The following is a 57,671-nucleotide window of genomic DNA, read 5'->3' as shown; positions in this document are numbered from 1 at the left end:
ACGAGCTTGTCGAGATTCTCGGATCCGATGCCATTGAGGAAGATGCTGCCAATGAAATCATCATGGCGGCACGTGCTCACTGGTTTGATGGAGAAGAGGGTAAGCCTTCCGGTCAGGAAGAGGGCTGAGCAGGTCTTTCGGGCCTGACGAACAATGAGTGGTGATTTGCCCGAAGCGTATGATGATGAGAAAGGTCCCCTGCGGCGTTGCGCAGTAACGCGGGAGCAGGGGCAGCCCGCCCTGATGATACGGTTTGTGGTGTCACCCTCTGGTGTTGTGGTGCCGGATCTGGACGCGCGCCTTCCCGGTCGGGGAATATGGTTGAGCGCCCGGCGGGATGTGATAGAACAGGCCCGCAAACGCGGCGTGTTCCCACGGGCCGCGCGGTGTCAGGTTACGGTGCCGGATGATCTGTCTGCTCAGGTAGAGGCAGGTCTGCACCGGCGAATGGTGGAACTTCTTGGGCTGGCACGGCGTGCCGGGCAGTCCATAAGCGGTTTTATGAAGGTGCGGGAATGGGTCACACAGCGTCGTGCTGCCGTGATTGTTCACGCATCGGATGGAAGCGGAGATGAACTTGGTCGGCTCGTGTCGGGCGCCAGGAACCTCCCCGTGGTTGAGGCGCTTTCGACGGAAGACCTTGCAAAGGTTTTTGGGCGGGAGCGAGTTGTGAATGCGGCGCTGGCGGCCGGGGTTCTGGCCTCGCGTCTGTGTTGTGAGAATAAGCGTTTTTCGGGGGTTGCCGATGGTGGCTCCCGGGTTCGTCGGACCTTTCCGGCGGATGGGTGTGAACAGGCGGGTCAATGAGCGAAGGCAAGGATCAGGATCAGGGTAAGGGGCGTCTGTCCCTTCGACCGGCAGGGCGTTCGGAAGTCGGACGGACGGTTGATGCCGGGTCCGTGCGGCAGAGTTTCAGCCATGGGCGCTCGAAGGTTGTACAGGTTGAGGTGCGCAAAAAGCGTGGCCCCGGTACTCCTGGTAGCGCTGGTGGACGAGGTGCCGGTGGACGGGCCGGGGGTGGTCGTACCCTGACGGCTGCTGAACTGGCCATGCGCCAGCGTGTGCTGGCGGAACAGACAAAAGCAGCCGCTGAGGCTGAACGGCGGGAAGCCGAACGGCGCGAGCAGGAAAAGATTCAGATCCTGTCCGCTGCTGAAGAAGCGCGTCGTCGGGAAGAAGACGAAAAGCGCGCTGCAGAAGAGCAGGCCGCAGCTCAGGCTGAGGCTGAAGACGCCGAGCGCAAGGCGCGTATCGACTCCATCAAGCAGATTGAGCCGAAAGGCCCCGTTGTGTCGGCTGTGCCGATCCCGGGTGAAGTCACACTGGCTCCGCCGGTAAGCCGCCTCAAGCCTCTGGCTGAACGCGCTATTATGCCGGCTCGTCCGCTCAAACCGGCAACGCCGCGTCCGCAGCCTGCTGCTGGCGCTGGTGCGGAAGCCCCTGCTGCTCAGACCCTGCGTCTGCGTGGTCGTGGTGCAGAGGGTGAGGACGAACCACGTCGTGCTCCCTCCCGTCGTCCGGGTGGTGGGGCTCCGCCAAACCGCAAGAGCGCTGGTCCTCGTAAGGGGGATTCCGGGCGTCGTGCAGGCCGTATTGACGTGCAGGCCGCGATCGAAGGGGATGATGACAAGACGCGTTCACTCGCCTCTGTCCGTCGCCAGCGTGAGCGTGAACGCCGTCAGGCTGAACTCGAACGCCTGCGTGCCGATCAGGTCCGCGTGGTGCGTGACGTCATTCTGCCGGAAACCATTACCGTGCAGGAACTCGCCAACCGTATGGCTGCCCGTCAGGGTGAAGTCATCAAGGCGCTGATGAAAAACGGCGTTATGGCGACTGTCACGCAGAGCATTGATGCCGATACGGCTGAACTGATTGTTGAAGAATTCGGCCACCGCGTGCGCCGTGTTTCTGAAAGCGACGTTGAGCTGGGCATTGAAGGTGTTGAGGATCAGCCCGAAGAGCTGAAGTCTCGTCCGCCTGTTGTGACCGTGATGGGCCATGTTGACCATGGTAAGACCTCCCTGCTTGATGCTCTGCGCACCACGGACGTGGCCGCAGGGGAAGCCGGTGGTATTACCCAGCATATCGGCGCCTATCAGGTTACGCTGAAGTCCGGTGCGAAAATCACTTTCCTGGATACACCTGGTCATGAGGCGTTTACCGCCATGCGTGCCCGCGGTGCCTCCATTACGGACGTGGTGGTGCTGGTGGTTGCAGCGGATGACGGCGTGATGCCGCAGACGATTGAAGCCATCAAACACGCCAAGGCTGCGAATGCGCCGATTATTGTGGCCATCAACAAGATCGACAAGCCAGGTGCCAATCCGGACCGGGTGCGGCAGGAACTGCTGAACCACGAGATTGTTGTGGAATCCATGAGCGGTGACGTTCAGGACGTTGAAGTGTCTGCCACCAAGCGTCAGGGTCTGGACCAGCTGGAAGAAGCCATTCTTCTGCAGGCCGAGATTCTGGACCTGAAGGCAAACCCGGATCGCTCTGCTGAAGGTGCGGTGATTGAAAGCCGTCTGGACCGTGGCCGTGGCTCTGTGGCCTCTGTGCTGGTGCAAAAAGGCACCCTGCATAAGGGCGACATTGTTGTGGCGGGTTCCGAATGGGGCCGTGTGCGTGCGCTGATTGATGACCGTGGTCGTCAGGTAGCGGATGCAACGCCGTCCATGCCGGTGGAAATTCTGGGCCTGACTGGCGTGCCGTCTGCCGGTGCACCGTTTGTGGTCGTGGAAAATGAAAACCGCGCTCGTGAGATCTGTGAATTCCGTCAGCGTAAGCTGAAGGAGCATCAGGTTGCTGGTCAGGTTGCTGCTCGCGGCACGCTGGATCAGATGCTGGCCCGTATTCAGGCTGGTGAGCAGAAAGAAGTTGCGGTTCTTATCAAGGCCGACGTGCAGGGCTCTGCTGAAGCAATTCAGACAACAGTCCTCAAGCTGGCGCATGAAGAAGTTGCTGTGCGGGTGCTCAACGCAACGGTGGGGCAGATCACGGAAAGTGATGTGCAGTTCGCCAAGGCGTCTGATGCCATCATCATTGCCTTCAACGTGCGTGCCACGGCGCAGGCCCGCACACTCGCCCAGCGCGAGGGTGTGGAAATTCGCTACTACTCCATCATCTATCAGGTGGCGGATGACGTGGAACAGCTGGTGCGCGGCAAGATTGCGCCCAAGCATCGCGAGAAGTTCCTGGGTTATGCCGAAATCCGCAAGGTTTTCGAAATTACCAAGGTCGGCAAAGTGGCCGGTTGCTACATTACAGAAGGCGTGGTCAAGCGCGGCTGTGGTGTGCGTCTGCTGCGTGATGGCGTGGTGATCCATGAAGGTGATCTGAGCCAGCTGAAGCGCTTCAAGGACGATGTGAAGGAAGTGGCCAAAGGCTACGAGTGCGGTCTGTCTTTCGCGGGTTACAATGACCTGCGCGAAGGTGACGTGGTCGAGTGCTTTGAAAGCGAACTGGTGCCTGCATGAGCCGTCGGAACGGATCAGGCAAGGCAGGGATTGGAGGGCCGGCGGGGTATCTCGCCGGTCTTTCTCCTTTAGGGCCGTCTCAGCGCCAGTTGCGCGTGGGCGAAGAAGTGCGGCGTGTGCTGGCGGAACTGTTCGCCCGCACCACCTTCCGCGACCCGGATCTGGCAGATGCCACGGTGACGGTTACGGAAGTCCGGCTTTCTCCAGACTTTAAACACGCCACTGTCTTTGTGGCCCGTCTGGGCCGCAGCGATATTGATGCGTTGCTGCCTGCGCTCAAGCGGGTGGCTCCCTGGCTGCGCACACAGATGTCGCACAAGCTGCGTCTGCGTGCGGCTCCGGAACTGCATTTCCAGCCGGATACCACGCTGGATGTGGCCATGCATATGGATTCGCTGCTGAAATCTCCTGATGTGCAGCGGGATCTGACAGCTAAAGATCAGGATGACGAAGAGCCGGAAGCCTAAATCTTCTGGCTGTTCAGCTTTTCCAGGGCTGAACCACGGGGCGGATTGCAAAGTTGCTTTGAATCCGCACCACTCCCGGCATTCGGGACAATTCTTCCTTATGAATCCGCTCATAGTCTGACATATCGCGTGCTTCTACGCGGAGCAGATAGTCAGCATCCCCTGTCATCAGGTAGCATTCCTTCACGTCTGGGCATTCCCGCGCGCGGCTTTCAAAGCGGCGCAGGCAGTCGTCTGTCTGGCGTTCCAGTGTGATCTGCACAATGACAGTGGACATGCTGTGGACCGCGTTTTTATCAATGATGGCGCGGTAGCCCTGAATAACCCCTTCCTGTTCCAGAATTTTAACCCGGCGCAAACAGGCGGATGGTGAGAGGCCAACCTTCTGGGCCAGCTCGGCGTTACTCATGCGTCCGTCATGCTGAAGGTGGCGCAAAATCGAGTCTGTCAGGCGGTCGAAGATCATAAGGCGATATCCTGCTTTTTTGCGCATTTTATAGAGGATTATGGGGGATATGTCGCATTTTATGCGACTGATCGACAGGATATTCCATCGGCTTTTTGTTAAGGTTTTGGAATCGAAATGTCCTGGGTGGTTGCTGTGGCGTCTTCCTGTGTTTCTGTTTCTCCCAGCTGGCCAGCGCATCGGGCCGGCGCTGTCCTGACGATTGATCTTGCTGCTATTGCTGCGAATTACCGCCTGCTGGATGCCAGAACGCCCAGCGCACTCTGTGCCGCCGTGGTGAAGTCTGATGCCTATGGGCTGGGAGCCGAGCAGGTTGCCCCTGTGCTGGAGCAGGCCGGGGCGCGGCATTTCTTTGTAGCGCATGTGGATGAAGGGCTTGCTCTGCGGCAATGGGTCTCACCCAAGGCGCACATTACGGTTCTGCATGGGGCGCGTCCTGAGGCTGCGGAGGACTGTGTGCGTTCTGGTTTGCGCCCGGTTCTGAATTCTCTGGAACAGGTCAGCCAGTTGCAGGCGTTGGCAGACCGGCTTGGCCGACCGCTGGATGCGGCTTTGCAGCTGGATACCGGCATGTCCCGCTTTGGGCTTTCCGAGGCGGATGTCCGCACGCTGGCGCAGGAGCCGGAGCGGTTGCGGGGCATTTCGCTCAGTCTGATTATGAGCCATCTGGCCTGCGCGGATACGCCAGAGAACCCGGCCAACGCGGAACAGCTCCAGACCCTGCAGGCTTATGCTGCTTTGTTGCCAAAAGCACCGCTCAGTCTTGCGGCTTCATCCGGTATTTTTCTCGGGGAAGCGTTTCACCGGAGCCTCGTCCGTCCCGGTGCGGCGTTGTATGGCATTGCGCCCAATACATCTGGCCCCAACCCGCTTGCACCCGTTGTGAAACTGCAAGCGCATATCCTGCAAATTCGCCAGCTCTCCAAAGGCGACCGGGTGGGGTACGGGCTGACATGGCAGGCGGATGGTCCTTGCCGGGTGGCGACCATTGCCACGGGTTATGCGGATGGCTTTGCGCGGCAGGGTGCTGGCAAGGGCTGCGCATGGTTTGGCGGGCAGCGTTTGCCTATTCTTGGCCGTATTTCAATGGATTCCATGACCGTGGATATCTCTCACATCCCGGAAGGGCAGATTGCCGCGGATGATACGGTGGATCTTCTGAATGCGTCTTACGGCGTGGATGCCGTGGCGGAGGCAGAAGGCACCATCGGGTATGAAGTGCTGACCTCGCTCGGGCGACGCTATCATCGTGTTTACAAAAATACTGAACAGAACATCTGAATTTCTTAAAAATTAAGAAGGTGCGTACCATGAAGGTTATTGTTCTTGGTGGTGGTGTTGTCGGTGTGACATCTGCCTGGTATCTCGCACAGGCCGGGCATGAGGTCACGGTGGTGGAGCGCCAGCCGGAAGCCGGTATGGAAACCAGCTTTGCCAATGCCGGACAGGTTTCTCCGGGCTATTCCGCACCGTGGGCCGGACCGGGCGTGCCGTTGAAATCCATCAAATGGCTGATGATGGCCTATCCCCCGTTTGTATTCTGGCCCATGCCAGACCCGCATTTGTGGGCATGGCTCATGCAGATGTTGGAAAACTGCACGTCTGCTGCTTACGACCGGAACAAGGGCCGCATGGTGCGTCTGGCGGAATATAGCCGCGACGTGATGATGGACCTGCGCGCAAAAACGGGTATCGCGTATGATGACCGCCAGCAGGGCACCTTGCAGGTGTTTCGCACTCAGAAGCAGCTTGATGGTGCTGCACAGGATATTGCTGTTCTCAAACAGTATCAGGTGCCCTACGAAGTTCTGGATCGGGCAGCCTGTGTGCAGGCGGAGCCGGGTCTGGCTGATGCCGCTAATAAGATTGTGGGTGGCTTGCGTCTGCCGGGTGATGAGACAGGGGATGCGTTCAAATTCACGCAGCGTCTGGCTAAAATGGCAGAAGAAGCGGGTGTAAAATTTTTGTATAATACCCGTATCAAGCAGCTTTTATCCGAAGGTGGCCGTATTACCGGTGTGGACACCAGCAACGGTGTGCTGACGGCAGACTCCTATGTTCTGTCTCTGGGGAGTTTTTCCCCCGCTCTGGTGCGCTCTCTGGGGATGAAGCTGCCGATCTATCCGGTAAAAGGCTACTCTCTGACAGCAAATATCACACAGGCCGACCGTGCGCCGGTTTCCACCATCATGGATGAGACCTTCAAGATCGGCATTACCCGTCTGGGTGACCGCGTGCGTGTGGGCGGCACGGCAGAGCTGGCCGGGTTCAGCCGCCGCCTGCGCGCCCCGCGTCGGGCCACGCTGGAACATTCCGTGACGGATCTGTTCCCCGATTGCTGTGATGTGCCGGGAGCATCCTTCTGGACTGGCCTGCGCCCCATGACGCCGGATGGCACGCCTATTATCGGTCGCACCGGGCTGGAAAATCTGTTCCTTAACACCGGCCACGGCACGCTGGGCTGGACCATGGCCTGTGGTTCGGGCCGGGTGCTGGCGGATGTCATGTCTGGCAAGAAACCTGATATTGCCTACGAAGACCTGAATATTTTCCGTTACGGTCTCTCATAAAAATCTTTTCATGATTTGCTTATTTTTCCGGAATAAGCGCTCATCATGTCGCTGAGTATGCCGCCTGCCGGAAAAAGCAGGCGGCTTTTTTGTGTCTGCAAGCCGGACATGCAGGCCATGCAGAAGCGTGTGGTCTGCGTTTTTTCAAAAAATTGTAAAACCAATCAGGCAGAAAAAATGTTCTTCTGAAAAAACATATTTTCCGCTGGCGTATGACATGGATATGCCCCTTTTGGTTGCTGAGATGCCCGCCGAACAGGGATGTTCATGTTGCTCCTGATGCTTTCATAGGGTGGGCCTTGGTCGTTATGCTGCCAGACTGGTTTTTCTTGCCTTCGCGCTTTGTCTCGTCTTTCCGCCGTGCCTGCCAACCGGTTCCTCTCTCTGCCCGGGGGCTGACACTCGGGGTTAGCCTGCTCGCTGTGGCCGGGAGCCTGACCGCCTATCCTGCCCTTGCACAGGCGGCAGAGGCCGAGCAGGCCGCGCCGCAGAGTAATGCGGCCATGCCGGCCCCACCGTCCGCCAGCCAGCAGCGGCAGGCCGCTCGTCTTTCCACAAGCGTGGTCTTCAAACCCACCCGCACCGATATGGCGCTGATTGAAGATCTGGAACACCGCACGTTCCTCTGGTTCTGGGAGGCTGGAGATGCCCAGACCGGGCTGGTGCCGGACCGTTATCCGTCAGATCAGACACAGGCCAGTGTGGCCTCCATCGGGTTTGGCCTGACAGCCTATGGCATTGGTGTGGAGCGTGGCTATATTACGCGGCAGCAGGCCATAGAGCGCACACTGACGACCCTGCGTTATCTTTCTAAACTCCCGCAGAATGACAGTGCAGAAAATTCTTCCGGGTTTCACGGGTTTTTCTATCACTTCCTGAATAATAAAACCGGTCTGCGCTTTAACAAAGATATTGAACTCTCCAGCATTGATACGGCTTTGCTGATGCAGGGTATCTTGTTTGCGGAAAGCTATTATACGCAAGACACGCCGCAGGAAGCAGAAATTCGCAGTCTGGCCAATGCGCTTTACCAGAATGTGGATTGGGCCTGGATGCGTCGGCCTGATTTGCGGCTGAGCATGGGGTGGTCACCCGAGCATCAGTTCCTGCCCAATTACTGGGAAGGTTATAGCGAAGGCATGATGGCCTATATTCTGGCCCTTGGCTCGCAGAAGCATCCGCTGGAACCGGCCTCCTGGCAGGCTTGGCTGACGACGAATGATCGGCGCTGGGGCGAGTATTACGGCCAGACGATGCTGAATTTTGCACCCCTTTTCGGGCATCAGTACACCCATTCCTGGATTGATTTCCGGGGCATTCAGGATGACTGGAACCGGGAAAAAGGCATCGACTATTTTGAAAATAGTCGCCGCGCCACCTATGCCCAGCGCACCTACGCCATGACCAATCCCGGCAAATGGCAGGATTACGGGAAAGACGTGTGGGGGCTGACGGCCAGTGACGGGCCGGGTGAACTGACGCAGACAGTGGGTGGCACGCCGCGCCACTTCATGTCCTATTCCGCCCGAGGCACCGGGCGTGACTATACGCAGGATGATGGCACCATTGCCCCGACGGCAGCCGGGGGGTCCGTAGCCTTTGCGCCGGAAATTGCTATTCCTGCTCTGCGGGAAATGAAACATCGCTACGGCAATCATATTTATAGCCGCTACGGGTTTGTGGATGCGTTCAATCCCAGCTTCCATACAGCAGACAAATCGTTCTGGTCTGACACCGCCTATCTTGGCATTGATCAGGGGCCGATTCTGCTGATGATCGAAAACTGGCGCAGTGGGCTGGTGTGGAACACCATGAAGCATAATCCCGCTATCCGGCAGGGTTTGTTGAAAGCCGGGTTCCGGGGCGGATGGCTCGGGAACGAGGCAGAGGTTTCTGCTCCCGCAAGCCAGCACGCCACTGTGCAGCCTCCGGTTCAGAATGGACAGCAGCAGTCGGGCTGACGTTCGTTTAAAATCAGAACAATCTGTTATTGGACCTGATATCTAAAAAAGGCCTCCCGAAAGACGATGCTCTCGGGAGGCCTTTTTTGAAAACTGTTACAATTTGTTTAGAACGTCCGTCAGGTGAATCTGGCTCATGCTCACAGCAGGTCCCGGACTTTGATGGGAGCGGCGTTTATCCCTGATAAGACGCGATCTCGATCAGATTTTGGTCCGGGTCATGGCAATAGACCGATGTGATTGGCCCGAGTGCGCCCAGACGGGCCACGGGGCCCTGCACAACGCTCACGCCACATTTCTCCAGATGTTCAACCACGTCGTCACTGGTTACGGCGGTGACAAAACATAAATCGTTCCCACCGGGCAGGGCGTGCACGGCGGTTTCCCAGCCGGTGGCGTCCTGCGGGCGAAGGTTGAGCTTCTGCCCGCCAAAACGCAGAGCTGTGCGGTTGTTGCGCCCATATTCCTCGCGCTCCATGCCCAGCACACGCTGGTACCAGGAGGCGGAAATTTCGAGGTCTCGTACGGTCAGGACAGCGTGGTCCATCCGGTCAACAGTAAAGCGCATGAGGTCAACACAGCTCCTTTAGTGTTCAGCTGAGCTCAGCGTAGAAGTCATTCCCCTTGTCGTCGATAACAATAAAAGCGGGAAAGTCTTCGACCTCAATTTTCCACACGGCTTCCATGCCCAGTTCGGGATACTCAAGCACCTCAACCTTGCGGATGCAGTCCTGCGCCAGCCGTGCTGCCGGGCCGCCGACGGAGCCGAGATAGAAGCCGCCATAGGTCTGGCAGGCATCCTTTACAGCCTTGGAGCGGTTGCCTTTAGCCAGCATGATGTAAGAGCCGCCAGCCGCCTGAAGCTCGGCCACGTAGGAGTCCATGCGTCCCGCCGTGGTGGGGCCGAAGGAGCCGGTTGCCATGCCTTCCGGCGTTTTGGCGGGGCCTGCGTAATAGACCGGATGGTCTTTCAGATACTGCGGCAGGCCTTCACCGCGTTCCAGCCGTTCCCGGAATTTGGCGTGGGCAATGTCACGCGCAACAACCACGGTGCCCGTCAGGGCAAGGCGGGTTTTGACAGGATAGCGGGAGAGTTCCTTGCGGATTTCATCCATCGGGCGGTTAAGGTCGATTTTTACGGCCTCGCCTTCCAGATGCTCATCTGTTGTTTCCGGCAGGAAGCGGGCCGGGTCATGCTCCAGCTCTTCCAGAAAGAAGCCATCTGCCGTGATACGGGCCTTAATCTGCCGGTCTGCCGAGCAGGACACGCCCATGCCCACCGGCAAGGACGCACCGTGGCGCGGCAGGCGGATTACGCGGACATCGTGGCAGAAATATTTGCCGCCAAACTGTGCGCCAATGCCCAGCTTGCGGGTGAGTTCCAGAACCTTCTGCTCCATCTCCACATCCCGGAAGGCATGGCCGGTCATGCTGCCGCTGGTGGGCAGGGTGTCATACCAGTGGGTGGAGGCCAGCTTGACGGTCTTGAGCGTCTGCTCGGCCGACATACCGCCAATTACAATGGCCAGATGGTAGGGCGGGCAGGCGGACGTGCCGAGGGTTTTGATCTTCACATCCAGCCAGTCCAGCAACTTCTGCTCGGAGCCGAGCAGGGCGCGGGTTTCCTGAAACAGGAAGGTCTTGTTGGCTGAGCCGCCGCCCTTGGCCACAAACATCAGGTCAAACTGTTCATCATGATGCGTGGCGGGGCTTGCGAAAATATCGCACTGCACAGGCAGGTTGGTGCCGGTGTTCTTTTCTTCAAACATGCTGAGGGGCGCCATTTGTGAGTAGCGCAGGCTGGTGCGGGTGTAGGTTTCATACACGCCTTTGGAGAACGCGACTTCTTCATCGCCTTCCACCCACACGCGCTGGCCTTTTTTGCCAAAGACAATGGCGGTGCCGGTATCCTGACACATGGGCAGCACGCCGCCTGCGGCAATACAGGCGTTTTTCAGCAGGTCCAGGGCTACGAAGCGGTCATTGTCCGAGGCTTCGGGGTCCTTGAGGATGCTGGCGAGCTGTTTGAGATGGGCAGGGCGCAGATAATGCGCGACTTCATGAAAGGCCTGCGCCGTAAACTCCGTCAGAGCTTCTGGCGTGATGTGCAGGATGGTTTTGCCGCCGCATTCCGATGTGCTGACACCGGCGATATCCACCTTCCGATAGGACGTGGTGTCCTCCCCCAGCGGAAAAATGGGGGAATAGGTGAAGGCGGGTACCGGGGGGCGAGGGGGCTGGCTGGTCATGATGTGCTGAACTCTCCGTCGGCCTGCCCCGAAAAGTGGGGCTTAACCGGGTGATGGCCCCTTCTTGCGAAAGGCGTCAAGACTGACAACCTGTGATGAGGTGTCACTTTCCGCTGAGCCTTCAGCCTCTTTTTCGGCCGATGGGGCCGGGCTGGCATCCGTTTCGGGCGCGGTTTCTTCTTCCGGTTCCGCCGGCATGAAGTGCAGGCTGAGATGGATGGAGGGGTCCGCAAACCCGGTAAAGGCGCGCACAGGAATTTCCAGAATGGAACCCACACCGCCAAAGGACAGGCCAACGGAGACCTTGCCCGCAGCACGGTCCACGTTCAGGTCCCAGAACTGGTGCTGCAGCACGATGGTCATCTCATGCGGATACTGCGCGCGGAGGCGATCGGGGATCACCACTCCCGGGACGTCCGTGCGGAATGTCAGGTAAAAGTGATGTTCGCCCGCAAGGCCTTCACGGCTCACATACTCAAGCGCGCTGAGCATCACGCCGCGATAGGCGTCTTCCAGCCATGTTTCGTAAGGCAGCAGGCTTTCGGGCGGAAAAGCGCCATTTTCCGGGGTGTTATCGTGGTCATCCGCCATGAAAGCTCTCCTCGCTCGCGCCGGTTGGACATGTCGGCGTCTTGAATATCACTCTGCCGTCAGCCATGCGTGAAAGAGGGGGCAAGTGCAAGTCGACAAGTTATGATTCTGCAACACGGCAGGAGGCTGAATGGTCTGCCGGGTAAGGATCAAATGTGCTTGAACTGTGCCTGACCGGGCTTTTTGCGGTTTTGCAGGGTGCAGGACGGTAAGGGCTGCGTCCGGCTGATCTCATGGCTGCAAAGTGGGAGGGCTTCTGTTGCCCGGTGCCCTCCCGAACCGCGCTTATCGCTTATGCAGCGACAGCGAGCACCTCAGTGTTATCATTGGCACTTGTAAGTTTAGCCCGATAACGGCGGTACAATGCCGGGCAAAAGGAAGGTCTTTACCACGCGTGTCGAGCCTGTTTCGTCCCCATCCGTCCGAGCCGTGAGGCCGGATTGTATTGGTGGAGACGCCGGGTACTGCCCCCGGGTCCACAACGATTATTCCACGTTCCGTTTATCACCATAGCCAAGGGGCAAGCCCCTCCGGCACTGATGAACATAAGGAGCACGGGGGCGGATTGCAAGAGCAGAGAAAGGGGCCTCTGCCCGCAGCACGACGCGTTCAGTTTGGCGCAATACGGACGGTGCCCCGCCTGTCCCTGTGTTGCTCAGCCAGCGTGAGCAGGCGCTCCAGATCTTCGAGCTCAATGTCAAAGGCTTCCCCGGTTTTATGAAGGGCGGCGAGGATATCCTCCCGGCGCAGTTCGGTTGCGGTTTCTGCCGCAGGTGAAGCAGGTAGGGGGTGATGAGGGTAACTACGGCCAGAAAGCCGGTGAAACGCTATGCCGACACAGACCAGAATGAGCGAATTAAGCCCAACCGGAACCAGCGGAAACAGGAGGGCTGCGGTCGGTCCGGCCGAGGAAGGGTGGAGCAGAACGGCTGTTAAGGCTGCGGCCCCGCCGGGAGGGTGAAGAGAGCGAGTCGCCGTCATGGCCATGATGGCCAGCCCGACAGCCAGCCCCGCAGCAAGCATCTGATGCGGGATGGCGATACTGACCAGCACCCCGAGTGCGGCGGACAAAACATTTCCCATGATAACGGCATACGGCTTTGCCAGCGGACTTGCCGGAATAGCAAAAACCAGAACGGAAGAGGCGCCGATGGGGGCAACAATGGCGGGGAGAGCCGCGGGCGCTATCAGGCCCGTTAGCACCAGACTGGCAAGGATGCCACACACGGCCCCCAGGCCAACAGCCAGAGACAAGAAAGACGTGTAGCTGCCCCGTGCCGTAAACGGCGGCACGGAGGAGAAGAATTGACCCATACCTGAAGTATCCGTTCGAATTCGTTATAATTAATTTTGTATTTTTATTGAAAGGAAAGAGGTCAGTGCTTTCTCTTTCTGCGTGTCATACTCTGGCTGATGCCGTCTAATTGAATAACATTATTAATTTATAAATTTCTCTTATGATAACGCAGCAGAGCGCTGTTGCGTGAGATCAGGCATTTTCGCCTCGTGTATTTTGCGCTAGGGAGAAGGCATGTCACTGACCGATGCCCAGCGCGCCGAAATTGCGGCGCACGCCCAAGAAACCAGCTCCACTCGCCGCCCCACGGTGCCGGCATTGGAGGCCATGCTGTATGAACCGCAGGAAGTGCTCGACCACGGGTTCCTGCGGGTTATTGACTATATGGGGGATGATTCCGCCATTGTGCAGGCAGCGCGTGTGTCCTACGGGCGCGGCACCCGCAAGGTGTCTGAAGATGCCGGGCTGATCCGCTATCTGATGCGGCATCGCCATTCCTCGCCGTTTGAGATGTGCGAGATGAAATTTCACGTCAAACTGCCTATTTTTGTGGCCCGGCAGTGGATCCGTCACCGTATGGCGAGCGTGAATGAATATTCTGCCCGCTATTCGATTCTCGACAGTGAATTCTACATCCCCGCCCCGGAACACATGGCGTCCCAGAGTGCCGTGAATCGTCAGGGTCGTGGCGATGTGCTGGCCCCGGATGATGCGGCGGCGGTTATGGACATCCTGCGGGATGACGCCATCCGCACCTACCGCAATTATGAGACGATGCTGAGCACGGAAGAAGACGGCTATGGTCTGGCCCGTGAGCTGGCGCGTATCAATCTAACGGTCAACACCTATACCCAGTGGTACTGGAAGATTGACCTGCACAACCTGATGCACTTTCTGGCCCTGCGGCTGGACCCGCACGCGCAGTATGAAATCCGGGTCTATGCAGAAGCCATGCTGAAGATCCTGCACGCGTGGGTGCCGCAGACGGCGGCGGCGTTTGAGGATTATCGCCGCGGTGCGGTGACGTTCTCTGCCGGGATGCTGAAAATTGTACGCCGCATGCTGGCGGGTGAGCAGGTGGAACAGGCTGGTTCTGGCCTGAGCAAGCGTGAGTGGGACGAAATGATGGCCGTCCTGAAAGGCTGATTTCCAGCCGATGAAGGACTCTCCATTCCACGACGAACCTTTTGTGGAGGGCGAGGATGCAAAGCCTGCGTCCTCGCCCTTTCTTGCGCCAGCGGATGACCTGAAAGGGCTCCGTCCGCCCTCTGACCGCCTGCCAAATTTCACGCCTTTTATTGTGGTGGCGGCTCTTTTGGTTGGCGTGTGGGCCTATCTGTTTTTTACGGCCCCGAAGGATATGAAGCCCCAGCATCTGCATGTGTGTGAAACACAGGGGCCGGATAGCCATAAGACACTCTGCCTTCACTAAAATTTGACAGAATCGTCAAGTTCCTTGTTTTCTGCGCAGGTCAGCCTCTCAGCATGAGGTGTGGTGGCGCGGCAGGACTCTTCTGTATCGTTCCATGAGTCATCCTTTTTCGCGGCTGACGGGCTTTTTTGTACAGAAGATGGATTGCAGTGAGATGTCTATTTTATCACCAAAATTTTTACGCACGCTCTGTCTGGCAGCAGGTGGCGCGGCGCTGCTAGGCACGCTGACCCCGGCACAGGCGGCAGATACTCTGCGTCAGCAACAGACAGAAGCCTGCAAGGGCGATGCCCTCAAGCTTTGCGCGCTGGCGATTCCCAATGAAAAGAAGATTACTGCCTGCATGGAGCGCAAGAAGGACAAGCTGAGCCCGAAGTGCCGCGCGTTCTTCGATAATAAACCGGCCAGCGGTCAGAAAGCGTCTGCTAAAAAACACTGAGCCTGAGCGGGGTGAGGCGGGCGCACCCGCCTCGTATAGTCAGCTCGCCGCGCTGAGTTTGTCTTTGAGGGCGGCGGCTGTGGCCTGAGCAATGCGGCGGAAGGCTTGGGCGCCTTCACTATCCGGGGCGCTGGCCACAATCGGGGTTCCTTCATCCGCTGTAGAGCGGATATCTGCCAGCAGCGGCACTTCCCCAAGGAAGGGCACGCCCATGGTTTCAGCTTCCTTCTTCGCGCCGCCGTGGCCAAAGAGTTCCGTGTTATGGCCGCAGTTCGGGCAGCAGAAATAGGACATGTTCTCAATCAGGCCGAGAACAGGCACATTCATTTTCTCAAACATGCTCACACCGCGCCGGGCGTCAATCAGGGCAATATCCTGCGGGGTGGAGACAATCACGGCCCCGGCCAGCGGCACTTTCTGCATCAGGGAGAGCTGGGCGTCCCCTGTGCCCGGCGGCATATCCACCACCAGAACATCCAGCGCGCCCCAGTCCACGTCGGTCAGAAACTGATTGATAGCGCCCATCACCATCGGGCCACGCCAGATCATGGCCTGTTTTTCATCCACCAGCATGCCGATGGATACGGCGCTGAGACCCCAGACCTGCATGGGTTGCAGGCGGCCTTCACGCACTTCCGGCTTGGCGTCTGTACCCAGCATGCGGTGCAGGGAGGGGCCGTGAATGTCGGCGTCCATCAGGCCCACGCGCAGTCCTTCCTGCGCCAGACCAATGGCCAGATTGGTGGCTGTGGTGGATTTGCCCACGCCACCCTTGCCGGAGGCGACCGCAATAATGGCTTTCACGTTGGGCAGCACCGGTGCGTCCGGGGCGGGAGCGGGGCCACCAAACGGACGGTGGCCGCCGCCTCCGGCCTTGGGGCGTGCCGGGGCGGAGGGGGCAGCACCGGGAGCCGAAGGGGCGCGATGGGCGGTGAGAATGACGGTGGCCGTCTGCACGCCCGGCAGTTTTTCCAGTGCAGGTTTGGCCTCGTTACATAGCGGGGCGAGGGTAGCAGCCTGCTCTTTGCTGACAGCTAGCGCCACACTCAACCGCCCCTCTTCCAGCCGGAAGCCGTCGAGCTTGCTCAGGGCCAGCAGGGAGTGGCCCGTTTGCGCATCCCGCACGGAATCCAGCACACGGGCAACGTCATCATGATGGAGGGGAGAAGAGTGTACCACTGTTTTTCGTCCTGACTCTGGCTGTCTCTGCGGCACATGAGGCCTGTTGCCCTGTTGGCAACAGCATGAGGCTGCTGCCGTCAAGGGGGGAGAGCGGGTGCGCTGTTTTGCAGCCCCCATCGTTTTGACGCTTTTTTCGGTCATTCGGGGCGCGTAAAGAAGGAAGTGGTCGCCCAATATCTGGTGTGCGCCTGTGTCTGATGGAAAAAGGGACCGATCCGTTATCATGAGCGCCATGCCGAACGATCCGTCCACCATGGGACAACAGGTTCCCTCTCCAGCCGTTCCCCCATCCTCTCAGTCCGTGCCACCCGTAGCCCGCTCCGTGCGGGACCATCGAATTGACGCCATGCGGGGTGTGGCGCTGCTGATGATGTTTGTGGACCACATCCCGCAAAACCTGCTCAACCGTTTTACCATGCGGAATATCGGGTTTGCCGATGCGGCGGAAATCTTTGTTCTGCTGGCAGGCTATGCCTCCTGGCTTGCCTACGGGCGGGGCTTTCGGAAATACGGGGTTGCCGTCTGTCTGGGGCGCATTTTCCGCCGTTGCGTGCAGCTTTATATCGGGCAGACCATTATGGTGGTGGTCTATGTCATCACGGTGCGGGTCTGGCGGCATTATACGCTGGTGCCGGTGGATTTTCTGGAGCCGGAACTGGCGCATGGTCTGAGCTGGGTCTGGCGCGTCATGATGTTTGACGCGCTGCCCAGTAACCTGAACATCCTGCCTCTTTATATCATCCTTCTGGGCGGGTTTCCGCTGTTTTATGTGCTGATGCGCATCCATCGTTCTCTGGCGCTGCTGCTGTCCGGTGCATTGTGGATGCTGGTCAATCTGGACCCCGGCCTGAACCTGCCAAACTGGCTGGACCCGGATGGCTGGTATTTCAACCCGTTTGCCTGGCAGTTCCTGTTCGCGCTTGGGGCCTCTGCGTCTGCCGAGACAGAGCGGCGCGGGGCGGACTTCCCGCGTCTGGACATTCTGGCCGGGTGCTGTGTGCTGTATCTGGTGTTTTCCGCCCTGCAGGCCTTCCCCTGGGCGCAGTGGGGGCTGCCGGACCTGCGGCCGTTTGGCAGTATGATCATGCCGGAAAAAAGCTGGCTCTCGCCTCTGCGGCTTCTGGATGTGATGGCCATTTTCTATCTGGTGCAGTCCTCCGCTGCGGCGCGTAAGTGGGCGGCGGACACCAGCACCGGCCAGCTTCTGGCCCGGGTGGGGCGTCATTCTCTGGAAATTTTTGTGGTGGGCACGGTGCTGGATCTGTATGCGCGCCTGCTCTTCAGCACCTTTGGGGATGGCTGGCTGTTGCAGATTGTCGTGAATGTGGCCGGGCTGAGCATTCTGTTTGCTCTGGCCGCCTGGCTGGATGGGTACCGCAAACGTCAGCGGGCTGCGCGGGTGGCCTGATGTTCGAAACAGGCTGACGGTGGAACAGGATCGTGCGATAGACTAAGGTCCGATGTGATTTCTGTCGTTTGAGAGTAAATTCGCCCATGCGCCTGTCCAGTCATCTTCTTCGTGCCGGTTCTCTGTCCTGCCTGCTGCTGGCGGGGGTCTCCGGCCCGGTTGCTGCATGGGCTGCGGAGGGGGCTGCTCTGCCGGCAGCGCCTCAGGCAGCGCCGCCGGTCGCTGGCCGGTTGAATGGCGCGCCGGACAGTTTTGCCGATCTGGCAGCGCGGTTGCTGCCTGCCGTGGTGAATGTCTCCACGACGCAGACCGTCAAAAGTGGCTCTGATGAGGATGATGAGGACGGGGATGGTGGGGATGACCAGCTCCCCCAGATGCCCAATTTCCCGCAGGGCTCACCGTTTGAGAAATTCTTTCATGACTTCATGAACCGGCAGAGCAGCCCGGACGCACCGCCGCGCCGCATGCAGGCGCTGGGCTCCGGCTTTATTATCGACCCCGCCGGCTACATCGTGACGAACAATCACGTTATCCGCCATGCCGACAAGATTACGGTCACGCTACAGGACAATACTGTGCTGACGGCCCGTGCCGTGGGGCATGATGACCGGACCGATCTGGCTCTGCTGAAAGTGGAAAGCAAGAAGCCGCTGCCTGCTGTCCATTTTGGGGATAGCGACAAGCGCCGGGTAGGGGACTGGGTTCTGGCTATTGGCAACCCGTTTGGCTTGTCCGGCACGGTCACGGCCGGGATTATTTCTTCACGCGGGCGCAATATTGATCAGGGCCCGTATGATGACTTCATCCAGACGGATGCGCCCATCAACAAAGGCAACTCCGGTGGCCCGCTGTTTGACATGGACGGCAATGTTATTGGCGTGAACACCGCTATTTATTCGCCGTCTGGCGGGTCTGTCGGGATTGGCTTTTCCATTCCGGCCAATGAGGCGCGCGGGATTGTGGATCAGCTCCGCAAAACCGGGAAAGTTTCTCGTGGCTGGCTGGGTGTGCGTATCCAGAACGTGACGCAGGATATTGCGGATGGTCTAGGCCTGAGTCCCGCCCGCGGCGCACTGGTGGCAGGTGTGGAAAAAGACGGCCCCGCCGCTAAAGCCAAACTCCAGACAGGTGACGTGATCCAGACGTTGGATGGCCAGCCGATTGAAGGCAAGGCTCTGCCGCGTCTGTCTGCTCAGTTGCCGGTGGGCACGGTGGCGCATCTGGGTGTGTGGCGTCATGGCAAGATGGTGGATGTGCCGGTGACCATCGGCATGCTGCCGGAACCGGCTGCTGAGCCGGAAGCCAAGCCCGCAGCGACGCCCAAAGGGGCTGCTGAAGTCAGCTTCTCCAAACTCGGCTTTTCCGTCGGGCCGCTGGATGCGGCTGCTCGCCAGAAATACAGCCTGCCCTCCGGCCAGAAGGGTGTGCTGGTCACTTCCGTGAAGGACGGTGGTCTGGCGTCCGACCGTGGCCTGCGGGAAGGCGATGTGGTGACGGAAGTGCAGCAGGCGGAAGTCACCAGCCCGGCAGACCTCAAAAAACGGATTGAGGACGCCCAGAAAGCCCACAAGAAATCTGTGCTTCTGCTGGTGCATGATGCTGACGGCCTGCGCTGGGTGCCGTTCCCACTGAATGGTGAGGACACCCCCTGAGCCGGTTCTGCGTTTTCTGCCGGTCTTGTAGAAGCAGAGCGGGCTTTTGATGCATTTTAAATTTTTGTCTGCCCCTTGGCTGGGCAATCCGGTTGTCCGGCAGACCATCAGGCTTCTGGTGTCTGTCGGGCTGTGCGGATTTGTGACGTGGATCACGAATTTGCAGGAACCGGGCTGGGCGCTGATCACCTCCGTGATTGTCACCCAGAGCAGCATTACAGAAACGCTGTCCAGCGGGCGGTATCAGCTTGTGGGCACGTTGATCGGGGCGGCGGCAAGCATTCTGCCCATCACGCTCATGCTCTATCACTGGCCGCTCTGGGAGTCCTTTGCGCTGGCCTTTGTGCCGCTGGCTATTCTGGCCTCCTGGAAGCCGGGGACGCGGATGGGGGTGGTCACGCTGATGATCGCCACCCTGTTCGCCACGCCAAATGACCCTTATCTGCTGCCGGTTGAGCGCGTGCTGTCCATTCTTATGGGCGTGGGTGTTTCCATGCTGGTGACTTACGTTGTGTTGCATGAGCAGGCGCGGAGGGATGCCTTCCGAAATGCGGCCATCACTGTGCGTCAGATTGTCGAGATGCTGACGCAGGCGCACAACCATGAGATGAACTGGCCGCAAATTCAGGATCTGAACGACGCCAGCGTCGTCTCTCTGCGCAAAGTGCAGAGTGCGGTGGAGGAGGCGCGGCGCGAGCACTGGCGTCCGCTGGAAAAGCGGGACCCGATGCTGGCGGAACTGCCCAAGGCGCTGCGGCAGTTGCAGATGGATGCGCTGGTGGTCACGCGGGCGGTTTTGCTGGCGGAGGATAAGCCGGCACAGGGCAAGGACGAGGCGACAGACCCGCTCAGCCCCGGCCTGATGCGCGCTTTTGACTGGATTATTCAGCGCTGCGAGAGCGAAGTGGTGTCCCGCACCGGTGAGGAATATCGCGTGGCGGCCGGGGTGATTACGGCTCTGCCGGATGATGATGCGCAGGGTGAGGAAATTATGCGCTTTGTCATGGGCGTTCTCCGCACGGACCTGAAAACCCTGATCCAGCTTCTGGCAGAAGACGACACCAAAAAAGCCTGAGGCACGCTGGTGAGTGGGATAAATCTTTAAGAGGCTGACGAACTCAGGTCTGTTTGAAGCTTTTTCAGCACAGGGAGTGTTTTGCCATGAGTGATCAAACCAACATCGTTATCCGGGTGCATGAAGCCGGCGGTCCGGATGTGCTGAAGGTGGAAACCCTGCCCGTACCCTCACCGGGAGCAGGGGAAGTGCTGCTGCGGCAGAAGGCGATTGGGGTCAATTTCATTGATACCTATTTCCGCTCCGGCCTTTATAAATTTCCGTCTTTGCCCGCCATTCCCGGCTCAGAAGGCGCTGGTGTGATTGAGGCTGTAGGCCCGGATGTCACGGACCTCAAGCCCGGTATGAGGGTGGCCTATGCCGGGGTGCCGGGCGGATATGCACAGTATCGGACTATTGCTGCCGATCGTCTGGTGGTGCTGCCCGAAAGTGTGTCGTTCGAGACGGCGGCCGCCGTAACCCTGCGCGGGCTTTCCGCTCATATGCTGCTGCGGCAGGTTTATCCGGTGCGCAAGGGTGAGACCATTCTGGTTTATGCCGCAGCCGGAGGGGTTGGTCAGTTGCTCTGCCAGTGGGGTAAACATCTGGGCGCGCGGGTTATTGGCGTAACCTCCACGCAGGAAAAAGCTGATCTGGCCCGCGCCTGCGGGGCTGCTGAGGTGCTGGTGGGCACCGACAATCTCCCCGAGCGCGTGCGGGAGCTGACAGACGGCGCCATGCTCCCGGTGGTGTATGACAGCATCGGGCGGGATACGTTTGAGGCCAGCCTGTCCTGCCTGGCCCCGCGTGGCCTGATGGTCAGCTACGGCAACGCCTCCGGTCCGGTAACGGGTGTGAATGTGGGCACATTGGGCGCGCACGGCAGTCTGTATCTCACCCGGCCGTCCCTGATGACCTATGTCGCAGACAAATCCGAGCTTCAGGCCTCAGCCGCAGCCCTGTTCAGCGCGCTGGAGCAGGGGGTGTTGCGGCCCTCCATCGGGCAGCGTTTTGCCCTGACAGAGGCCGCTGAAGCCCATCGTGCTCTGGAGTCGCGCAAGACAACCGGTAGTACCATTCTGCTGCCGTAAAAGGTGTCTCGCAGCCTCCCGCCAGCCCGGCCCGGGAACGATGGGGTGTGCAGGACGTTTTTTAAAGAGGTGCGCGTGAAGGCGCTGGCATGCGGCTGTTAGCCCATGACGGAGCGCAGCGGATCGGTTAGATTGATACGTCTGCCCGGCACATCGGGTGGGCGAAAAAGAATGCAAGGATAGTCTGATATGCCGAAATGTCCGGTAAAGTGCCCGAAGTCCCCCTGTATGCGCGGTCTGCTGATTGCTGGCCTGGTTGCTGCAGCGGTTTATTTCTTCCGCAAGAAAAAGTGCTGCGGCTGAATCTGATTTTCTGACCAGACATGGCCAGACCCAAAGCCCGCCCGGTGCAAGCCGGACGGGCTTTTTTTATGCCGGGTTGAAAGGGGTGCGGTCGCCAACGCCCTATTGAGGTAGAGCAATGTGCTGGCGACGGGTTGTGTTATGGTGCCGGCCCTGTATCAGACTAAATTCAGTGTAACTGCTGTCTGCATCCCTGTGTTGTCAGACTGATTTAAGAAAGGATAAGGGCGTTGCATCCTATCGTCTCCCGTCTTGCTTCTCTGGCTGCAGGGTCCATGGCTGCATGTGCGCTGACAGTTGGTGGCGTTGTGGCTGCTGGTCTGCCGTCAGCCGCTCATGCGCAGGCGTCGGTTCTGCTCAAGAACCAGTCCGCAAAAGCTGTGGTGGAAACTGTTGACCATGATGCGCGTGAGCTTCTGCTGCGTGAAGCCAACGGTCACCTCATCACCATCGAATACGGTTCTGCCGTGCGCGATCTGCCGCATGTAAATGCGGGTGACAAGCTGAGCATCCGCTTTGTGGAAACGCTGGGCGCTGAAATTGCCCCGCCGGACAGCCCGCTGCCGGAATCCACGCTGACGACCGCCAAAGGCTACGTGCATGGCCACCCGCGCGGTGTGATTGCAGCGTTCCGTCGTGAACGCGCGACTGTGCAGAGCATTGACCTTGCAACCCACACCCTGTCCTTCGTGACGACGGATGGTGAGTCTCACATTGCCGTGTTGCGCATCAAGGCGATGCAGGACTTCATGGCGACGCTGAAGGTTGGCGACGTCATCGACATTACCCGTACGGAATCCATCTCCTACGTCATCCTGAACGATACAGCTGCTCCGGCTGCTGACCCGAATGCTCCGGGTGTCCAGGCTCCGGCAGATGCAGCCAATGCCGCTGCTGCGGGTGCAGCTGCAACGGTTCCGGCCGTGCCTGCCGTTCCGGCTGCACCGGGCGTTCCCGCGGCTCCCGCCGTGCCGGCAGCGCCTGCTGTGCCGTCTGCTCCGGCAGTGTCTCCGGCTCAGTAACGCTTCTGATTTTTCTCAGGGCTTACAAAAAAGGCGTCCCGTTTGGGGCGCCTTTTTTAATTTGAAAACTATAAACATTTCTCTGTTGTTTTGTGTAATGTATCGACAACCACGTAGTTTTTTCATGAGTTCATTACGGAGTTGTCCTATAAATATTCCATACTTCTTTTATGAATCTAATATTATACTGAATTGTGTTGACGGTTTATTTTGTAATTTTTCTGATTTTTTCTATTATAAGTTATTTCGAGGAGAGGTGGATTGTCGGGCAACACTTTTCTATTAAAGGGATTATTTTTATAAATAGTTTAGGTTTCTTTTAAGTAATGTATCATATTACTACTTTTCTTGTGTTCTCCTTGTAAATAAAATTTACCATTGTCCTGTGATATGTGGTTAAATACAGTGCTTGTCATTTTATCATCTCCTAATATAACTAAATTATCATCTATTACTTTCCAGTATCGTTCGTTGGAATTATTATATCCTCTAATATTTCCAGATATATCGAATTTTAATTTTTTTGCCCATTCTGCATGCGGTTCGATTCGACCAAAACTCCACGTCCGCACAATAAGTTGGCTTTCTAACGGTGTAATATCATGCAATCCAAAAATTTCTTGGATACGCTGGAATGATAAAAATTGTGTAAATAAGCTATTTGCAAAATATGTATCATTCTTCAAACAGGGAATTATATGATCCCCATGTAACTTCACTAAGTGCCGTGAGCCAGAATCTATATACTCTCTCAAGTCATCAGAAACCAAGATAGAAGGATTAAAATTATCTTGCATCCCAAATAATACATTAATGTATTTATTGAACTTTTTCCCATAAAGTTCTTGTGCTATGGCATTGTCTTCGATGTGATTGATATTTTTCCCTTCCGCATTTTTATACAAAGATCCATGGCCGGTTGGGCGAGTATGAGAAATAGGATATTTATCATAAATAAATGCGAGTTCCCGCTTTTCCCAAAGCAAGTGCTGCCAATAATATTCTATTCCCCATATAGGATATGCCTCAAATTCTTTTAATGTATCTCGCAAAAATTCACGGCTCATTATTGGCGACATACATTCTACAAAATCAGTGCCCCGTAGCATCAAATCTATATTTTGGAACATAACGGGATGCGTATAAAAACTGTCTGCTGTTAAAGAGGGAGCAGACAAAACTGGACGGTATTTATTTATAAAAGAAATTATTCCATCGGCAGTTTCATGGCTAATTACGAGATCATCCTCAAAAAGCCAGAAATAATCGTAATTCTCTAGAATATTAGGATTTGTATCTAAAAACTTTTTTATTCCAGTAAGTTTTGTACCTTCAAAAAAAGCTTCGTAATCAGGAGAGTCTTCAGAGAAATTGCTATCATCGTAATATATAAAGGCAATATCCATTATTTTTCTTAAGCGGTATATCCATGATTTATGAATTGATTTCTTTCCTAATCTTAAAAGCATTAGATGTTTCATCATGAAGTCCTTTTTGTTTTGAATGTTGTGTACTTTTTGGCTATCTATTTTCCTTTCTTTTATGGCTTAAAATCAAAATCATGACAATAATCTTACTGGATTTTTTGAAGGGTTTACCCAAGGTGGCACTGTCGAAGTTATTCGCTATCTTAAATCAATCAAAATAAAAATGGCTGACCCTGTATCAGTTAAATTTTGGGAAATAACAAAAACTCCATACATGTTTGCATGAAAACAAGCTGGAGGGGTCGAAGAACCGTAAATTACAGACTTTTCTGCCTGATTTTTAAGGTGAAGGTTGGCGTTGAAGGTTTTGGATGATAATTTTTCGCTCTGCGTTTTGAGCAGAGCGGTGGTTTCATGCTCTGGATTGCTACGCAGGGGCATTAATCCTTTCCCGGAAGAGAAATCGGCACATATTTATAGACGATATTGGCCATTCCGATCCTCATGGTGGTTCGTGTAATACCGACGGCGCGTATGAACAGTCCCATCTGTGATTTCTGATCAGCAAAGACATGCTCGATACGCGACCGGATGACGGACTTTCCGGCGTTGGATTTCTGGATATGTCGTAGCATAGGCTTGAGATGCGACTTTTTCCTGTGAGCCTTTGAGACAAAGCCATGCTTTTCCATGAAGTCATCATTGGCTTGTGAGTGGTAGGCCATATCCGCCCAGACTGTTGATGCCATACTGGTTTTGTCTAGTAGGCCCTCGTATAGTCTGGCGCCATCGCTGGCCGGCGCATCGGTCGCCTTCCATTTACAGATCAGCCAGAATTTTCGGTCGATACCTGCGATTTATAGCCAAAGAACGGAATGGCCAGATCTGTTGCGGGCATATTCCTGTCCTCCTACCGCTTCGCTTTCGTGAACTTCAGTGTCCATCGCGCATGAGGGTCCTTGTGGGACAGCTTTGACGGCTTGGTCTGCCAGTCCTGTGGGATCCGTCTCTCCCGCAAATCCGTCTTTATCATCGTTGGTATTGCGCTGCTTTGCCGCCGCTATCAGTGTAGCGTTCAGGATTTGGCCTGACATCGGCAGATAACGGGGCGTTGCGCAGGGTCGCATCAAAGCGATCAAACAGTCTTTCAATTGCTCCCGTCTGGGTCAGACGCTCGGGAAACAGCCAGACCATTTTGACATCAGGCATGCCGTCAGATAGCTCCAGACTACGGGAACGCATGAAGGACAGACGGTCATTGATCTGGTATTCTGTCCGTTCGTCGGACAGGTTGTTCAGCGCGTCTGGATGACTAGGCTCAGGACTCATTCTTTAAGATAGAAGATGCAGCTTGCTGCGATGTGGATTGCGGACATGAATGTATGAGCGCAGCGGTCGTATCTGGTCGCAACACGTCGCCAGTCTTTCAGCTTTGCGAACATATTTTCGATCAGATGGCGCTTTTTATACAGATGCCAATTGTAAGGTGGCTTTGATTTTCGGTTCTTTTTCGGCGGAATACAGGCTCTGATATTGCGTTCTGCAAGCGATAACCTGATCTGGTTGCTGTCGTAGCCTCTGTCACCGATGACTTCTTCTGTCTCCTCGGGGAGGTCTGCCAGAAGCACGTCTGCGCCTCTGAAGTCACTGACCTGCCCCGCAGTCAGATGTAGACGGACCGGTCGGCCCTGATCATCGCACACGGCGTGAAGTTTTGAGTTCAGGCCGCCTTTTGTTCGTCCGATATGGCGGGGAAAAGCCCCTTTTTGAGCAGCGACGCCGATGTCTGGTGCGCCTTGATGTGTGTTGCATCGATCATCAAACGCTTCGAACGGCCAGCCTGTTCTGTCAGGGCGACAAATATCCTGTCAAAGACACCCAGGCGGCTCCACCGGATGAAGCGATTATACAAAGTCTTGTGTGGACCATACGCTTTCGGAGTGTCTTTCCACTGCAGACCGTTACGGATTACATAAACGATCCCGCTCAGAACGCGCCGGTCATCCACGCGTGGCACTCCGTGCGCCAGAGGGAAAAATGGCTCAATCCGCTCCATCTGCCTCTCAGACAGCATAAACACATCACTCACAGGCCCACCCTCCATCGGTAAGCCTGTGAATCACAACCGCTCGCTCAGTTCAATAAATTACTAGGTCCTGAACCTAGGATTTTAAACGTCCATCCCGGATCAAGCGGCGAGTGCCCCCCCCCCCCTTGCGCTCGTCTGAACAGGCCAGAGCCTTGTCAAAATCAGAACGGAAGACTTCAAAATCCACAGTCCAGGAAAAGAGCCTCAAGTTAATCACCAAGCCCGCTCAGACGCGCCTTAACATCAAAAAAACCGGGCTGTTTCATCTCCCCATTCCTCCAGTCAGAACTGGAAAAACGGAATCACAGTGTAGGCCCCAATAACAAGAGGTTCTTCGAACCCTTCATGCGTGCCGACAAAACAGACAAAAATTTCAGCGCTATGATCTATCTCGTCGTTGCAATCATCGATTTACGATGAATTCCCATCAGCTTTAAACTGCAAACATAATTTGTCATCGCGGCACGCGGCGCGTCAACTGGCTCAGGTCACGCACTGCGCCACGGGCGGCGCTTGTGGTCAGAGCGGCGTAGGCTTTCAGGGCGGTGGAGACAACGCGGTCGCGCTTGGGCTGCCATGCGGCATCGCCCTTGTCATCCATCCGTTCACGCCGGGCAGAGAGTTCACTATCCGCTACAGCAACGGACAGGCGGCGGTTCGGGATGTCGATCTCAATCCGGTCACCTTCTTCTACCAGACCAATTACGCCACCTTCCCCTGCTTCCGGGGAGATATGGCCAATGGACAGGCCCGAGCTGCCGCCGGAGAAGCGACCATCGGTAATCAGGGCGCATTTCTCAGCCAGCCCTTTGGATTTCAGGTAGCTGGTCGGGTAGAGCATTTCCTGCATGCCGGGGCCGCCTTTGGGGCCTTCATACCGAATGACCACCACATCGCCGGCTTTGATTTTGTCGCTCAGAATGGCGGAAACGGCGTCATCCTGACTTTCAAAAATACGGGCCGGGCCAGAGAAGGTTTCAAGACCGGCAGCAACCCCCGCCGTTTTCACAATCGCACCGTCTTCGGCCAGATTGCCATACAGCACAGCCAGACCGCCATCCTGATTATAGGCATGGGCCCCATCACGAATGGCGCCGTTTTCCTGGTCCGTATCCAGCTCTTTATACAGGCTGGCCTGAGAGAACGCCTGCGTGGTGCGCACACCCCCGGGGGCAGCGCGGAAGAAGTCACGGGCATTGGCGTTGCTGGCACCTTCAGCAGAGCGGATGTCCCACGCAGCCAGACCGTCTTTCAGAGACGGTGCATGCACCATCGGGATTTCGTTATGCAGCAGGCCGAGGCGGTCGAGTTCGCCCATGATGGCGGGAATACCGCCAGCCCGATGCACGTCTTCCATATGCACATCCGGGCGGGACGGAGAGACCTTGCACAGATGCGGCACCTTGCGGGACAGGCGATCAATGTCCTGCATGGTGAAGGGCACTTCGCCCTCATGCGCTGCGGCCAGCAGATGCAGGACGGTGTTGGTGGACCCACCCATGGCGATATCAACGGACATCGCGTTTTCAAACGCCTTCATGGTGGCAATGCTGCGGGGCAGCACACTGGCGTCGTCCTGCTCGTAATAGCGGCGGGCCAGATCCACAATGCGTCTACCGGCTTCCACAAACAGTTCGCGCCGCGCAGCGTGGGTGGCCACAAGCGTGCCATTGCCGGGCAGGGAAAGGCCGAGGGCTTCCGTCAGGCAGTTCATGGAGTTGGCGGTGAACATGCCGGAGCAGGAGCCGCAGGTCGGGCAGGCCGAGCGTTCAATGGTCTGCGAATCCGCTTCGCTCACGCTCGGGTTGGCGGCGGCGACCATGGAGGTCACAAGGTCGGCCCGCTGTTCGATATCATCCAGCGTGACGCGGCCAGCTTCCATCGGACCACCGGAGACAAAGATGACCGGAATGTTCAGCCGCATTGAGGCCATCAGCATGCCGGGGGTGATCTTGTCACAGTTGCTGATGCACACCAGCGCATCCGCACAATGCGCGTTGACCATATATTCCACGGCATCGGCAATCAGCTCACGCGAGGGCAGGCTGTAGAGCATTCCGCCATGGCCCATGGCAATGCCGTCATCCACCGCAATGGTGTTGAACTCGCGGCCAATACCACCGGCTTCCGCAATGGCCTCGCACACCAGCTGGCCCATGTCCTTAAGGTGCACATGGCCGGGCACAAACTGCGTGAAGGAGTTGGCGACGGCAATAATCGGCTTGCCGAAGTCGGAATCCTTCATGCCTGTGGCGCGCCACAGGCTGCGTGCGCCAGCCATGTTGCGGCCATGGGTGGTGGTGCGGGAACGGTAACCGGCCATTGCGGGGGTCTCTCTGGTCAATACAACAAAAGGGTAGAAATGAACGGCCCGATCTCAGGCAGGCCGACAATGCGGGCGCGCATCCTACGCCATAAGTGGGGCTGTGTCAGGGTGTGGGGAAGGGGTGAGGGACATATTCGGTGTAAAAGTGCTACAGTTTCATGACATTTGTTGCGTATGGGGGAGATTGTGAGTCCCTCTGGTTGCAGGCAGCCGGGGGGTTCAGTATTGCTCCCCATTCCCGACCTGTAGATCGGAACGGAGTGCAGATGGACGGAACCGCAGAGCAGCCCACACAGGCTGAACCGCCTCAGATAACCCGGCGCTGGGATGGTGACGCCCTGTTCAGAACGCTGGTCGTTCTGACAGGCATCAGCGTGCTCATTGTGCTGGGCGCCATCATCACCGTTATGGTCACTGGGGGATGGAAAGCCTTTTCCACTTTTGGGCCGGGCTTTTTTGTCACCGCCATCTGGAACCCGGTTACCCAGCATTTTGGGGCTGTGGCTCCGGTGTTCGGCACGCTGGCCAGCAGCTTTCTGGGGCTGGTGATTGCCGTGCCGCTGGCGTTTGGTACCGCTTTCTGGCTGACGGCGCTGGCTCCGCCTGCCATCTCCTCCGTCATTGGGATGGCCGTGCAGCTTCTGGCCGCTGTGCCTTCCATCATTTTCGGCATGTGGGGCTTTTTTGTGCTGGTGCCGGTCATGGCGCATTACGTGCAGCCCACTGCCCGCCATATGTTTGGGCATGTGCCTGTGCTGTCTGCACTGGTGAGCGGTGCACCGTTTGGCACGGGCCTGCTGACCGCAGGGCTGGTGCTGGCCGTTATGGTTGTGCCGTCCATTACCGCCGTGATGCGCGATGTGTTTGTGTCCATGCCGACCGTCCTGCGTGAGAGCGCTTACGGTCTGGGCGCGACCCGCTGGGAAGTGATGCGTCAGGTTGTGCTGCCCTGGTCCCGTCAGGGTGTTGTGGGCGGCATTGTGCTGGGCATGGGCCGCGCCATGGGGGAAACCATGGCTGTGACGTTCGTGATCGGGGATAGCAACCATATTGGCTGGTCCCTGTTTGCCCCGGCCAACACCATTGCCTCCCTGATTGCTCTGGAATTCCCGGAAAGCCCGGCAGGCAGCCTCAAGCTGTCCTCGCTGATGGCGCTGGGAGCCATTCTGATGGCCATTTCCTTTGTGACGCTCTGGGTGTCCCGCATTCTGCTGGCCCGGGGTGAAGCCCGCGCAGGAAAACGCTCATGACGCGCCCGGTATTCTCGCAGGCCGCAGAGCGGCCGCAGCGGTCCAGCGTTCTGGCTCTGCGCCGCAAGATGATCGACAAGCTGGCAACCGGCATGAGCTGGCTGGCCATGCTGATTGTGGTGTTTGTGCTCGGCTCCATTCTGTGGACGCTGCTTAAAAACGGTTTGCCGGGTCTGACCCTGTCCCTGTTCACCCGCTCCATGGGGGCTCCGGGGACGGGTGGTGGTCTGGCCAACGCTATTGTCGGCAGTCTGCTGCAAACAGGCCTGTCCATTCTGCTGGGTGCGCCTGCCGGCCTGCTGACAGGAATTTTTCTGGCGGAATACGGGGCGGACAGCAAACTGGCCCGGACAGTGCGGTTTGTGTCGGACATGCTGCTCTCTGCGCCGTCCATTCTCATCGGCCTGTTTATCTACATGGTGCTGGTGGAACCGTTCGGGCACTTCTCCGGCTTTTCCGGTGCTGCGGCGCTTTCGCTCATGGCCATGCCGATTATTGTGCGCACAACGGAAGACATGCTGCGGCTTGTCCCCGTTTCCATGCGTGAGGCTGGTATTGCGCTGGGTGCGGCCAAATGGCGCGTTATTCTGTTTATCTGTGTGCGGGCCGCGCGCGGTGGCATCATGACCGGCGTGCTGCTGGCCATTGCCCGCGTGGCGGGTGAGACAGCGCCCCTGCTGTTTACCTCACTGGGGAATTCCGAATGGTCTCTGGATATGCGGCGCCCGATGGCCAGCCTTCCGGTGGCGATTTATCAGTATGCAGGCTCCGCTTATCAGGACTGGATGCAGCAGGCATGGACCGGTGCCCTGCTGGTCACGGTGGGTGTGCTCATTATTAATATTGTGGTGCGGGTTGGCATCCGCGGAGGACGGACATGAACGAGAACACCATGCAGGCTATCGCGTCGGCTGATGGGGAAGCGGAGGCCTTAGCCTCTGCGGTGTCAGGTCGCCCGATTGCCATCCAGGTGAACAATCTGGATTTCTATTACGGCAAGACCCACGCGCTGCATAACATTACGCTGGGCTTTCCCGAGCGCAGCGTAACGGGGATGATCGGCCCGTCTGGCTGCGGCAAATCCACCCTGCTGCGCGTGCTCAACCGGATGTATGATCTGTATCCGGGCCAGCGCGCCACGGGTGAGGTCATGTTCTCCGGCCAGAATATTCTGGGCAGCGGGCTGGATCTGAACGCCCTGCGTTCCCGCGTGGGCATGGTGTTCCAGAAGCCGACCCCGTTCCCCATGTCGATCTATGACAACATCGCCTTCGGTATCCGCCTGCATGAGCGTGTGTCCCGGTCCGAAATGGACGGACGAGTGGAAGACGCCCTGCGCCGTGTGGCTCTGTGGCCGGAGGTGAAGGACCGTCTTCAGGCTTCTGCCACAGCTCTTTCCGGCGGCCAGCAGCAGCGTCTGTGCATTGCCCGCACCATTGCCGTGCGCCCGGAAGTGATTTTGCTGGATGAGCCGACCAGTGCGCTGGACCCGGTCTCTACCGCGCGCATTGAGGAACTGCTGGACGAACTCAAAACCGAATTCACCATTGCCATCGTCACGCATAACATGCAGCAGGCTGCCCGCTGTGCGGATCAGGTGGCTTTCTTCTATCTGGGTGAACTGGTGGAAGTGGACAGCACGGCGCGGATGTTCACCGCCCCGCGTGAAAGCCGCACACAGGACTACATTACCGGCCGCTTCGGCTGAACAGGGAGGACACACTCATGGGGAACGAACCCGCGCATACCGTCACCCGATATGATCAGGAGCTGGACCGTCTGCGTGGGCTGGTGGCCCGCATGGGTGGTCTTGTGGAACGCCAGACCGCGCGGGCGATTGCCGCCGTGGTGGATCAGGATGAAGAAGCCGCTCTGGAACCGCCGGAGCTGGATGTGGAAGTGGATGCTCTGGAGCGTGAGGCGGAGAGCCTTGCCATCCGCATTCTGGCCCTGCGTGCGCCCATGGCGGTTGACCTGCGGGTGATTATCGCTGTCCTGAAAATTACAGGCGATTTCGAGCGGATCGGGGATTACGCCTCCAGCATTGCCCGCCGGGCGCTGAAGGTGGAGCCGCTGGATGGTGCGCTGTCCTTTGGGGCGCTGCGCAACATGGCGCGTCTGGTGCAGGAAAACCTGCACAGTGCCATTGAGGCCATGGTCAATAATGATAGCGAATGCGCCATGCAGGTCTGGGGCTCCGATACGGCCATTGATGAGCTCTATACCGCCATGTTCCGTGAACTGGTGACTTACATGATGGAAGATCCGCGCAAGATCAGCCCCTGTATTCACCTGCTCTTCGTGGCTAAAAATTTAGAACGTATTGGCGACCACGCCACCAATATTGCAGAGCGTGTTTATTACGCGGTAACCGGGGAAATGCTTCCCGCGCTGCGTCCGCGTGGCGGGGCCGCAAAAAAGAGCGGCTGAGGCGACCTGAGTGCGTCCTGTCGTGCAGACTGAGAAAAGGGCAGGGCGTGCGTAAAACAGGCTGGATGGGCATAGCGTCTCTGTTGGCGCTGGCCGGATGTGCAGAACAGAACGGGGTGTGTCAGGTCTCGACCCTTGGGGATCTCCCCGTTCTGAACAAACAGGGCTCCCCCATCGTCGGTGTGACAATCAACGGGCATGATGCCGCGATGATTGTGGATAGCGGGGCCGATATTTCCATGATCTCGGAAGAGGCCAGCAAAAATTTCGGCCTCGTGGATACCGGGCACGTCCTCAATATTAGTGGCGTGACGGGAGAGATGCTCTCCCCCATCATGCAGGCCGATAAAATGGGGCTAGGCTCCGGCACGAGTGGCGAAGTCTATCTGACGCAGGCCAAACGGTCTTTTGGTGGCACGATTGCGGGGCGACCTGTTGTTGGCCTGTTTGGGGCCGACTTCCTTCAGTCTTATGATGTGATGTTCAACCTCCCTGCCGGGAAGATTGCGCTCTATCAGCTCAGCGGATGCAAAACCCCAACGCCTACGTGGGAAGGACCGTCTTCAAAGGTCGACTGGTATCGTCTGGGGACGCACGAACTCCGCATCGGCACGACCATACGTCTGAACGGGAAGAAGATTGACGCCATGCTGGACAGTGGTGCCTGGCACACGTCCGTACTGCCGTCTCAGGCGCGGAAAGCTGGCGTTTCAAAGGACGATCTGGCGCAGGACATTACGTTCACGTCCACCGGTGTTTCCGGCAAACGCAGAGACGGCGGCCATCTGCACCGTTTTGCCAGCCTGCAGATAGGGGATGAACTGTATCCCAACCCGCTGCTTGGCATTTCACCCATTGAAACGAATGGTTACGCTCTGCTGGGGGCGGATTTCCTGCGGCATAACCGGGTCTGGGTGTCCTACCGGCATGAGCAGCTCTATATCCAGCGCCTCCAGCCACCAGAGCAGGATCATACGTTTGATCTGCGCATAAAGCCGAAAAACGTGCCTGCAGCGGGTGGCGAGCCAGCGGTGCCCGTGTCTGCACCATTGCCGCGTATTTCTCTGAGGGACGCGGCTTCCTCGGGGAACGTGCCTGCGGCCAGTGCCCCTGCCGGCGTACCCGTCACAGCGTCACCAGTTCCTACGCCCTAAAGTTCGGATACGGCGCATCGGGTGTGAAAAAGGTCTCTCAGACGACTATCTGAAAGACCTTTTCAGGCAGATTGTTAAGGCGCGTGGACCGTCAGACCCAGTTGCTGTGCGATCTGCGGTGCTGAGGGCAGCATGCTCAGGCTGGCGGCAATGGCCATCAGTGGCACTGGCTGCTGCGGGCGAAGTGCGATGGTCAGCGGGCCACTGCCCGGATGGGCTAGATAGCTGACAAACTGCGGTACGGGTGCGTTCGGGTCACTGCCCTGCGGAACCAGATCGGTCTGGAGGGACGTTGTGAACTCCTGCGGCGTTATGCCTCGTGCTTTGGCGGAATTTGCCAGCACTTTAGGCACCAGCCCGTGGTCCTTGTAGGACAGGTTCATGCTCGTCACCTGCATGTCGGCAGCGCCGGCAGAGAGCAGGGCAAGGGTATTGGCCTCGCTGAAATCCCCATCCAGCGTCAGGCGGCCCATATCCGGGGCATCCAGACTGAAAGTGTCGATATGGAGTTTGTCGGCTTTGTAGTCATGCGTCAGGTTGAGCACCAGCGACCCACGGAAATGGTCATAACCCAGCGTGGGCAGCAGGGAGAGGTTGGGCACGGCCGGCCACAGTTCCAGCCCCTGAACGCTTGAGACTTCCTGTTCCGACGCTTCGGAATGGGTCGCGTGGGAAGACACCTTGGCGACATGCATCAGCGGGCCTGTGCCATCAATAGCCAGACCATCCACCTGAATGTCCCGCACGCCATTACGCGGCGTATAGGGCATGTTGTAGGTGAGGTTATTATAAAGGCCAGCCAGATCCACGCCGTCCACCAGAACGGATTTTGCGCTGATCTGGCGTCGCGGCGCGACATTGGTTGCCAGCTTCAGGTCACGGGCGTCCAGATGCGAGGCTTCATCATTGCCGTAATCATCCACCGTCAGGCGGGCCGCCGAGATGTCCGATTGCAGGCTGCTGATAAAGCCATGCAGTGTGCTGGCATCCACATGCTTGATTTCCAGCCCCTGCGGAGGCGTGCCGTGTTTCTCATCCCCGCTGGTGGGCAGCGTGACGCCATCCAGAGCCAGATCGTCCATGCGCAGGTTGCCGGAGGTGTCTGTCAGCTGGAACTTGTGGAAGACAAGATGGCCGATTCGTCTGGCATCATCCCCGGTGGTGCTGACTTTGGAAATTTCCGCGTCATCCGCCGTAATGCTTTCCTGCCCCTGCCGGAACACCAGTGCGGTGAACTTTACACTCCGGCCCAGCAGGCCGGGCCATGCCTTTTTATAGGTGAGGGATGCGTCCGGCCCTAAGGTCTGGCGGAAGCTGTTGATGCTTTTTTCCAGCATAACATGCTCGGCATGGCGCGCGGCCAGCCATCCAACACAGGCAAGGGCTGCAATACCAGCAACCGTAACAGGAACATGTTTCTTCACCAGGTAGGAATCCTGCTTGTTTTTACAAAGAAAGTCTTCAACGCATCTCCCCGTGTAATGCACGGGTGAGGGGGCTGCAAGTCTGGGTTCGGTAATATGTTACCGTGTGAAAAACTGTTGATTTTACGGGGGTGAACGCCGATTGCTCTTGACGAAGGGCTTTTGCACACGCATAAGGCGCCCATCTTCAAAGCTTATAGTCTTAACGGAATCACACTCTCATGAAGACCACCCTCTCGCTGAAACCCGCGGAGGTGACGAAGAACTGGATCCTGATCGATGCCGAAGGCCTCGCTCTGGGTCGTCTGGCCGTCATCATCGCGAACCGCCTGCGCGGCAAGCACAAAGCTCAGTTCACCCCGCATGTTGACTGTGGTGACCACGTTGTTGTCATCAACGCCGAAAAAGTGGCGCTGACGGGCAACAAAGCTGGTCAGAAGCTGTTCCACTACCACACGGGTTACCCCGGCGGCATCAAGACCCGCACCATTGCACAGCGTCTGGAAGGCAAGAATCCGGACCATGTTGTGGTGAAGGCTGTTGAACGCATGATCACCCGTGGCCCGCTGCAGCGCCAGCAGATGCGCAGCCTGCACGTCTACGCTGGTGCAGAGCACCCGCATGACGGCCAGCAGCCGCAGAAGCTGGACGTTGCGGCTATGAATCGCAAAAACGTCGTTAACGCGCAGAAAGGCTGAGCATCATGTCTGAAACTCAGGAACGTACAGGCACGCTGGCTGATCTGAAAGACGTGGTTGCCACGGCTCCGGAAGCCCCTGTCTATGAAGTCAAACGCGATGCGCAGGGCCGCTCCTACGCAACGGGCCGTCGTAAAGACGCCGTGGCTCGCGTGTGGATCAAGCCCGGTAAAGGCGACATCACGGTTAACGGTCGTCCCGTTGGCACGTATTTCGCACGCCCCGTGCTGCGCATGCTGCTGACGCAGCCCTTCCTGGTGGCTGACCGCTACAACCAGTTCGACGTGGTTTGCACCGTCGTTGGTGGTGGTCTGTCCGGTCAGGCTGGCGCTGTTCGTCACGGTATCAGCCGCGCGCTGACGCACTACGAACCCGGTCTGCGCAGCATTCTGAAAGCTGCTGGCTTCCTGACGCGTGACTCTCGTCAGGTTGAACGTAAAAAATACGGTCGCGCCAAAGCACGTCGTTCCTTCCAGTTCAGCAAGCGCTGATCCGGCAAGGGCGTCCGCTTACAGCAACGTCAGAAGAAGGCGGGAGAGGGAAACCTCTCCCGCCTTTTTTTATTGTGCAAAACAGAAAATTAAGAAAAATAGTAAAATATATAAAAACAATATTGTTTGTTTTTTCTTTATTTTGTTTTACTTTTAAAAATTTATTCTTATAATTCGTGTAAAAAATCAGAACGAATTCTGTACGAATACTGTAAAAATCGCATACATGAACATAAGTTAAATATGTGGATATGCTGTAAAGATTTATAAAAATGAGCAGAGTCAATTTTATGAATTGAAAAAAATATGTCCGAACTAATTGTATCTAGCGGTACCACGGTATCACGTGTTTTCCTGCAATCCGGAGATCGACTGAATGTTCTCTCCGGTGCTCAGGTCAGCAACATTGATGTTGTTTCGGGATCTGAAGAAAAGATTTTTGCCGGCGGCAGTGCGACGGATGATACGATTGTGGGAGGACTGGTTTATAACGCCGGTACCAGCATCAGTGCGACGCTCATGGCCGGAGAAATGGATGCCATTGGCTCAGGTGCCGTCATTTCCTCCGCCAGTGTGACTGGTGGAATGATTGCTTCTGTTTCTGGAGGTATGCTTCTCAACAATAAAGTGATTGTAGGGACGGCGTATGCCCTGTCCGGGGGTATTAACTCCGGTAATATTATCAACTCACATGAAATAGTTGAGGCTGGCGGTGTCGCGCGAGGAGAAACAGTTACAGGTCTGAATGCTGCGATTATTGCCGGTGGCAACGGTGCTCTTGTTGAGAGTAGCGTGGTGCAGATGGGAGTCATTCTGGCCGAAAATGGTGCTGTTGCCTCAGCAAATAGTGCGTCTCAAATTGGCGAAATACACACCATTAATGGCGGATACGTTACGGCGAATATTTTTGACGGTTCAAGTGTTGGTATCGCCTATAGTGGAGGTTTTGTTTCTGGAAATATTTTCCAGGGGCATGCTCAGTTACAGGCCAGTTCTGGTGGTGTTGTAGAAAATAATACTATTCAGGGGCCAGCGCAGGTTGTCGTTTTTGCTTCAGGTGTGGCGCAGCATAATGTGCTCACCGGATCGTCAGCGCTAGAGGTGGTTTCTGGGGGTGGCCTTGCGTTGGGGGAAGTCGTCTCCGGTGCATCTGCAGAACTGGATGTCATTGGCTCAGGCGCTGTAGCATCAGGGACGCAGGTTTACTCTGGGACGTTGTTTGCTACATCTTCAGGTTTATTGTCGGCTAGTATTATTTCGGGCGGCGTTGAGCAAATTATCAGTGGTGCTCAGGCGCGGGGAGATATTCTGGCATCCGGGGCTTGGCTTGATATCGGATCCGGTAGTTTTGCCACCTCCCAAACCATTCTTTCAGGTGCATCTGCTGGCGTAGAAGTGGGCGGCGTGGGGCTGACTTCCAGCGTGATCTCTCAAGGTGGCGTTGTTGCTGTTACTGGAAGTGGAGCATTTTCAGACAATTACGTGGGAGGTCTGGTCAAGCTAGATCAGAGTGCTCACGCCACAGGTAATAAAATTGCTGGTGAAGAGGATTTGTCAGGCACTGCAAACGCGACCTCTGAAACGGTTTTGTCTGGTGGCTATCTTGTTGCTGTTGGAACAAGTAATACAGTTACAAATACGACAGTTTCCAATGGGATGCTTGCCGTCGTAAGTGGAAGCTCCTTTGCTTCGGGCAATACTATTTCAGGCCCACAGGCTCAGTTTATTATTGGACAAAGTGCAGCTGTTCCTTTTGTGAATCTGGGCGGCGTAGTGTCTGCTGGTGGCAACGTGATTGAAGGCGGAGCTCAGGCGCAAATCCGGGGTACAGGGGTTGTCTCTGGCGATACTGTGCGGGACGCCTCTGTGGATGTGATCGGGAGCGCCGATCACATGACGATTGAGAATAGTCTCGTACGCGTTGAGTATGGCGGCACACTGACCAATACAGATATTACGTCTGGCTCCACTTTACAGGTGTTTGATAGCGGTACGACTACGCTCAGTAATGTGACGATTGATGTGGGTGCCAAACTTCAGTCCTGGGCAAACAGTAATGAAACATCGCAGTTCACTGTAAGTGGCAATAAACTTATTATCAGTGATCAGGGTGGGCAGCACACGCAGACTCTCACCATCAATGGTAATCCGGATCAGTTACTTCAGGTCGCACTTGTTGATAGCAGCACCGGCCTGTTCGAGCTTGAAGAAGGCACACCGTGCTATTGCCGTGGCACACTGATTGAGACTGATAAAGGCGAAGTGCCGGTCGAATACCTGAAGATTGGCGATATGGTCCGCACATTGCGGCATGGTTTCCGCCCCATTCGCTGGGTTGGCCGTCGTGCTTATTCCGGCCAGTTTGCAGCCGGGAATCGTGATGTTCTCCCCGTTGTTTTCCGGGCGGGCTCTCTGGGCAAAAATTTGCCTAAGCAGGATCTGCAGGTTTCACCCTTGCATGCCATGTATCTGGATGGTGTTCTGGTACCTGCCATTGCTCTGGTAAATGGCCGTTCCATCGTGCAGGCCAGAGCGATGGATGAAGTGGCATATTTCCATGTTGAACTGGAAAGCCATGATGTCATTTTTGCTAATGGGGCAGAATCTGAAACTTTTGTGGATGATGGCTCTCGCGGCATGTTTCACAATGCGGAAGAATATAACCGCCTCTATCCAGACGCAGAGCGTCCAGCCATTGTCTATTGTGCACCGCGAGTGGAAGAAGGGGCACGTCTGGCAGCTATTTGTCAGAAGCTGGAAGCTCTGTCAGGTAAGGCCATGCCCGGCACAGGACCGCTGGAAGGGTATCTGGATAATGTGACGCGGACGCGCCTGACGGGTTGGGCTTTTAATCCGGAAACCCGGAAACCAGTTCGGTTGCAAATTCTTGATCGTGGTGTGGTGCTGGGAGAGGTCATTGCCAACCAGCCACGTGCAGATCTGGATCGTGCCTGTGCATTTGAGTTTGAAATTCCTGGCGGACTTTCCCCGCTGGAACGGCATGTTCTGGAAGTGCGCCGGGTAGAAGACCATAGCATGCTGGCGAATACGCCGTGGATGCTGGATCAGGCTGAAATGCAGCCATTACAGGCAATTGTGGCTGCTTATCCGGCTTCTCCCCTTAAAGGGTATGTGGATACGGTCAGCCGGGACCGGTTGGCTGGCTGGGCGTTTAGTCCGGCAACCCCGGATGGGCCGGTGGCTCTGCAAATTCTGGATAATGGCCAGCTTGTTGCCTCGGTTACGGCAAATGCTCTGCGGCCTGATGTGCGTAATGCCGGGGCCTGTCCAACAGCCCGGTGCGGGTTTGATGTTCTGTTCCCAGCCGCACTTTCACCGTTTACCCGGCATGTTATTGAGGTGCGTCGGGAACAGGATGGCGCCATGCTCGGTAGGCCTCATGTGCTTGAGCCTGTGGGGGTGTTTGATCCTGCTCTTGAAGACGTGGTGAGCCGTGCTGTGGCTTCCATTTCTGATACGTGCGATCAGGATCACATTCTGTCCTTCCTGCTGGGGCAGGTGGAAAAACTGTCTCAGGCCAGAGCGCAGGCGGATAGTGGGCAATATGTGCGGGATATTCAGAGCCTGCGTCAGCGGCGGGGGCTGACCACAGCTGCGCCTGCCGTGCGTCGGCGTGTGCTGGTTATTGATAGCCAGCGACCAGATGCAGGGCGTGATGCGGGCTCTCATGCCGTTCTATCGCATATGCAGGCCTTTCAGGCATTGGGCTATGAAGTGAGTCTGGTTGCTGCCGACCAGATGACAGGGTCTGACAAACTTGAGGGTGCTCCCGGAGTGAAAGTGCTGGCTGGGCCGGTTTATCACTCGGTGGAGGACGTGCTGCGCCGACAGGCTAACAGCTTTGATATGGTCTATCTGCATCGGGCTGATAACGCGACTCGTTACCTTGCTCTGGCCCGTATGCATCAGAAAAAAGCCCGTATGGTCTATAATATTGCTGACCTGCATTGCCTGCGTCTGACCAGGCAGGGGCGGGTGCAGCAGCGGCCTGAAGTACAGGCCCGGGCAGAAAGGATGAAGCTGGCGGAATACGCCGCTATTCTGCAGGCGGATGTCGTGCTGACACACTCCGCAGTGGAAGCGGAACAGATCCATATGGATGTGCCGCAGGCGAACGTGCACGTGGTGCCCTGGGCCGTGCCGGTGCGTGGCCGTGTTCCGGGTTTTGCAAAGCGTTCCGGGGTGGTGTTCCTCGGGAATTATGCGCATGCCCCTAATGCAGATGCAGCACGCTGGCTGGTGGAAAAAATCATGCCACGGGTATGGAGGCAGGATCGTTCTGTGACCTGCTTCCTGGCGGGTGCTGAAATGTCAGACAGCATTCATGCTCTGGCGCGCCGTGGTGTGGAAACGCTGGGGAAAGTGGATGACCTTGATGCACTGTTTGATAGCGTGCGGCTGAGTGTTGCGCCGCTGCGCTTTGGTGCAGGGATTAAAGGCAAGGTTCTGGATAGCTTTGCTGCGGGTGTGCCATGCGTCATGACCCCGATTGCAGCAGAAGGGCTGATGCTCCCCAAAGCAGTGATGGACGGTCTGGTGCGGGAAAATGCAGATGATCTGGCGCAGTTGATCCTGCGTCTGCACAAAAGGCCGGCGCCGCATGCCAGCATGAGCCGTTCAGGGCGTGCCTGTGTGCGGGAAGGCTGGACAGAAGCAGCTGTGCAACAGGCGCTGGCAACAGCACTTCAGCCTCTTACACGAGGTATGTATGTGCTGGCAGGTTAAGAAGGTTCTCTGAAAATTCCCCCTTGCACGGAGAGGTGTAAGGGGGAATTTTTTGTTTCAGGAGGTTCCGTAAAGAGTTGTCAGCTTACTCTAGGGAGCGAGAAACGCTTTCACATCCCGCGCAAGAGCGGCACGGCTGTCCGGGCGGGTATAGAGCATGTGGCCGCCGGGGTAGGTGTGCAGGCCAATGCGGTTACGGCCTACGGGGATATGTTCCGTCACCCAGCGGGCACTGGCAAACGGGCAGGCCAGATCATAATAGCCGTTGGCAATAAAGATCCGCAGAGTCGGGTTTAAGGCCAGCAGGCGGCGCAGAACGGGAATCTGGTGTGCCATGGGCTCGCCATCGCCCCGGAAGTCCCATGCGGCATTTACCTTCATGCTTAGCAGTTCGTAAGACAGATCCGTCCGATAGTTGAGCGTCTTGCTGGCATACTGCTCAAACGCGCTGCCATAGGCCCGGCCAAAACCGGAAAGGGTCGGGTCCGGGCTGTCACCATTATCCACACCTTCTGGGAAGGGGTCTGCAATGGAGACGGTCGCGTCATACAGGGTGTAAAGGCGTCCGTCGCGGCTGCGGACATCATGCGCCATGGGCTGCGGCTGGCCGCGTTCCTTGGCAATGACATCCTGCGGCAGGCCGGTGTGGTTGGCGACCTCTTCATAAAAATCACGCGCGGCGTCGCCCGTTGGCGGGGTGTTGGCCAGAGTGGAGAGGTACGGGCCGAGGGCGTAGTGATAGGCTTCATCCAGCTGATGCGCTGCCGTCTCCGGCGTTAGCTTGTGCTGCATGGCGAGTTTGGCGGCTTCAAAGGACGGCAACGTGAGGGCTGAGGCCAGAATGCTGTTGCTGGTATCCAGAAGTCCCATGTCCAGAGCCGGAGAGATCATGATGATGCCGTTCACCATCAGATTCTGCTGCTGTGCCAGGGCTTCTGCGACCTCAATGGAGCGAATACCGCCGTAGCTTTCCCCGACCAGATAACGCGGAGAAGTCAGGCGGCCATTGGTGTTGGCCCAGAGCTGAATGGTCTTGGCAAAGGCTTTGGCATCCTGTTTGACGCCATAAAAGGTTTTGTCGGCTGTTTTGGGGTCGGTGGGTGTGGACCAGCCGGTGCCGGGCGCGTCAATAAACACCATGTCGGTGTCTGGGAGCCAGCTATCCGGGTTGAGCCCCAGACGGGCATTGGCCCCATCGGTCGGGTTGCCTGCCGGGAAGGTTAGCGCCGTGGGGCCAGCAGCACCCAGATGCAGGTAAGCTGTCGCGCCGCCGGGCCCACCATTGAAGAAGAAGGACACCGGCCTCTTCGCCGGGTCCGCGCCATCCTGCGTATAGGCCACGTAAAAAATGCGGGCTGTGGGTTTTCCAGCATCATCCCGCAGCACAAGCGTGCCGGTGTGGGCCGTGTAGCTGATCTTGTGACCTGCAAATGTATCCGTGTGGTGGGTTATGGCGTCATCCGGCAGCAGAGCCGCGGCTCCGGTAAACTCCTTTGGGGCCGCTTTGGGGGCGTCAGCATGGGGGGCGGCGGGTGGCGTGGCTGGGGCGGCGTATACCGGGGCGGCAGACACGCAGAGCGCCGTGGCCAAAGCAAGTCCGACCCGTTTTTGCGGTCTGCGCATGTGTTTGCAGAGTAAAGAAGGCTTTATCATCAGGGTTTATTCTCCAAACACAGAAAAAAATATGAAGGCATGAGAGCAACTCTGCCCTGCTACGGCGGAATGGGCCATTTTTTGACAAAATTTCCTGTCTAAACCATGCCTGTCTTCCTGAGCGTGCTCAGGAACTATGGAAGGAATATTTATGCAGTTCATTCGGAAAATCGCCATTATGGGGTTGCCGCTTGCAACGGCTCTGGTTTCAGCCACAGCCGCCTACGCCGATCCTTGCCTCTCCCTGACCTCTTGCGCCCAGCAGCAGGTGCAGCAGGGAGTGGAGAATACGCGGAATGCCGTCAAGACTGATACCAACCAATTTTCATCCAACCTGAAAAATGCCCGTCAGTCCGCACAGGATCAGGCGAAGGCGCGTTGGAATAATGCGAGTGATGCCACCCGCCAGAAGTGGGAAGCGCAGCGCGATAAGGTGACCAACGCAGAGCAGAACGCGAAGGATAAGTGGAACAACACGAACGAGGAAACCCGCAAAAAGTGGGAAGCTCAGCGGGACAAGGTGACCAACGCGGAACAGAACGCGAAGGATAAGTGGAACAACGCGAACGAGGAAACCCGCAAAAAGTGGGAAGCGCAGCGTGACAAGGTGACCAACGCGGAACAGAACGCGAAGGACAAATGGAACAACGCGAGCGATGAGACCCGTAAGAAGTGGGAAGCGCAGCGTGACAGCGTGACCAACGCCGGCAAGAACGCGCAGAACAAATGGAACAGCACCGGGCAGAATGCGAAAAATGCCTGGAAGAGCCAGAAAGACCGCATCAAGTCCGACTGGAAAGATGCCACGACGGTGCCTCAGCTCTAAGGCGCTGAGCGTTTAGGCAAGAAAAAGGCCCCTTCCTTTCGGGAGGGGCCTTTTTTGCATCCGATCAAAGATCAGAAGGCTTTGCGTTTCCGGCTGGACGGGCCGCTTTTGCTAAAGCCACCGCCGCCACCCTTGCGAGGCGGGCGACCACCCGGGCCACCGGCACCACGCGGCGGACGGCCACCGTCACGGCCAGCACCACCACGCGGCGGAGCGGAGGGCTCTACCGTAATTTCATCAGCATCGGCGCCAGCAGCGCAGGACTGGAAGCGCTCGGCTTTATCCTGTGCAATTTCAACCAGCGTGTGGTCCGGCTGAATGCGGATCGCCCCGATATCCTGCTTGCGGATGCCGCCCAGACGGCAGAGCATCGGCACCAGCCATTTCGGGTCTGCGCGGTCTTCACGGCCAACAGACAGGCGGAACCATGAACCCGGCTCACGCGGGCCACGGTGGTCACCCTCTTCGTCATCCCGGCGGGTGCGTTCACGCGGGGCTTTTTTGACAGAGCCCGGAGAAATAACGCGCACGCTGGTGGGTTCCGGCAGGTTGGCGCGCCACATGGCAATCAGAGCCGCAGCAAGCTGATCGGCAGAGTGAGCTTCCGTCAGCTTGGTGATCAGCTCATGCATGCCACCGGATTCCGGCACGGCAATGGAGAGCTGCGGGGCAGACAGAAGGCGCTCGGCGTCAGCCTTGGCAATATCTTCCGGCGTCGGTGCGCCACCCCATTCTGCCGTAACCTTCGCGCCTTCCAGCAGGCGTTCAGCCAGCCTTCTGCGTGAGGGCGGAACCAGCAGCACACAGGTGCCTTTGCGCCCGGCGCGCCCGGTGCGGCCTGAACGGTGCAGCAGGGTGGCAGGGTTGGAGGGCAGGCTTGCATGAATCACCAGACCGAGGTCGGGGATATCAATGCCACGGGCGGCCACGTCGGTTGCCACGCAAACGCGGGCCTGACCATGACGCAGGCTTTCAATGGCGCGGCTGCGTTCGTTCTGCCCGAGGTCACCAGAGATGGCGACGGAGGAGAAGCCGCGCTGCGTCAGGATGCCCTGCAACTGCCGCACCGCTTCACGCGTGTGGCAGAACACAATGGCGGTGGGAGACTCCATCTGGCGCAGCACGTTGACGATGGTGTTCGCCATGTCGGACTGGTCCGTCAGCACGGCGCGGTAGGTAATGTCCGTGTGCGGTGCGCTGCCGCTCTGCGTATCAATGCGCAGGGCGTCCGTCTGATAACGGCGGGCCAGATTGGCAATGTCCCGCGCAATGGTGGCGGAGAACAGCAGGGTGCGGCGTTCCGGCGGTGCGGCTTTCAGCAGGGTTTCCAGCTCATCGCGGAAGCCGAGATCAAGCATTTCATCCGCTTCATCCAGCACCACGGCGCGCAGGCTGGACAGCTTGAGCTGCCCGCGGGAAAGATGGTCACACAGGCGGCCCGGCGTGCCGACAACAATGTGGCAGCCAGCATTCAGGGCACGGGCTTCCACGCGGGGTTCCATACCACCAACGCAGGAGACAATGCGGGCACCGCTGGAGGCATAGAGCCATTCAAGCTCATTGCGCACCTGCAGGGCGAGTTCACGCGTGGGGGCAATCACCAGAGCCAGCGGCGCGCCCGGCGGGGGGCAGCGGCCATTGTCATCCAGCAGGGTGTTCGCCATAGCCAGACCGAAGGCAACGGTTTTGCCGGAGCCGGTGCGGGCTGAAACAAGAAGGTCCCGACCTTCGGCGTCAGGGGCCAGAACGGCGGCCTGAACTGGGGTTGCGGATTCGTACCCGCGAGCGGCAAGAGCGCTCGCAAGAGAGGCGGGGGCATTCTGAAAAGGCATTCTACTTTAGGTCCAGGCAACAAGATGTATGGGGGGATAAAGGTTCCCCGCATGAATGGCCAGAGGCCTGGCCGGAGAACTTTTGCCCTAAGCGCTTATCGGTAAGCGTGGTGTGTTACTGGAACGGCAGGTAACGGAAGTCCAGAAATATCTGACTCATACTTGTATCCGGCCCCCCGCCCTGACCCTTCCAGGCGTCCCTGCGGGAGTAGGCAAGCTGGGCTCCGGCTTCCACCGTTCCGTAATGTCCTTTGAAGAAGCGATACCATGCACCGACGGTCGCTTCCATGACGCTGCGGGTGTTGGCCGTGCAGCCCAGAGTGGACAATTCGGTCTCACACCCGAGGTTGGAATAATTGGGGTTTCCGTAGCCATACGCCCCACCGCCATAATTGGAATAGCGGCGTCCGGCTTCCTGATACCCAAAGAAGCCATACACATCCACACGCGGCGTGGGGTGGGCAATCACGCCGCCCGTGGCCTGAATGGAGGGGATGGGGGCAACGTCACCATCGGCTTTCAGCGTGGCGTCAGGCAGCAGCACAGAGCCGTAGCGGCCTATGCCAACCCCGGCCAGTCCGGCCAGACGCACTTCCACCTTATGCGGCAGAACCGGCAGCACCATGGACCCACCGCCGCCGCCAGCAATGGCAGTATTGTTATGGCCCTGCCCGAGGGAGGCTACGCGGTCATGCGGGAAATGCAGGATGCCCACGGCTTCGTAATGGCCCCAGTGCGGGTCCCACGCGACCTTGCCGATCACATCCGGCGCAATCTCGTTGGAGAAGGGGGCATCATTGGTCAGGCCCGTGCCGTTACTGCTGACGGTCGCGGTCTTGCCGTTGGGCAGCGTGACGGTGCCATCGGAATTGGTAAAGCCGGTGGTATCATACAACGTGGCAGAGTTTTCGATGGACAGGCCCAGCCACAGGCGGTGCTGGAGGAAATCCTTCACAAACCGGAACTGCAACTGCCGCGCCCATGTCTGGCCCGCCAGCATGGAAGACTCGACAGTTTCCGGCAAACTTTCCTGACGCGGAATAATACCGATACGGCCCGGCGTGAGCATGCTCCACGCCTGACCGGCGAGGAAGTGGAAGTTCAGGTCACTGTTATCATACGCCAGATAGGCCTGCCGCATGCGGAAGGCGTAGCTGTTGCTTTCATAGGCGTCGGTCGTGGCCGCACCAGCCCCGAAGTCCATTTCAAAAAAGCCGGAAATGGTAGAGTGCGTATCCACATTGCCACGGGCCATGAGCGAGATACGACTGTAGCGCGCGCTGCCTTCAAAATTGTTGGTGTGGTAGCGGGACTCGTTGGGATACGGCATCGCCTGCCAGTAGTTGAAGGTGCCGGAGGGCACGTGGCGGTTTTCCACCACGGCGGACGCATCCAGAAAGCCACCCAGAATGAGGGTGACCGGCCCCATATGGAATACACCGTGGTCACCCAGCGCACCGGCGGCCTGTGCGCCCGCTGTTTCACGCGCATGCGGGCCAACGCTGTTTTCGGCAATGCGGGAAATCATGTCTTCCGCACGGTGGCCAATCACGGCTTCCACATCCGGGTGGTCATCCTGACCGGAGAACACAGGTTGCGCATCCGGCCCCGTGGCGTGGCGTCCGGTATGATGCGCGGTGTTCATAGCCGTTGAGGTCGTGTCGGCCGATTCAATGCCCACATCTTCAGACCCCGTCTCCGGGGACCAGCCTTTATGGCTCGTGCCGCTGCCCGTGGTCGTGTTCCGCGCTGTTGTCAGCGTATGGTGGCTGCTCCCGCCAACGGCGGATTGTGTGGCGGAGCCACCGCTTCCGCCATGCGTCAGCGCAGCCCGGTGCGCGGCAATCTGCTTTTGCATGCCCACCAGTGCTTTCTGGAGGGCTTTCTGCTGCTCCTGAATTTGCGCCATCTGGTGTTCCAGCGCTTCCAGAGAGGCCGTTTCATCTTCCGCTGCGTAGGCCGTGCCGGAAAGCTGCGTGCTGAGCAGCCCTGTCGCCAGAATAGTGCCAACACAAAGCCATGTCCGCATCTGGCGTGATGCTGGCGCAGGCAGAAGAGAAAAGGTGGTCATTTCTTTAAATATTATCCCCGGAGCAGGTTCATTTATTGTTTGAAACCATTTTGCCGAGCCGTGCGTAAAGACTATTTTTTTAAAAAATAATTTCAGCAAGACCGGCTTCCGCGTTATGAGCACTGCAAATTTTGACGAAGCCAATGTCAGAGGGGGACTGTCTTGTGGCGAAAATGATCCATTCCATGCTGCGTGTTCTTGATGAAGAGCGTTCGCTGGCATTTTACGAGACCGCATTTGGCCTCAAGCCGGTTGACCGGCTGGTGTTTGACAGCTTCACGCTGATTTATCTGGCCAATGACGAGCAGACGTTTGAGCTGGAGCTGACCATCAATCATGGCCGTACCGAGCCTTATGCGCTGGGGGATGGCTACGGGCATCTGGCTGTTTCTGTTGAGGATCTGGCCTCCGAGCATGCGCGTCTGGATGCGGCAGGTTTCTCGCCCACGCCCATCAAAACTCTGGAAACCGATAACCGGATTATCGGCACCTTCTTTTTCCTGACCGATCCGGACGGGTATAAAATTGAAGTGCTGGGCCGCGGTGAGCCGGGGCGTTTTCTCTGAGTCTCACAGCCCTGTTCCGCAATGGCATTAGGGGCTGATCTGCCTTATAAGGCGCGGTATGCAGACCTCTTTCTCCAAGATGCACGGGCTTGGGAATGACTTTGTCATTCTCGACGAGCGTGCCGGCCATCTGTCCCTCACCCCCGCGCGGATTGCAGCCCTTGCTGACCGCCGCAGAGGGATTGGCTTTGACCAGCTGGTAACGCTCCGTCCGGCCTGTGCGGAGGGGGCGCATGTGTTTGTGCGCTTTTTCAACCCGGATGGGTCAGAGGCAGGTGCCTGCGGCAATGCGTCCCGCTGTGTAGCGGATCTGGTGTTTCGCCAGACCGGCAACCGCACCCCCGTGCTGCAAACACGGGCCGGAACCCTGCCGGCCCGGATTGAACAAAACGGGCTGGTGACGGTCGATATGGGCACCCCAAAGCTGGACTGGCAGGCTGTGCCTCTGGCAACCGAGATGGACACACTCCATCTGCCTCTGGAGGGCGACCCGGCTGCGGCCTCTATGGGGAACCCACACGCAACTTTTTTTGTGAAAGATTTTTCGATGCTCAGCCATGGCAGTGCGCTGGAGCATGACCCGCTCTTCCCTGATCGCGCCAATATTGGTTTTGCCCGCATAGACAGCCCGGAGCACATGCGCCTGAAAGTGCATGAACGCGGGGCAGGGGTGACGGAAGCTTGCGGGTCCGGCGCGTGTGCGGCGGTGGTCAATGCCGTGCGCCGCGGGCTGGTGGAACGCCGCTGCGCCGTGGAGCTGGATGGCGGTATTTTGCAGATTGAGTGGGCTGAAAACGGCCATGTGCTGATGACGGGCCCAGCTGCAACAGCGTTTGACGGAATGGTGGATCTGGCCACCTACGCCTCATGACCCGTCCGGAAATTCTGACATTCGGCTGCCGGCTGAATACGTGGGAAAGCGAAGTCATGCGCGAGCATGCAGCGTCGCTGGAAGACGTGATTATCGTCAACACCTGTGCCGTGACGGGTGAGGCTGAGCGGCAGGCCCGCCAGGCCATCCGCCGTGCGCATCGGGACAACCCGGAGGCCCGCATTGTGGTGACCGGCTGTGCCGCGCAGATCGACCCGGACCGCTGGGCCACCCTGCCGGGTGTGACGCGCGTGCTGGGGAATGAAGAAAAGCTGAAAGCAGAAAGCTGGGCTCCCGCTGCCATGAACGAGCCGCTTGCCGTCTCGGACATTATGGCTGCCAAGGAAACCGCCGCGCATCTGGTGACGGAGTTTGCAGGCCGGACGCGTGCCTTTGTGCAGGTGCAGCAGGGGTGTGACCATCGCTGCACCTTCTGCATCATTCCATTCGGGCGCGGGCCGTCCCGTTCCGCCCCGGTTGGCGTGGTGGTGGAGCAGGTACGCGCTCTGGTCGAATCGGGCTACCGGGAAGTGGTGCTGACCGGCGTGGACATGACGTCGTGGGGCGGGGACCTGCCGGGCACGCCCTCGCTTGGGCAGTTGTGCCGCCGGGTGCTGGGGCTGGTGCCGCAGCTTGAGCGTCTGCGTCTGTCCTCGGTCGATCCCGTGGAAATTGACGAGGATATCTGGCGACTGCTGGAGCATGAGCCGCGCTTCATGCCGTATCTCCATCTCTCGCTTCAGGCCGGGTCTGACCTTATCCTCAAGCGCATGAAGCGCCGCCATCTGGCGGAAGACGCTGCGCGGGTGATTGAACGTGCCCGCAAGCTGCGTCCCGATATCGGCATCGGTGCGGACGTAATTGCCGGATTCCCGACGGAAGATGAGGCGCTGTTTGAAGAAACACGCGCTTTTCTGGAGGCGCAGGGCGTGCCGTATCTGCATGTCTTCCCCTACAGCGAGCGTCCGGGCACCCCGGCAGCGCGGATGCGTGCCGTGCCGGTGCCGGAGCGCAAGGCGCGCGCTGCCCGCCTGCGGGAGGTGGGAGCGGCCTCGGCTGAGCGGTATTACCAGAGTCTGCTTGGGCAGACTTTGCGCGTGCTGATGGAAACGCCCACATCCGGGCATAGTGAACAGTTTGCCCCCGTCCGTCTTGCGGAGGGTGAGGCGGAAACGGGCGAGATTATCAGCCTGCGGGCTGTTGCGGCGGATGCCGCGGGTCTGCTGGCGGAAAGGGTTTGAGATGGCGCTAGGTTTTTTTTCACGGCTCAAGAAGGGCCTCTCCCGCTCAACGCAGAAGCTGGGCGGTGGTCTCACATCCGTCTTCACTAAGCGTAAGCTGGATGATGAGGCGCTTGAAGAGCTGGAAGACCTGCTGATTACGGCAGACCTCGGCCCTGCTGTGGCGGAGCGCATTATCGACTCGTTCCGCAGCACCCGTTTCGGCACAGAAGTCACGGATGAGGAAATCCGCACCGCACTGGCGGATGAAATTGCCAGCGTGCTGGAACCGGTCGCTATCCCGTTCGAGCCGGACCCGGCACACAAGCCGCATGTGGTGCTGGTGGTGGGCGTGAATGGCGTGGGCAAGACAACGACCATTGGTAAAATGGCCCGCTCTTTCACCGATCAGGGCAAGAAAGTGATGATGGTGGCAGGCGATACCTTCCGCGCCGCCGCTGTGGAGCAGTTGCAGGTGTGGGGTGAGCGCACTGGCTGTCAGGTGATTGCCGGTGCTCCTAATGCGGATGCTGCTGGTCTGGCGTTTGAAGGCCTGAAGCGCGCCAAGGCGCAGGATGCGGACCTGCTGTTTGTGGATACGGCGGGCCGTCTGCACAACAAAAGCGCGCTGATGGAAGAGCTGGCCAAAATTATTCGCGTCATGCGGAAATTTGATGAGACGGCTCCCCATTCCGTCCTGCTGGTGCTGGATGCCACCACCGGGCAGAACGCCATGGAGCAGGTGCGCGTGTTCCGTGAGCTGGTGAACGTGACGGGCCTTGTGGTGACCAAACTGGATGGCTCGGCCCGTGGCGGCATTGTGGTGGCGCTGGCAGATAGCTTCGGTCTGCCGGTGCATGCCGTAGGCGTGGGCGAGCAGGTGGAAGACCTGCGACCCTTCTCGGCACAGGACTTTGCGAAGGGGCTGGTCGGCACGCCGGAAGCGGAGGCAGAAACCGCATCCTGACGCAGGCGGAATAGTCCGTTGGTGCGCTTTTTTTGCATGCGTGACGGATTTTCCGCTCAGTGCTACGGATGCTTCCTTGACAGGATATGGCAGCGCCGTTAGCAAGCGCCTGCACCCTTCTGGGAGTGCGAAGTATGGGTGAAGACAGCGACGAGTCTTTTGCTAAGCGATTGAGAGAGGCAGAACGCCGCTCCGGTCGGGTAGAAGAGGATGAAAAAGCCAGTAAGTCTGAGAAGGATGAACAGTCCTTACCGGCACTGGCGCTCAGAGCCGGGACGGAAATGATTTCCGCACTGGTGGTTGGGGTTGCTGTAGGGTGGGGGCTGGACCGTTGGTTCCATACCCGCGCTGTTTTCCTGATTATCTTCGCGCTGATGGGCGGAAGTGCAGGAGTGCTGAATGTCTGGCGGCTGGTAAAGCCACCGGAACAGTGAGTTGGAAAGCTGAAGGCCCGGCAGGATAGTCCGGGCACAGTGGAGTAGGAGAACGGTTTTGGCGGGCGGTTCCAGTATCGACGTACTTGGTCAGTTCGAGCTTCATCCCGTTCTTGGCGGGCTTGGTGAGGCGCTGCGCTTCAGTCAGTCACCTCTCTACATGATCCTGGCTGCGTGCCTGGTTCTTGCGTTCCTGTATTTCGGTATGCGCCCTGCTGCTGTGGTGCCTGGTCGTTTCCAGGCTGCTGCCGAGGTGTGCTACGAATTCATTCACAGCATGGCGGTGGACACCATCGGGCCGGAAGGCACGGCGTTCTTCCCGTTCATCTTCACGCTGTTCTTCTTCATTCTGGCCGGGAACTATATCGGCCTGCTGCCTTTCTCCTTCACCTTCACCAGCCACATTGCAGTGACCCTCGGCCTTGCCGTGATGGTGTTCCTGCTGACGGTGATCGTGTCGCTCAAGGTGCAGGGGTTCCGCTTCTTTGCGCACTTCATGCCGGCTGGTGCCAGCATGTTCCTCGCGCCGCTGCTGATCCCGATTGAGATCCTGTCCTTTCTCTCTCGCCCCGTGAGCCTGTCCATCCGACTGTTTGCAAACATGGTCGCCGGACACGTCATGTTCGATATTTTCGCAAGCTTCGTCATCATGCTCGCCGGTTTTGGTGTGGTGGGTGATGTGTTTGCGATAGGGCCTATTGCCATTAACATGGCGCTGGTGGCTCTTGAGTTGCTTGTTGGTGTGCTGCAGGCCTATGTGTTTGCCATTCTGACGTGCATCTACCTGCGGGAGGCCGTGGCTCACTGAGCTGCTTTGCCCGTTTCGTTTGAACTGTACTTTTTAACAAGGAAGTGACTGATATGGACATCGCTGCAGCCCGGGAAATCGGTGCAGGTATCGCCGTAATCGCCCTCGCCGGCGTTGGTATCGGCCTCGGCAACATCTTTTCAACGCTGGTGAGCAGCATTGCTCGCAACCCCGCATCTCGTCCGCACGTGTTCGGTCTGGGCATGCTGGGCTTCGCGCTGACAGAAGCTATCGCGCTGTTCGCGCTTCTCATCGCGTTCCTGATCCTGTTCGTCTGATAAAACGGTAGGAAAAGGGAGGCCTTCCTGTGGGTGTCATGATGAAGATTGTCCGTGCCGGTTTACTCGCTACGGTATCCGGCGTGTCTCTTCTGGTAATGGCTGCACCTGGTGCATACGCCGCAGGGATGCCTCAGCTTGATTTTCACAACCCCCTGGTTACCGGTCAGGTAATCTGGGGTGCTGTGATCTTCCTGGGCTTTTACCTGGTGCTGAGCCAGGTAATGCTGCCGCGCGTTGGCCGCGTTCTGGAAGACCGGAGTAAGCGTATCTCGGGTGACCTTGATGTTGCGCGCTCTGCAAAACAGGATGCAGACAAAGCGGTGGCGGAACTCCAGCAGGCGCGTAAAGATGCCATGGCTGAAGCTCAGGCCAATCTGCAGAAAACGCTGGACGCTGAACAGCAGGCTGCAGATCAGAAGCTGGCAGAAATCAATGCCCGTCTTTCAGCTGAAATTGCTGACGCTGAAAAACGTATTGCTGCCGAAAAAGCTCAGGCTTTCGGTACGCTCAAAGAAATTGCTGCTGATACCACGCAGGCGCTCGTTTCCCGCCTGACAGGTGTCGCACCCGACGCCCAGCTTGTGGCGCAGAAGGTTGACGGCGCGATCGCGCACCAGAATATCTGACCGGCTCCGGGAGAACTTATAGTCATGTCTGGCATTTTTCACGAAGCAGGTTTCTGGGTCGCTGTTTCCTTCGTTCTGTTTTTCATCTTCTTTGGCCGCAAGGTCTGGGCTCCTATCGCGACTATCCTGGATAGCCGTGCAGCCCGCATCCGGCAGGAACTGGACGAATCAGCCCAGCTCCGTCGGGAAGCCGAGCAGATGCTGGAAGATGCCACGCGTGAGCGTGAGCAGGCTCTGGTTGAAGCCAAAACTATGGTTGAGCAGTCTCTGCAGCATGCTGCGGAACTGGCTGAAAAAGCTCGCGCAGAAGCAGAAGCTGCCGTGCAGCGTCATGAGCAGATGGCACGGGACCGGATTGCTGCCGTAGAACGCGCAGCAATCAAGGAAGTGCGTCAGGCCGCTGTTGATGTGGCTGTTGAAGCCGCACGGGGTGTGCTGGGTCAGTCTCTGGACCAGCAGAAGGCAGAAGCTCTGGTTGATCAGGCCATTGCAAACCTGCCGACCGCTCTTGCGCGTCACGCAGCCTGAGCGCGCGTTTGCTGATTGATCTGGCTTGAACGCGCTCTCTTCCTCCCGGAGTGGTGACGCTCCGGTTCTGAGCATTGTGATTGCCGTTCTGGATGAGCGGGATAACCTCCCGTTTGTCTGTCAGGAACTGGCCGAAGCCCTCAAGCATCTGCCAGAAACTGAAGTTGTTTTTGTGGATGATGGCAGCCGGGATGATACCGTAGCCGTCCTCCAGAAAATGCGGGCCGATGTCCTTCCCGGCCTCCGCGTTCTCTCCCATGACCATTGTTGCGGAAAGTCCGCTGCCCTGCGCACAGGCATTACTGCTGCCCGTGGTGAGTGGATTGCCACCATTGATGGTGATGGTCAGGACGACCCGCGTGAACTGATCGACCTGCTGCGGCTGGCCCGTTCCGCCAACGGCATCCCGCCGCTTGTCGTGGGTGTGCGGAAAAAGCGGAAAGATGGTTGGTCCCGCCGGTTTGCAACCCGGTTTGCCAATGGTCTGCGCCGCCGCCTGTTGCGGGATGAATGCCCGGACACGGGTGCGCCAATCAAACTCTTCCAGCGCGATGCGTTTTTAAAGCTGCCTCAGTTTGAAGGCCTGCATCGCTTCCTGCCTGCGTTGTTTGCGTCTTACGGCGTGCCGCTGCTGTGCCACCCGGTCAAACATCGCCCGCGCCTGCATGGGCAGTCCAAATATACCAATTTCAACCGCGCTCTGGTTGGCATTCGCGATCTGCTGGGTGTGATCTGGCTGCGGAACCGTACCCGCCTGCCGCGCTCGGTCCGCGAATGCTAAATCCACGCTGGGGCCAGCAACGCCTGTCCGGGCGTGCGCTGGCTTTGCTCGGTTTACTCGCATTTTTCCTGTTTTTGCCGGGGCGGGCGTCCACCCCGCCGTTCGACCGTGATGAGCCGCGCTATATGGAAGCGACGGCGCAAATGCTGGAGAGCGGCAACTTCGTGGATGTCCGCTTTCAGGACAAACCCCGCTATCTGCAACCCGCCGGAATTTACTGGCTGGAAGCGGCCTCTGTTGCGGCCACGGGCACGCTGAAAAGCCGGGCCGTCTGGGCCTATCGTCTCCCCTCTCTGCTGGCCATGACCGCCGCTGTGGTGTTGACGGCCTGGATGGGGTCCACGCTGTTTGGCGCCACGGCCGGACTGGGGGCGGGGCTGCTGTTGATGGTTTCTGTGCTGGTGACGGCAGAGAACCGGATGGGTACCATCGATTCCACCCTTCTGCTCAGTGTTCTGCTGGCGCAGGCTGGCCTGTTGCGCGCGCTGTGTGACAGGGAGGCCGAACGCCCCACGCCCTTAAGCACAGCACTACTCTATTGGGGCGCGATTGGCTGCGGCCTGATGTTAAAGGGGCCGGTGATCCTCATTCCGTCTCTGGCCACGCCGCTCTGTCTGGCGGCTGTGGAACGGAATTTCAGCCTGTGGCGCAGGCTACGGCCCGCATGGGGCTGGCTGGTCTCTCTGGCCATTTTGCTACCTTGGTGCATCGCGATTGGCGTGGTTAGTCATGGCGAGTTTTTCCGCCGTGCTGTGGGCACCAATTTTCTGGGTAAGGTGGCTTCTGGCCAGCAAGCGCATGGCTTGCCGCCGGGTTATCATCTGCTGGTTTTCCTAATTGCATTCTGGCCCGGCTCGTTTTTTGCGGCAGCGGCTCTGCCCGCTGTCTGGAAAAGCCGCAAGACGCTACCGGTTAAATATCTGCTGTGCTGGATCATCCCGCATTGGGTGGTGTTTGAAGCCATCGCGACCAAGCTCCCGCATTATGTGCTGCCCACCTATCCTGCCATTGCCATTCTGACGGCGGGTATGCTCGCGCAGGGCGCTCCGGTCTGGGCAGGCTGGCCGCGTGCGGTCTGGGCGCGTCTGGTCTTGGGCGTTTATGGCGTTCTATGGACCATTGCCGGCGTTGCTCTGGCGCTTGCTGGTCCCGTGCTGCTGTGGAAGTTGGAGCATGTGGTTTCTCCTGCAGCGCTGATTCTGGCGGGGGGGAGCCTGCCGCTCATCGGTCTGTCTGTGGTCTTTATCTGCCGGTCAGAGCTGCGTAAGGCCGTGCTGACCAGTGCAGCCTGTGCCATGCTGCTCTATACCGGGCTGTTTCTGGTGGTTGTGCCGCGCCTGCAAAGCATCTGGCTGGCTCCGCGCCTGACCGCACTGGTCGCGGCGCATCAGCCCTGTGCACAGACAGAGGTCTCGTCCGTCTCATTTTCCGAGCCGAGCCTTGTGTTCCTGATGGGCGGTAAAGTGCATCTGGAAGGGCCAGAGGACGCCGCGCGACGGATGCTGAGGAATGAGGCCTGTGCCGTAGCACTGGTTGATGTGCAGAAAAGCGAAGCATTCCTCGCCACACTCGGCCCGGCCCGCAGCCGTGTCCGCACTTATGGCTCTGTGACCGGGGTGAACTATTCCAACGGCCACCATCTGACCATCAGCCTGTATGGGTTAAAACCGTAAGTCTTTGCGTATTTCTGCTGGAATGCGTCTCTCCTCAAAAAGGGCTTTTCCCCAAATATTGGACGCACAAAAGGTGGTCTAAACTCAAAACTGCCTGTTGTGTGTGATGGGCAAGGACGTCCTGTCCGTCTTCATCTGACTGCCGGCCAGATGAGTGACTTCAGAAGCGTTGACGTGCTTCTGGCAGAACTCAATATCACCGCCTGTATCTCGCCAAAGAAAAACCGGCAATCAAAGCTGCCTTATGACTGGCATCTGTATAAAGAGCGTCACCTGATTGAAAACATGATCGCAAAATTCAAAACTGGCGACGGGTGGCAACACGATACGACCACTGCGCTCATACTGTCATGTCCCTAATCGACATCGCAGCAAGCTTCATCTTCTACCTAAAAGAATGCGTCCTGCGCCCAGAGCGGGCCCGTATGTTGGTCTGGTGGTGGCCAACAATCGGGCTTTGTGCGGACGGAGCAGCCGGGATTCGTTCTTGGAACTGCCTTGGTCTAGCTCTGTTGGGGTGCTAAAGCGGTTGCGAGTATAATAGCCTCTAATTGTATGGTGAAAAATGTTTAATGGAACAAAAGTAGAATTGTTTGGGTTTTTATTAATGTTGCTTGGTTTTTTAATATTTTTATATAATAGATATATAAGAGTATTGATTAGATTAACTATGAACTACATCAATTTACATGTTGAAAATTTTGAGCCATTTTATGAGCAATTTAAAATTGACGCGCCTCAAGTGTTTGTATTCTGGAAATTGAAAAAAACGGAACTTATATTGTTTGCTTCGGGCGCTATTTTAATAATGTTTGGCTATCTGGGAAAATTATTTCATCTGAGTTTAATTAAATAAAAACCGAAAAATGCAGTTTCTACACCAGGCATGGGGCAATTCAGGAATACCTGGGTTCAGGACGCATAGCCAGAATATGACGGTTGCTGCGAGACAGATGGCGGAAAAGAAGATGGTAGGGCATCTATCATAGCGTGTTGTGACGCGCCTCCCGTCCTTGAGTCTCCCAATCATGATCGTCTGAGGCTCTGCCTTTCTGGCAGCGAGTCCCTCGATCATGTGGATAAAAATCCCCACAGTACTCCGGCGCTTCCAGCGGTTGTAGGGTGTCTTGTGTGGGCCGTATTCTCGGGGCGCATCACGCCAGCGCAGGCCGTCCGATTGACGAAAATGACGCCACTTAGCGCGCGGCGATCATCAACACGTGGTCAACTGTGGCTTTATGGGAAAAAAGTGGTGCCCGCTGGAGGATTCGAACCACCGGCCCCATCATTACGAATGACGTGCTCTACCAACTGAGCTAAGCGGGCATACTCACTTTCGAGAGGCTGAGTATCATAGCACTTCAGGAAACGCAACGGGGGAAGATGCGGAAATCAGAAGATATTTTGCATCCCGTATGGCCTGTGATGCCCCCGCATGGCTGCAATCTTGTGACATGACTATTACGCTCCGGTTTTTTTCGTTCTAAGGTCACCCTTATGAGCGTGTCGCAATTTACCGCCCTGATGCGTGAAGCCGTGATGCCTGTTCAGGATACATCGGTGGATAACACCCGGCACGTTCAGGTTCTTGAAGGTGTTATGGAGTGTCCGTGTTGCGGGCTTGTCCAGAAACTTCCTGAGCTGAAGCCCGGGACGCAGGCGCGTTGTCCGCGCTGTAACCAGTCGCTGGACCGGCGGAACAAGACTGCGCCGATTGCAACACCACTGGCCTTCTGCATTACCTCGGCGGCCCTGTATGTGGCCATGCTGTTTTCCACCCTCATGATGCTCGATCTCTATGGGCGGCAGCGCACGGTGGATATCCTCACCGGCCCGATT

50 protein-coding genes, 1 tRNA gene, 1 other RNA gene and 3 pseudogenes (2 of these 55 cut by a window edge) are annotated in these 57,671 nt (G+C 57.6%); 36 read left to right on the top strand and 19 right to left on the bottom strand.

Annotation, left to right across the window (positions count from 1 at the left end; all coding sequences use genetic code 11):
- The 4 genes in view from nusA to rbfA are tightly spaced (at most 25 nt apart) and all read left to right on the top strand, a layout consistent with a single transcriptional unit that may run on beyond the window.
- Positions 1-128, top strand: the 3' end of a protein-coding gene (gene nusA, locus HK23_RS05585) for a transcription termination factor NusA (RefSeq protein WP_063906916.1). 1,405 nt of this gene lie to the left of the window's left edge; the window shows 128 of its 1,533 coding nt (coding positions 1,406-1,533); the start codon falls outside the window, past its left edge; the stop codon is at positions 126-128.
- Between the two features lie 25 nt (positions 129-153).
- Entirely contained in the window at positions 154-807 is a 654-nt protein-coding gene (locus tag HK23_RS05580; RefSeq protein ID WP_063906915.1) for an RNA-binding protein, read from the top strand.
- On the top strand, positions 804-3,476 hold the full coding sequence (gene infB, locus HK23_RS05575) for a translation initiation factor IF-2 (RefSeq protein WP_086653201.1): 2,673 nt from the start codon (positions 804-806) through the stop codon (positions 3,474-3,476). Before HK23_RS05580 ends, infB begins: the two co-directional genes overlap by 4 nt.
- A complete protein-coding gene (gene rbfA / locus HK23_RS05570; protein WP_063906914.1) occupies positions 3,473-3,943 on the top strand; it encodes a 30S ribosome-binding factor RbfA in 471 nt (156 codons plus the stop codon). The genes infB and rbfA overlap by 4 nt, the downstream gene beginning before the upstream one ends.
- Before the next feature lie 13 nt (positions 3,944-3,956).
- On the opposite strand, the gene HK23_RS05565 is transcribed toward rbfA, so the two are convergent.
- On the bottom strand, positions 3,957-4,409 hold the full coding sequence (locus HK23_RS05565; protein WP_061502361.1) for an Lrp/AsnC family transcriptional regulator: 453 nt from the start codon (positions 4,407-4,409) through the stop codon (positions 3,957-3,959).
- 117 nt (positions 4,410-4,526) lie between these two features.
- Here HK23_RS05565 and alr point away from each other — a divergent pair, with 117 nt between their 5' ends.
- From alr to HK23_RS05550, 3 genes are all read left to right on the top strand, one after another.
- Positions 4,527-5,690: an alanine racemase gene (gene alr, locus HK23_RS05560; RefSeq protein WP_086653200.1), complete on the top strand. Its 1,164-nt coding sequence runs from the start codon at positions 4,527-4,529 to the stop codon at positions 5,688-5,690.
- Positions 5,691-5,710: 20 nt separating this feature from the next.
- Positions 5,711-6,979 carry a D-amino acid dehydrogenase gene (locus HK23_RS05555; protein WP_218777693.1) on the top strand — a complete coding sequence of 423 codons (1,269 nt, stop codon included), beginning with the start codon at positions 5,711-5,713 and terminating at the stop codon, positions 6,977-6,979.
- A gap of 503 nt (positions 6,980-7,482) precedes the next feature.
- Complete coding sequence (locus HK23_RS05550) at positions 7,483-8,940, top strand: glucoamylase family protein (RefSeq protein WP_256940086.1); 1,458 nt, start codon at positions 7,483-7,485, stop codon at positions 8,938-8,940.
- A gap of 175 nt (positions 8,941-9,115) precedes the next feature.
- On the opposite strand, the gene HK23_RS05545 is transcribed toward HK23_RS05550, so the two are convergent.
- From HK23_RS05545 to HK23_RS05525, 5 genes are all read right to left on the bottom strand, one after another.
- On the bottom strand, positions 9,116-9,508 hold the full coding sequence (locus HK23_RS05545) for a VOC family protein (protein ID WP_043549369.1): 393 nt from the start codon (positions 9,506-9,508) through the stop codon (positions 9,116-9,118).
- A 25-nt stretch (positions 9,509-9,533) separates the two neighbouring features.
- Positions 9,534-11,189 (bottom strand): fumarate hydratase, encoded by a 1,656-nt coding sequence (locus HK23_RS05540; protein WP_063906912.1) that lies wholly within the window; start codon positions 11,187-11,189, stop codon positions 9,534-9,536.
- A 42-nt stretch (positions 11,190-11,231) separates the two neighbouring features.
- Positions 11,232-11,780, bottom strand: coding sequence for an SspB family protein (locus tag HK23_RS05535; protein WP_086653197.1), 549 nt, complete (start codon positions 11,778-11,780; stop codon positions 11,232-11,234).
- A 243-nt stretch (positions 11,781-12,023) separates the two neighbouring features.
- Positions 12,024-12,355, bottom strand: a transfer-messenger RNA (tmRNA) gene (gene ssrA, locus HK23_RS05530).
- A gap of 34 nt (positions 12,356-12,389) precedes the next feature.
- Positions 12,390-13,094 carry an HPP family protein gene (locus HK23_RS05525; protein WP_086653196.1) on the bottom strand — a complete coding sequence of 235 codons (705 nt, stop codon included), beginning with the start codon at positions 13,092-13,094 and terminating at the stop codon, positions 12,390-12,392.
- A gap of 217 nt (positions 13,095-13,311) precedes the next feature.
- Between HK23_RS05525 and thyX the strand changes: the two genes are divergently transcribed.
- The 3 genes from thyX (at position 13,312) to HK23_RS05510 (ending at position 14,948) form a co-directional block, all read left to right on the top strand.
- The gene (gene thyX / locus HK23_RS05520) at positions 13,312-14,223 is read left to right on the top strand and encodes an FAD-dependent thymidylate synthase (RefSeq protein WP_086653195.1); all 912 of its coding nucleotides are present in this window, start codon (positions 13,312-13,314) and stop codon (positions 14,221-14,223) included.
- Between the two features lie 10 nt (positions 14,224-14,233).
- Positions 14,234-14,509, top strand: a complete 276-nt coding sequence (locus HK23_RS05515; protein WP_086653194.1) for a hypothetical protein — start codon at positions 14,234-14,236, stop codon at positions 14,507-14,509.
- Positions 14,510-14,663: 154 nt separating this feature from the next.
- The gene (locus HK23_RS05510; protein WP_086653242.1) at positions 14,664-14,948 is read left to right on the top strand and encodes a hypothetical protein; all 285 of its coding nucleotides are present in this window, start codon (positions 14,664-14,666) and stop codon (positions 14,946-14,948) included.
- Between the two features lie 39 nt (positions 14,949-14,987).
- On the opposite strand, the gene HK23_RS05505 is transcribed toward HK23_RS05510, so the two are convergent.
- Positions 14,988-16,127, bottom strand: coding sequence for an Mrp/NBP35 family ATP-binding protein (locus HK23_RS05505; protein ID WP_063906908.1), 1,140 nt, complete (start codon positions 16,125-16,127; stop codon positions 14,988-14,990).
- Between the two features lie 235 nt (positions 16,128-16,362).
- On the opposite strand from HK23_RS05505, the gene HK23_RS05500 reads away from it, so the two are divergent.
- The 5 genes from HK23_RS05500 (at position 16,363) to HK23_RS05480 (ending at position 22,660) form a co-directional block, all read left to right on the top strand.
- A complete protein-coding gene (locus tag HK23_RS05500) occupies positions 16,363-17,538 on the top strand; it encodes an OpgC family protein (protein ID WP_373270310.1) in 1,176 nt (391 codons plus the stop codon).
- 86 nt (positions 17,539-17,624) lie between these two features.
- Entirely contained in the window at positions 17,625-19,190 is a 1,566-nt protein-coding gene (locus tag HK23_RS05495) for a DegQ family serine endoprotease (protein WP_086653191.1), read from the top strand.
- A 49-nt stretch (positions 19,191-19,239) separates the two neighbouring features.
- Positions 19,240-20,265, top strand: coding sequence for an FUSC family protein (locus tag HK23_RS05490; RefSeq protein WP_231888147.1), 1,026 nt, complete (start codon positions 19,240-19,242; stop codon positions 20,263-20,265).
- Between the two features lie 86 nt (positions 20,266-20,351).
- Entirely contained in the window at positions 20,352-21,335 is a 984-nt protein-coding gene (locus HK23_RS05485) for a quinone oxidoreductase family protein (RefSeq protein WP_086653190.1), read from the top strand.
- 578 nt (positions 21,336-21,913) lie between these two features.
- Complete coding sequence (locus HK23_RS05480; protein WP_086653241.1) at positions 21,914-22,660, top strand: hypothetical protein; 747 nt, start codon at positions 21,914-21,916, stop codon at positions 22,658-22,660.
- A gap of 308 nt (positions 22,661-22,968) precedes the next feature.
- On the opposite strand, the gene HK23_RS05475 is transcribed toward HK23_RS05480, so the two are convergent.
- The 6 genes and pseudogenes from HK23_RS05475 to ilvD all read right to left on the bottom strand — a co-directional run bounded on the left by HK23_RS05475 (position 22,969) and on the right by ilvD (position 28,499).
- The gene (locus HK23_RS05475) at positions 22,969-24,141 is read right to left on the bottom strand and encodes a hypothetical protein (protein ID WP_218777692.1); all 1,173 of its coding nucleotides are present in this window, start codon (positions 24,139-24,141) and stop codon (positions 22,969-22,971) included.
- Between the two features lie 144 nt (positions 24,142-24,285).
- Positions 24,286-24,528, bottom strand: a complete 243-nt coding sequence (locus HK23_RS05470) for a hypothetical protein (protein WP_086653188.1) — start codon at positions 24,526-24,528, stop codon at positions 24,286-24,288.
- Positions 24,515-25,386 (bottom strand): annotated as a pseudogene (locus HK23_RS05465) (transposase); the annotation flags it as partial. The pseudogene HK23_RS05465 and the gene HK23_RS05470, both read right to left, overlap by 14 nt.
- A gap of 26 nt (positions 25,387-25,412) precedes the next feature.
- Positions 25,413-26,176, bottom strand: a protein-coding gene (locus HK23_RS05460) for an IS5 family transposase (RefSeq protein WP_143217492.1) whose coding sequence is annotated in 2 segments (ribosomal slippage) — positions 25,413-25,843 and positions 25,843-26,176 — 765 coding nt in all. Because the reading frame shifts where the segments join, the coding sequence is not laid out codon by codon here.
- A gap of 118 nt (positions 26,177-26,294) precedes the next feature.
- Positions 26,295-26,442, bottom strand: a pseudogene (locus HK23_RS14940) (IS5/IS1182 family transposase); the annotation flags it as partial.
- Between the two features lie 188 nt (positions 26,443-26,630).
- Positions 26,631-28,499, bottom strand: a complete 1,869-nt coding sequence (gene ilvD, locus HK23_RS05455) for a dihydroxy-acid dehydratase (RefSeq protein WP_086653187.1) — start codon at positions 28,497-28,499, stop codon at positions 26,631-26,633.
- A 269-nt stretch (positions 28,500-28,768) separates the two neighbouring features.
- Here ilvD and pstC point away from each other — a divergent pair, with 269 nt between their 5' ends.
- From pstC to HK23_RS05430, 5 genes are read left to right on the top strand one after another with little or no spacing between them, the layout of a single operon-like run.
- Positions 28,769-29,752 (top strand): phosphate ABC transporter permease subunit PstC, encoded by a 984-nt coding sequence (gene pstC / locus HK23_RS05450; protein WP_063906904.1) that lies wholly within the window; start codon positions 28,769-28,771, stop codon positions 29,750-29,752.
- Entirely contained in the window at positions 29,749-30,633 is an 885-nt protein-coding gene (gene pstA / locus HK23_RS05445) for a phosphate ABC transporter permease PstA (RefSeq protein ID WP_063906903.1), read from the top strand. Before pstC ends, pstA begins: the two co-directional genes overlap by 4 nt.
- A gap of 11 nt (positions 30,634-30,644) precedes the next feature.
- Positions 30,645-31,460 carry a phosphate ABC transporter ATP-binding protein PstB gene (gene pstB / locus HK23_RS05440; protein WP_086653240.1) on the top strand — a complete coding sequence of 272 codons (816 nt, stop codon included), beginning with the start codon at positions 30,645-30,647 and terminating at the stop codon, positions 31,458-31,460.
- Between the two features lie 17 nt (positions 31,461-31,477).
- Positions 31,478-32,182 carry a phosphate signaling complex protein PhoU gene (gene phoU, locus HK23_RS05435; RefSeq protein WP_063906902.1) on the top strand — a complete coding sequence of 235 codons (705 nt, stop codon included), beginning with the start codon at positions 31,478-31,480 and terminating at the stop codon, positions 32,180-32,182.
- A 47-nt stretch (positions 32,183-32,229) separates the two neighbouring features.
- Positions 32,230-33,336: a retroviral-like aspartic protease family protein gene (locus HK23_RS05430; RefSeq protein WP_143217491.1), complete on the top strand. Its 1,107-nt coding sequence runs from the start codon at positions 32,230-32,232 to the stop codon at positions 33,334-33,336.
- A 74-nt stretch (positions 33,337-33,410) separates the two neighbouring features.
- Here the strand turns inward: HK23_RS05430 and HK23_RS05425 are convergent, their stop codons facing one another.
- Positions 33,411-34,760: a hypothetical protein gene (locus HK23_RS05425; RefSeq protein ID WP_086653185.1), complete on the bottom strand. Its 1,350-nt coding sequence runs from the start codon at positions 34,758-34,760 to the stop codon at positions 33,411-33,413.
- A gap of 221 nt (positions 34,761-34,981) precedes the next feature.
- Between HK23_RS05425 and rplM the strand changes: the two genes are divergently transcribed.
- The 3 genes from rplM to HK23_RS05410 all read left to right on the top strand — a co-directional run bounded on the left by rplM (position 34,982) and on the right by HK23_RS05410 (position 40,695).
- Complete coding sequence (gene rplM, locus HK23_RS05420; protein ID WP_062141030.1) at positions 34,982-35,458, top strand: 50S ribosomal protein L13; 477 nt, start codon at positions 34,982-34,984, stop codon at positions 35,456-35,458.
- Positions 35,459-35,463: 5 nt separating this feature from the next.
- Positions 35,464-35,949: a 30S ribosomal protein S9 gene (gene rpsI, locus HK23_RS05415; RefSeq protein WP_043549344.1), complete on the top strand. Its 486-nt coding sequence runs from the start codon at positions 35,464-35,466 to the stop codon at positions 35,947-35,949.
- A gap of 306 nt (positions 35,950-36,255) precedes the next feature.
- Positions 36,256-40,695 carry a Hint domain-containing protein gene (locus tag HK23_RS05410; RefSeq protein WP_086653184.1) on the top strand — a complete coding sequence of 1,480 codons (4,440 nt, stop codon included), beginning with the start codon at positions 36,256-36,258 and terminating at the stop codon, positions 40,693-40,695.
- A gap of 90 nt (positions 40,696-40,785) precedes the next feature.
- On the opposite strand, the gene HK23_RS05405 is transcribed toward HK23_RS05410, so the two are convergent.
- Complete coding sequence (locus HK23_RS05405; protein ID WP_373270309.1) at positions 40,786-42,318, bottom strand: S10 family peptidase; 1,533 nt, start codon at positions 42,316-42,318, stop codon at positions 40,786-40,788.
- Between the two features lie 181 nt (positions 42,319-42,499).
- Between HK23_RS05405 and HK23_RS05400 the strand changes: the two genes are divergently transcribed.
- Complete coding sequence (locus HK23_RS05400) at positions 42,500-43,174, top strand: hypothetical protein (RefSeq protein WP_086653182.1); 675 nt, start codon at positions 42,500-42,502, stop codon at positions 43,172-43,174.
- 71 nt (positions 43,175-43,245) lie between these two features.
- Here HK23_RS05400 and HK23_RS05395 read toward each other — a convergent pair whose 3' ends face one another.
- Together HK23_RS05395 and HK23_RS05390 are read right to left on the bottom strand one after the other, a co-directional pair.
- The gene (locus HK23_RS05395) at positions 43,246-45,006 is read right to left on the bottom strand and encodes a DEAD/DEAH box helicase (protein ID WP_086653181.1); all 1,761 of its coding nucleotides are present in this window, start codon (positions 45,004-45,006) and stop codon (positions 43,246-43,248) included.
- Positions 45,007-45,121: 115 nt separating this feature from the next.
- Entirely contained in the window at positions 45,122-47,077 is a 1,956-nt protein-coding gene (locus HK23_RS05390; protein ID WP_063906895.1) for a hypothetical protein, read from the bottom strand.
- A 164-nt stretch (positions 47,078-47,241) separates the two neighbouring features.
- Between HK23_RS05390 and HK23_RS05385 the strand changes: the two genes are divergently transcribed.
- The 11 genes from HK23_RS05385 to HK23_RS05335 all read left to right on the top strand — a co-directional run bounded on the left by HK23_RS05385 (position 47,242) and on the right by HK23_RS05335 (position 55,832).
- The gene (locus HK23_RS05385) at positions 47,242-47,643 is read left to right on the top strand and encodes a VOC family protein (protein ID WP_086653239.1); all 402 of its coding nucleotides are present in this window, start codon (positions 47,242-47,244) and stop codon (positions 47,641-47,643) included.
- A gap of 58 nt (positions 47,644-47,701) precedes the next feature.
- Complete coding sequence (gene dapF / locus HK23_RS05380; protein WP_086653180.1) at positions 47,702-48,514, top strand: diaminopimelate epimerase; 813 nt, start codon at positions 47,702-47,704, stop codon at positions 48,512-48,514.
- Entirely contained in the window at positions 48,511-49,755 is a 1,245-nt protein-coding gene (mtaB, locus tag HK23_RS05375; protein WP_086653179.1) for a tRNA (N(6)-L-threonylcarbamoyladenosine(37)-C(2))-methylthiotransferase MtaB, read from the top strand. Before dapF ends, mtaB begins: the two co-directional genes overlap by 4 nt.
- Before the next feature lies 1 nt (position 49,756).
- Positions 49,757-50,701: a signal recognition particle-docking protein FtsY gene (gene ftsY / locus HK23_RS05370; RefSeq protein WP_086653178.1), complete on the top strand. Its 945-nt coding sequence runs from the start codon at positions 49,757-49,759 to the stop codon at positions 50,699-50,701.
- Between the two features lie 134 nt (positions 50,702-50,835).
- Positions 50,836-51,135 carry an AtpZ/AtpI family protein gene (locus tag HK23_RS05365; RefSeq protein WP_086653177.1) on the top strand — a complete coding sequence of 100 codons (300 nt, stop codon included), beginning with the start codon at positions 50,836-50,838 and terminating at the stop codon, positions 51,133-51,135.
- 58 nt (positions 51,136-51,193) lie between these two features.
- Complete coding sequence (locus tag HK23_RS05360; RefSeq protein WP_061502640.1) at positions 51,194-51,943, top strand: F0F1 ATP synthase subunit A; 750 nt, start codon at positions 51,194-51,196, stop codon at positions 51,941-51,943.
- 53 nt (positions 51,944-51,996) lie between these two features.
- The gene (locus tag HK23_RS05355; protein ID WP_003624142.1) at positions 51,997-52,221 is read left to right on the top strand and encodes an ATP synthase subunit C family protein; all 225 of its coding nucleotides are present in this window, start codon (positions 51,997-51,999) and stop codon (positions 52,219-52,221) included.
- A 47-nt stretch (positions 52,222-52,268) separates the two neighbouring features.
- A complete protein-coding gene (locus HK23_RS05350) occupies positions 52,269-52,850 on the top strand; it encodes a F0F1 ATP synthase subunit B family protein (protein WP_082881580.1) in 582 nt (193 codons plus the stop codon).
- 33 nt (positions 52,851-52,883) lie between these two features.
- A complete protein-coding gene (atpF, locus tag HK23_RS05345; protein ID WP_179193812.1) occupies positions 52,884-53,378 on the top strand; it encodes a F0F1 ATP synthase subunit B in 495 nt (164 codons plus the stop codon).
- A 25-nt stretch (positions 53,379-53,403) separates the two neighbouring features.
- Complete coding sequence (locus HK23_RS05340) at positions 53,404-54,159, top strand: glycosyltransferase (RefSeq protein ID WP_086653175.1); 756 nt, start codon at positions 53,404-53,406, stop codon at positions 54,157-54,159.
- Entirely contained in the window at positions 54,153-55,832 is a 1,680-nt protein-coding gene (locus tag HK23_RS05335) for an ArnT family glycosyltransferase (RefSeq protein WP_086653174.1), read from the top strand. The genes HK23_RS05340 and HK23_RS05335 overlap by 7 nt, the downstream gene beginning before the upstream one ends.
- Before the next feature lie 922 nt (positions 55,833-56,754).
- On the opposite strand, the pseudogene HK23_RS05325 reads toward HK23_RS05335, so the two are convergent.
- A pseudogene (locus tag HK23_RS05325) lies at positions 56,755-57,056 on the bottom strand (transposase); the annotation flags it as partial.
- Between the two features lie 26 nt (positions 57,057-57,082).
- Positions 57,083-57,158, bottom strand: a tRNA-Thr gene (locus tag HK23_RS05320).
- Between the two features lie 171 nt (positions 57,159-57,329).
- On the opposite strand from HK23_RS05320, the gene HK23_RS05315 reads away from it, so the two are divergent.
- Positions 57,330-57,671, top strand: the start of a protein-coding gene (locus tag HK23_RS05315) for a paraquat-inducible protein A (protein ID WP_063906890.1). Its footprint extends 1,140 nt past the window's final position; 342 of the gene's 1,482 nt are visible here — the first part of the coding sequence; its start codon is at positions 57,330-57,332; its stop codon lies off the right edge, out of view.

The organism is Acetobacter malorum (genome assembly GCF_002153605.1).
Classification (GTDB): Bacteria; Pseudomonadota; Alphaproteobacteria; order Acetobacterales; family Acetobacteraceae; genus Acetobacter; species Acetobacter malorum_A.
This window is presented reverse-complemented; position numbering and strand designations above follow the sequence as displayed.

Bases quoted from the DNA above. Each gene is read 5' to 3' on its own strand.
- HK23_RS05580 (WP_063906915.1), top strand. From the start codon at position 154: ATGAGTGGTGATTTGCCCGAAGCGTATGATGATGAGAAAGGTCCCCTG.
- infB (WP_086653201.1), top strand. From the start codon at position 804: ATGAGCGAAGGCAAGGATCAGGATCAGGGTAAGGGGCGTCTGTCCCTT.
- rbfA (WP_063906914.1), top strand. From the start codon at position 3,473: ATGAGCCGTCGGAACGGATCAGGCAAGGCAGGGATTGGAGGGCCGGCG.
- HK23_RS05565 (WP_061502361.1), bottom strand. From the start codon at position 4,409: ATGATCTTCGACCGCCTGACAGACTCGATTTTGCGCCACCTTCAGCAT.
- alr (WP_086653200.1), top strand. From the start codon at position 4,527: ATGTCCTGGGTGGTTGCTGTGGCGTCTTCCTGTGTTTCTGTTTCTCCC.
- HK23_RS05550 (WP_256940086.1), top strand. From the start codon at position 7,483: ATGCCGGCCCCACCGTCCGCCAGCCAGCAGCGGCAGGCCGCTCGTCTT.
- HK23_RS05545 (WP_043549369.1), bottom strand. From the start codon at position 9,508: ATGCGCTTTACTGTTGACCGGATGGACCACGCTGTCCTGACCGTACGA.
- HK23_RS05540 (WP_063906912.1), bottom strand. From the start codon at position 11,189: ATGACCAGCCAGCCCCCTCGCCCCCCGGTACCCGCCTTCACCTATTCC.
- HK23_RS05535 (WP_086653197.1), bottom strand. From the start codon at position 11,780: ATGGCGGATGACCACGATAACACCCCGGAAAATGGCGCTTTTCCGCCC.
- HK23_RS05525 (WP_086653196.1), bottom strand. From the start codon at position 13,094: ATGGGTCAATTCTTCTCCTCCGTGCCGCCGTTTACGGCACGGGGCAGC.
- thyX (WP_086653195.1), top strand. From the start codon at position 13,312: ATGTCACTGACCGATGCCCAGCGCGCCGAAATTGCGGCGCACGCCCAA.
- HK23_RS05515 (WP_086653194.1), top strand. From the start codon at position 14,234: ATGAAGGACTCTCCATTCCACGACGAACCTTTTGTGGAGGGCGAGGAT.
- HK23_RS05510 (WP_086653242.1), top strand. From the start codon at position 14,664: ATGTCTATTTTATCACCAAAATTTTTACGCACGCTCTGTCTGGCAGCA.
- HK23_RS05500 (WP_373270310.1), top strand. From the start codon at position 16,363: ATGCCGAACGATCCGTCCACCATGGGACAACAGGTTCCCTCTCCAGCC.
- HK23_RS05495 (WP_086653191.1), top strand. From the start codon at position 17,625: ATGCGCCTGTCCAGTCATCTTCTTCGTGCCGGTTCTCTGTCCTGCCTG.
- HK23_RS05490 (WP_231888147.1), top strand. From the start codon at position 19,240: ATGCATTTTAAATTTTTGTCTGCCCCTTGGCTGGGCAATCCGGTTGTC.
- HK23_RS05485 (WP_086653190.1), top strand. From the start codon at position 20,352: ATGAGTGATCAAACCAACATCGTTATCCGGGTGCATGAAGCCGGCGGT.
- HK23_RS05480 (WP_086653241.1), top strand. From the start codon at position 21,914: ATGGCTGCATGTGCGCTGACAGTTGGTGGCGTTGTGGCTGCTGGTCTG.
- HK23_RS05475 (WP_218777692.1), bottom strand. From the start codon at position 24,141: ATGAAACATCTAATGCTTTTAAGATTAGGAAAGAAATCAATTCATAAA.
- HK23_RS05470 (WP_086653188.1), bottom strand. From the start codon at position 24,528: ATGCCCCTGCGTAGCAATCCAGAGCATGAAACCACCGCTCTGCTCAAA.
- ilvD (WP_086653187.1), bottom strand. From the start codon at position 28,499: ATGGCCGGTTACCGTTCCCGCACCACCACCCATGGCCGCAACATGGCT.
- pstC (WP_063906904.1), top strand. From the start codon at position 28,769: ATGGACGGAACCGCAGAGCAGCCCACACAGGCTGAACCGCCTCAGATA.
- pstA (WP_063906903.1), top strand. From the start codon at position 29,749: ATGACGCGCCCGGTATTCTCGCAGGCCGCAGAGCGGCCGCAGCGGTCC.
- pstB (WP_086653240.1), top strand. From the start codon at position 30,645: ATGCAGGCTATCGCGTCGGCTGATGGGGAAGCGGAGGCCTTAGCCTCT.
- phoU (WP_063906902.1), top strand. From the start codon at position 31,478: ATGGGGAACGAACCCGCGCATACCGTCACCCGATATGATCAGGAGCTG.
- rplM (WP_062141030.1), top strand. From the start codon at position 34,982: ATGAAGACCACCCTCTCGCTGAAACCCGCGGAGGTGACGAAGAACTGG.
- rpsI (WP_043549344.1), top strand. From the start codon at position 35,464: ATGTCTGAAACTCAGGAACGTACAGGCACGCTGGCTGATCTGAAAGAC.
- HK23_RS05410 (WP_086653184.1), top strand. From the start codon at position 36,256: ATGTCCGAACTAATTGTATCTAGCGGTACCACGGTATCACGTGTTTTC.
- HK23_RS05405 (WP_373270309.1), bottom strand. From the start codon at position 42,318: ATGCGCAGACCGCAAAAACGGGTCGGACTTGCTTTGGCCACGGCGCTC.
- HK23_RS05400 (WP_086653182.1), top strand. From the start codon at position 42,500: ATGCAGTTCATTCGGAAAATCGCCATTATGGGGTTGCCGCTTGCAACG.
- HK23_RS05395 (WP_086653181.1), bottom strand. From the start codon at position 45,006: ATGCCTTTTCAGAATGCCCCCGCCTCTCTTGCGAGCGCTCTTGCCGCT.
- HK23_RS05390 (WP_063906895.1), bottom strand. From the start codon at position 47,077: ATGACCACCTTTTCTCTTCTGCCTGCGCCAGCATCACGCCAGATGCGG.
- dapF (WP_086653180.1), top strand. From the start codon at position 47,702: ATGCAGACCTCTTTCTCCAAGATGCACGGGCTTGGGAATGACTTTGTC.
- mtaB (WP_086653179.1), top strand. From the start codon at position 48,511: ATGACCCGTCCGGAAATTCTGACATTCGGCTGCCGGCTGAATACGTGG.
- ftsY (WP_086653178.1), top strand. From the start codon at position 49,757: ATGGCGCTAGGTTTTTTTTCACGGCTCAAGAAGGGCCTCTCCCGCTCA.
- HK23_RS05365 (WP_086653177.1), top strand. From the start codon at position 50,836: ATGGGTGAAGACAGCGACGAGTCTTTTGCTAAGCGATTGAGAGAGGCA.
- HK23_RS05355 (WP_003624142.1), top strand. From the start codon at position 51,997: ATGGACATCGCTGCAGCCCGGGAAATCGGTGCAGGTATCGCCGTAATC.
- HK23_RS05335 (WP_086653174.1), top strand. From the start codon at position 54,153: ATGCTAAATCCACGCTGGGGCCAGCAACGCCTGTCCGGGCGTGCGCTG.